The 56384-nt window shown below is 69.1% G+C and carries 58 protein-coding genes and 1 pseudogene; 32 read left to right on the top strand and 27 right to left on the bottom strand.

Annotated features, from left to right (window positions below; genetic code table 11):
- Nucleotides 1–168: 168 nt before the first annotated feature.
- Entirely contained in the window at nt 169–624 is a 456-nt protein-coding gene (locus tag E1182_RS03365) for an N-acetyltransferase (protein WP_132261134.1), read from the bottom strand.
- A gap of 542 nt (nt 625–1166) precedes the next feature.
- On the opposite strand from E1182_RS03365, the gene E1182_RS03360 reads away from it, so the two are divergent.
- On the top strand, nt 1167–1745 hold the full coding sequence (locus tag E1182_RS03360) for a dihydrofolate reductase family protein (RefSeq protein ID WP_132261133.1): 579 nt from the start codon (nt 1167–1169) through the stop codon (nt 1743–1745).
- Here the strand turns inward: E1182_RS03360 and E1182_RS03355 are convergent.
- On the bottom strand, nt 1727–2437 hold the full coding sequence (locus E1182_RS03355; RefSeq protein WP_132261132.1) for a helix-turn-helix domain-containing protein: 711 nt from the start codon (nt 2435–2437) through the stop codon (nt 1727–1729). The genes E1182_RS03360 and E1182_RS03355 overlap by 19 nt on opposite strands.
- A gap of 171 nt (nt 2438–2608) precedes the next feature.
- Here E1182_RS03355 and E1182_RS03350 point away from each other — a divergent pair, with 171 nt between their 5' ends.
- The 7 genes from E1182_RS03350 (at nt 2609) to E1182_RS03320 (ending at nt 8926) form a co-directional block, all read left to right on the top strand.
- Nucleotides 2609–4843 (top strand): ATP-dependent RecD-like DNA helicase, encoded by a 2235-nt coding sequence (locus tag E1182_RS03350; RefSeq protein WP_132261131.1) that lies wholly within the window; start codon nt 2609–2611, stop codon nt 4841–4843.
- A gap of 287 nt (nt 4844–5130) precedes the next feature.
- Nucleotides 5131–5457: a PadR family transcriptional regulator gene (locus tag E1182_RS03345; protein ID WP_132261130.1), complete on the top strand. Its 327-nt coding sequence runs from the start codon at nt 5131–5133 to the stop codon at nt 5455–5457.
- Entirely contained in the window at nt 5454–5810 is a 357-nt protein-coding gene (locus E1182_RS03340) for a DUF1048 domain-containing protein (RefSeq protein WP_132261129.1), read from the top strand. Before E1182_RS03345 ends, E1182_RS03340 begins: the two co-directional genes overlap by 4 nt.
- Nucleotide 5811: 1 nt before the next feature.
- Nucleotides 5812–6138, top strand: a complete 327-nt coding sequence (locus tag E1182_RS03335; RefSeq protein ID WP_132261128.1) for a DUF1048 domain-containing protein — start codon at nt 5812–5814, stop codon at nt 6136–6138.
- Between the two features lie 396 nt (nt 6139–6534).
- Entirely contained in the window at nt 6535–7089 is a 555-nt protein-coding gene (locus E1182_RS03330) for a hypothetical protein (protein ID WP_132261127.1), read from the top strand.
- A 569-nt stretch (nt 7090–7658) separates the two neighbouring features.
- Nucleotides 7659–8000, top strand: a complete 342-nt coding sequence (locus E1182_RS03325; RefSeq protein WP_132261126.1) for a hypothetical protein — start codon at nt 7659–7661, stop codon at nt 7998–8000.
- 131 nt (nt 8001–8131) lie between these two features.
- The gene (locus E1182_RS03320; RefSeq protein ID WP_132261125.1) at nt 8132–8926 is read left to right on the top strand and encodes a hypothetical protein; all 795 of its coding nucleotides are present in this window, start codon (nt 8132–8134) and stop codon (nt 8924–8926) included.
- Between the two features lie 183 nt (nt 8927–9109).
- Here the strand turns inward: E1182_RS03320 and E1182_RS03315 are convergent, their stop codons facing one another.
- Both E1182_RS03315 and E1182_RS03310 read right to left on the bottom strand, forming a co-directional pair.
- Entirely contained in the window at nt 9110–10315 is a 1206-nt protein-coding gene (locus tag E1182_RS03315) for an MFS transporter (RefSeq protein WP_132261124.1), read from the bottom strand.
- 140 nt (nt 10316–10455) lie between these two features.
- A complete protein-coding gene (locus tag E1182_RS03310) occupies nt 10456–11532 on the bottom strand; it encodes an alkene reductase (RefSeq protein ID WP_132261123.1) in 1077 nt (358 codons plus the stop codon).
- 134 nt (nt 11533–11666) lie between these two features.
- On the opposite strand from E1182_RS03310, the gene E1182_RS03305 reads away from it, so the two are divergent.
- Complete coding sequence (locus E1182_RS03305) at nt 11667–14333, top strand: AAA family ATPase (RefSeq protein ID WP_132261122.1); 2667 nt, start codon at nt 11667–11669, stop codon at nt 14331–14333.
- 171 nt (nt 14334–14504) lie between these two features.
- The gene (locus E1182_RS03300; RefSeq protein ID WP_132261121.1) at nt 14505–14933 is read left to right on the top strand and encodes a hypothetical protein; all 429 of its coding nucleotides are present in this window, start codon (nt 14505–14507) and stop codon (nt 14931–14933) included.
- On the opposite strand, the gene E1182_RS31570 is transcribed toward E1182_RS03300, so the two are convergent.
- A complete protein-coding gene (locus E1182_RS31570) occupies nt 14853–15365 on the bottom strand; it encodes a hypothetical protein (protein WP_132261120.1) in 513 nt (170 codons plus the stop codon). The two genes, E1182_RS03300 and E1182_RS31570, sit on opposite strands and share 81 nt — an antisense overlap.
- Nucleotides 15366–15510: 145 nt before the next feature.
- On the opposite strand from E1182_RS31570, the gene E1182_RS31565 reads away from it, so the two are divergent.
- From E1182_RS31565 to E1182_RS03275, 3 genes are all read left to right on the top strand, one after another.
- Nucleotides 15511–16089: a hypothetical protein gene (locus tag E1182_RS31565; RefSeq protein ID WP_132261119.1), complete on the top strand. Its 579-nt coding sequence runs from the start codon at nt 15511–15513 to the stop codon at nt 16087–16089.
- A gap of 95 nt (nt 16090–16184) precedes the next feature.
- The gene (locus E1182_RS03285; RefSeq protein WP_132261118.1) at nt 16185–16601 is read left to right on the top strand and encodes an ester cyclase; all 417 of its coding nucleotides are present in this window, start codon (nt 16185–16187) and stop codon (nt 16599–16601) included.
- 346 nt (nt 16602–16947) lie between these two features.
- Entirely contained in the window at nt 16948–17457 is a 510-nt protein-coding gene (locus tag E1182_RS03275) for a class I SAM-dependent methyltransferase (RefSeq protein ID WP_371687508.1), read from the top strand.
- A 70-nt stretch (nt 17458–17527) separates the two neighbouring features.
- Here the strand turns inward: E1182_RS03275 and E1182_RS03270 are convergent, their stop codons facing one another.
- Together E1182_RS03270 and E1182_RS03265 are read right to left on the bottom strand one after the other, a co-directional pair.
- On the bottom strand, nt 17528–18007 hold the full coding sequence (locus E1182_RS03270) for an SRPBCC family protein (protein ID WP_132261115.1): 480 nt from the start codon (nt 18005–18007) through the stop codon (nt 17528–17530).
- Nucleotides 18004–18366 (bottom strand): metalloregulator ArsR/SmtB family transcription factor, encoded by a 363-nt coding sequence (locus E1182_RS03265; protein ID WP_132261114.1) that lies wholly within the window; start codon nt 18364–18366, stop codon nt 18004–18006. Before E1182_RS03265 ends, E1182_RS03270 begins: the two co-directional genes overlap by 4 nt.
- Before the next feature lie 279 nt (nt 18367–18645).
- Here E1182_RS03265 and E1182_RS03260 point away from each other — a divergent pair, with 279 nt between their 5' ends.
- From E1182_RS03260 to E1182_RS03250, 3 genes are all read left to right on the top strand, one after another.
- On the top strand, nt 18646–19629 hold the full coding sequence (locus tag E1182_RS03260) for a DUF2268 domain-containing protein (protein WP_207921247.1): 984 nt from the start codon (nt 18646–18648) through the stop codon (nt 19627–19629).
- Between the two features lie 95 nt (nt 19630–19724).
- Nucleotides 19725–20162 carry an SRPBCC domain-containing protein gene (locus tag E1182_RS03255; protein WP_132261113.1) on the top strand — a complete coding sequence of 146 codons (438 nt, stop codon included), beginning with the start codon at nt 19725–19727 and terminating at the stop codon, nt 20160–20162.
- Nucleotides 20159–20533 (top strand): hypothetical protein, encoded by a 375-nt coding sequence (locus E1182_RS03250; RefSeq protein WP_132261112.1) that lies wholly within the window; start codon nt 20159–20161, stop codon nt 20531–20533. Before E1182_RS03255 ends, E1182_RS03250 begins: the two co-directional genes overlap by 4 nt.
- Here the strand turns inward: E1182_RS03250 and E1182_RS03245 are convergent.
- The 5 genes from E1182_RS03245 to E1182_RS03225 form a co-directional block, all read right to left on the bottom strand.
- Nucleotides 20518–21330, bottom strand: coding sequence for an SDR family oxidoreductase (locus tag E1182_RS03245; protein WP_243706000.1), 813 nt, complete (start codon nt 21328–21330; stop codon nt 20518–20520). The genes E1182_RS03250 and E1182_RS03245 overlap by 16 nt on opposite strands.
- Before the next feature lie 102 nt (nt 21331–21432).
- On the bottom strand, nt 21433–21624 hold the full coding sequence (locus tag E1182_RS03240) for a hypothetical protein (RefSeq protein WP_132261110.1): 192 nt from the start codon (nt 21622–21624) through the stop codon (nt 21433–21435).
- A gap of 31 nt (nt 21625–21655) precedes the next feature.
- Nucleotides 21656–23161 carry a multicopper oxidase family protein gene (locus E1182_RS03235; RefSeq protein ID WP_207921246.1) on the bottom strand — a complete coding sequence of 502 codons (1506 nt, stop codon included), beginning with the start codon at nt 23159–23161 and terminating at the stop codon, nt 21656–21658.
- A 273-nt stretch (nt 23162–23434) separates the two neighbouring features.
- Nucleotides 23435–24610, bottom strand: coding sequence for a sensor histidine kinase (locus E1182_RS03230; RefSeq protein ID WP_132261109.1), 1176 nt, complete (start codon nt 24608–24610; stop codon nt 23435–23437).
- Nucleotides 24611–24723: 113 nt separating this feature from the next.
- Nucleotides 24724–25869 carry an FAD-dependent oxidoreductase gene (locus tag E1182_RS03225; RefSeq protein ID WP_132261108.1) on the bottom strand — a complete coding sequence of 382 codons (1146 nt, stop codon included), beginning with the start codon at nt 25867–25869 and terminating at the stop codon, nt 24724–24726.
- A gap of 247 nt (nt 25870–26116) precedes the next feature.
- Between E1182_RS03225 and E1182_RS03220 the strand changes: the two genes are divergently transcribed.
- Nucleotides 26117–26782, top strand: a complete 666-nt coding sequence (locus E1182_RS03220) for a response regulator transcription factor (protein WP_132261107.1) — start codon at nt 26117–26119, stop codon at nt 26780–26782.
- Nucleotides 26783–26915: 133 nt separating this feature from the next.
- Here the strand turns inward: E1182_RS03220 and E1182_RS03215 are convergent, their stop codons facing one another.
- On the bottom strand, nt 26916–27311 hold the full coding sequence (locus E1182_RS03215; protein WP_132261106.1) for a VOC family protein: 396 nt from the start codon (nt 27309–27311) through the stop codon (nt 26916–26918).
- 211 nt (nt 27312–27522) lie between these two features.
- Between E1182_RS03215 and E1182_RS03210 the strand changes: the two are divergent.
- Both E1182_RS03210 and E1182_RS31560 read left to right on the top strand, forming a co-directional pair.
- Nucleotides 27523–28075, top strand: a pseudogene (locus tag E1182_RS03210) (ABC transporter ATP-binding protein); the annotation flags it as partial.
- 26 nt (nt 28076–28101) lie between these two features.
- Complete coding sequence (locus tag E1182_RS31560; RefSeq protein WP_371687507.1) at nt 28102–28344, top strand: GNAT family N-acetyltransferase; 243 nt, start codon at nt 28102–28104, stop codon at nt 28342–28344.
- On the opposite strand, the gene E1182_RS03205 is transcribed toward E1182_RS31560, so the two are convergent.
- Both E1182_RS03205 and E1182_RS03200 read right to left on the bottom strand, forming a co-directional pair.
- Entirely contained in the window at nt 28335–29048 is a 714-nt protein-coding gene (locus E1182_RS03205; RefSeq protein WP_132261105.1) for a carbon-nitrogen hydrolase family protein, read from the bottom strand. The genes E1182_RS31560 and E1182_RS03205 overlap by 10 nt on opposite strands.
- A 470-nt stretch (nt 29049–29518) precedes the next feature.
- Nucleotides 29519–29983 (bottom strand): hypothetical protein, encoded by a 465-nt coding sequence (locus E1182_RS03200; protein ID WP_207921245.1) that lies wholly within the window; start codon nt 29981–29983, stop codon nt 29519–29521.
- A 556-nt stretch (nt 29984–30539) separates the two neighbouring features.
- Between E1182_RS03200 and E1182_RS03195 the strand changes: the two genes are divergently transcribed.
- Nucleotides 30540–31742, top strand: a complete 1203-nt coding sequence (locus E1182_RS03195) for a hypothetical protein (RefSeq protein ID WP_132261104.1) — start codon at nt 30540–30542, stop codon at nt 31740–31742.
- 120 nt (nt 31743–31862) lie between these two features.
- On the opposite strand, the gene E1182_RS03190 is transcribed toward E1182_RS03195, so the two are convergent.
- From E1182_RS03190 to E1182_RS03175, 4 genes are all read right to left on the bottom strand, one after another.
- On the bottom strand, nt 31863–32840 hold the full coding sequence (locus tag E1182_RS03190) for an NAD(P)-dependent alcohol dehydrogenase (RefSeq protein WP_132261103.1): 978 nt from the start codon (nt 32838–32840) through the stop codon (nt 31863–31865).
- Nucleotides 32837–33070, bottom strand: coding sequence for a helix-turn-helix transcriptional regulator (locus E1182_RS03185; protein WP_132261102.1), 234 nt, complete (start codon nt 33068–33070; stop codon nt 32837–32839). The genes E1182_RS03190 and E1182_RS03185 overlap by 4 nt, the downstream gene beginning before the upstream one ends.
- Nucleotides 33064–33492: a hypothetical protein gene (locus tag E1182_RS03180; RefSeq protein WP_132261101.1), complete on the bottom strand. Its 429-nt coding sequence runs from the start codon at nt 33490–33492 to the stop codon at nt 33064–33066. The genes E1182_RS03185 and E1182_RS03180 overlap by 7 nt, the downstream gene beginning before the upstream one ends.
- Nucleotides 33493–33870: 378 nt before the next feature.
- On the bottom strand, nt 33871–36060 hold the full coding sequence (locus tag E1182_RS03175) for a sigma-70 family RNA polymerase sigma factor (RefSeq protein WP_132261100.1): 2190 nt from the start codon (nt 36058–36060) through the stop codon (nt 33871–33873).
- Nucleotides 36061–36402: 342 nt separating this feature from the next.
- Here E1182_RS03175 and E1182_RS03170 point away from each other — a divergent pair, with 342 nt between their 5' ends.
- Entirely contained in the window at nt 36403–38157 is a 1755-nt protein-coding gene (locus E1182_RS03170; protein WP_132261099.1) for a family 16 glycoside hydrolase, read from the top strand.
- Between the two features lie 289 nt (nt 38158–38446).
- Complete coding sequence (locus tag E1182_RS32665; protein WP_256370799.1) at nt 38447–38581, top strand: hypothetical protein; 135 nt, start codon at nt 38447–38449, stop codon at nt 38579–38581.
- A gap of 44 nt (nt 38582–38625) precedes the next feature.
- On the opposite strand, the gene E1182_RS03165 is transcribed toward E1182_RS32665, so the two are convergent.
- Nucleotides 38626–39465: an alpha/beta fold hydrolase gene (locus E1182_RS03165; RefSeq protein WP_207921244.1), complete on the bottom strand. Its 840-nt coding sequence runs from the start codon at nt 39463–39465 to the stop codon at nt 38626–38628.
- A 71-nt stretch (nt 39466–39536) separates the two neighbouring features.
- On the opposite strand from E1182_RS03165, the gene E1182_RS03160 reads away from it, so the two are divergent.
- Complete coding sequence (locus tag E1182_RS03160; protein ID WP_132261098.1) at nt 39537–40475, top strand: GlxA family transcriptional regulator; 939 nt, start codon at nt 39537–39539, stop codon at nt 40473–40475.
- A 109-nt stretch (nt 40476–40584) separates the two neighbouring features.
- Here the strand turns inward: E1182_RS03160 and E1182_RS03155 are convergent, their stop codons facing one another.
- From E1182_RS03155 to E1182_RS03145, 3 genes are read right to left on the bottom strand one after another with little or no spacing between them, the layout of a single operon-like run.
- The gene (locus E1182_RS03155; RefSeq protein WP_132261097.1) at nt 40585–41238 is read right to left on the bottom strand and encodes a response regulator transcription factor; all 654 of its coding nucleotides are present in this window, start codon (nt 41236–41238) and stop codon (nt 40585–40587) included.
- On the bottom strand, nt 41235–42377 hold the full coding sequence (locus tag E1182_RS03150) for a sensor histidine kinase (protein ID WP_132261096.1): 1143 nt from the start codon (nt 42375–42377) through the stop codon (nt 41235–41237). Before E1182_RS03150 ends, E1182_RS03155 begins: the two co-directional genes overlap by 4 nt.
- A 10-nt stretch (nt 42378–42387) precedes the next feature.
- Entirely contained in the window at nt 42388–42648 is a 261-nt protein-coding gene (locus E1182_RS03145; RefSeq protein WP_132261095.1) for a hypothetical protein, read from the bottom strand.
- A gap of 141 nt (nt 42649–42789) precedes the next feature.
- On the opposite strand from E1182_RS03145, the gene E1182_RS03140 reads away from it, so the two are divergent.
- The 4 genes from E1182_RS03140 (at nt 42790) to E1182_RS03125 (ending at nt 46247) form a co-directional block, all read left to right on the top strand.
- Nucleotides 42790–43662, top strand: coding sequence for an ABC transporter ATP-binding protein (locus E1182_RS03140; RefSeq protein ID WP_132261094.1), 873 nt, complete (start codon nt 42790–42792; stop codon nt 43660–43662).
- The gene (locus E1182_RS03135) at nt 43659–44630 is read left to right on the top strand and encodes an ABC transporter permease subunit (protein WP_132261093.1); all 972 of its coding nucleotides are present in this window, start codon (nt 43659–43661) and stop codon (nt 44628–44630) included. The genes E1182_RS03140 and E1182_RS03135 overlap by 4 nt, the downstream gene beginning before the upstream one ends.
- Before the next feature lie 133 nt (nt 44631–44763).
- A complete protein-coding gene (locus E1182_RS03130; RefSeq protein ID WP_132261092.1) occupies nt 44764–45525 on the top strand; it encodes a DJ-1/PfpI family protein in 762 nt (253 codons plus the stop codon).
- A 149-nt stretch (nt 45526–45674) separates the two neighbouring features.
- Nucleotides 45675–46247, top strand: coding sequence for a DUF421 domain-containing protein (locus E1182_RS03125; RefSeq protein ID WP_132261091.1), 573 nt, complete (start codon nt 45675–45677; stop codon nt 46245–46247).
- A gap of 26 nt (nt 46248–46273) precedes the next feature.
- Here the strand turns inward: E1182_RS03125 and E1182_RS03120 are convergent, their stop codons facing one another.
- From E1182_RS03120 to E1182_RS03105, 4 genes are all read right to left on the bottom strand, one after another.
- Nucleotides 46274–47137: a bile acid:sodium symporter family protein gene (locus tag E1182_RS03120; protein WP_207921243.1), complete on the bottom strand. Its 864-nt coding sequence runs from the start codon at nt 47135–47137 to the stop codon at nt 46274–46276.
- A gap of 11 nt (nt 47138–47148) precedes the next feature.
- Nucleotides 47149–48540, bottom strand: coding sequence for a sulfatase (locus E1182_RS03115; protein ID WP_207921242.1), 1392 nt, complete (start codon nt 48538–48540; stop codon nt 47149–47151).
- Nucleotides 48541–48716: 176 nt separating this feature from the next.
- Nucleotides 48717–50114 (bottom strand): hypothetical protein, encoded by a 1398-nt coding sequence (locus E1182_RS03110; RefSeq protein WP_132261089.1) that lies wholly within the window; start codon nt 50112–50114, stop codon nt 48717–48719.
- Nucleotides 50115–50247: 133 nt separating this feature from the next.
- Entirely contained in the window at nt 50248–51267 is a 1020-nt protein-coding gene (locus tag E1182_RS03105; RefSeq protein WP_132261088.1) for a YafY family protein, read from the bottom strand.
- Nucleotides 51268–51330: 63 nt separating this feature from the next.
- On the opposite strand from E1182_RS03105, the gene E1182_RS03100 reads away from it, so the two are divergent.
- The 5 genes from E1182_RS03100 to E1182_RS03080 form a co-directional block, all read left to right on the top strand.
- Nucleotides 51331–52152, top strand: coding sequence for an NAD(P)H-binding protein (locus tag E1182_RS03100; RefSeq protein ID WP_132261087.1), 822 nt, complete (start codon nt 51331–51333; stop codon nt 52150–52152).
- A 221-nt stretch (nt 52153–52373) separates the two neighbouring features.
- The gene (locus tag E1182_RS03095) at nt 52374–53696 is read left to right on the top strand and encodes an NAD(P)/FAD-dependent oxidoreductase (protein WP_132261086.1); all 1323 of its coding nucleotides are present in this window, start codon (nt 52374–52376) and stop codon (nt 53694–53696) included.
- Nucleotides 53697–53722: 26 nt separating this feature from the next.
- Nucleotides 53723–55276: an aminotransferase class I/II-fold pyridoxal phosphate-dependent enzyme gene (locus E1182_RS03090; RefSeq protein WP_132261085.1), complete on the top strand. Its 1554-nt coding sequence runs from the start codon at nt 53723–53725 to the stop codon at nt 55274–55276.
- 152 nt (nt 55277–55428) lie between these two features.
- A complete protein-coding gene (locus tag E1182_RS03085; protein ID WP_243705999.1) occupies nt 55429–55935 on the top strand; it encodes a sigma-70 family RNA polymerase sigma factor in 507 nt (168 codons plus the stop codon).
- A gap of 38 nt (nt 55936–55973) precedes the next feature.
- A partial coding sequence (locus E1182_RS03080) for a hypothetical protein (RefSeq protein ID WP_207921241.1) occupies nt 55974–56384 on the top strand: 411 nt, incomplete at its 3' end.

Genomic DNA, 56384 nt, shown 5'->3' with positions numbered 1-56384 from the left:
GGGCTGAGCGACCATCCTGCTCGCGGCAGTTCTTCATCTGCTGCCGGCGACTCCAACGCCCAAGGAGCTAGGAGTTGTCGGAGCACCTTGGAGGAAAAGAACCTCTTGGCTCGGCGAGCGCGGGGCCGTGCGGCGCGTGCCGTCGGCGAACCGGACGAGAAACGCCGGTCACAGGTCTTTGGCCATGTTGCGGCCGGTCTCGGTGAAGCCCAGCTGTTCGTAGAGGGCTCGGGCGCCGGTGTTGTGGGCGAAGACGTGCAGGCCGATTCTGGTCAGCGCGTTGTCGTGGCACCAGCGCTCGGCGGCCAGCATGATCGCGCGGCCGTAGCCCTGGCGGCGTACGTCCGGTTCGACGGCTACGTTGTAGACGAACGCGGTGTCGTGGGTGACTTTGACCCAGAGGAAACCGACCCGGCGGTCGCCGTCGTAGGCATACCAGAAATGGTGGTCAGGGGTGGCGAACTCGTCGGGAAGCAGCTGCGCGTAGGTGTCGGCGGCCTTGCGGGCGGCGTCTTGCGCCGACCGGCCCGACGCGGCGACGCTCTGTGCGTAGTGCGCCTCGGCCTCCGCCCGCCACGGCTTGTACTGATCCTCGGTCATCGGCTCCAGCCGCACGTCCGTCATGACCGACAACCTACGAGTCACAAGCACCCGCGCGCACTCTCAGTTCGGGGCCGCCGGTCCACGGCGACCCTGGCGTTACGCGCATGCGAAACACGTACCGTCGTGCCGTCGACCGATTCAACGCCTGCGTCCTCGGCCTGCGGTCGTCGCCCGGGTTCGGGAAGGCAATGGCCGCCGCACCGTCGTCACCCACACCGGGCGGCGGCGCTCCGGCACGACGTTCAGCATCCCGGTCGGCTACCGCCGAGCGGGCCGGAGCAAGGGCCGTGATCTCGGCATGCAGTACCAGGGCAAGGGCTGTGGCACCGAAGCCACGGTGGGACTGCACACCCTTGCTTTCGATCATCTCGGCGGTCGTGCGTCGGCTGTGGCCCGGCTGCGGTGGTGCCCCTGCCTGCCCGTGCCGTCGTTTCCGTACAAGACCGGTGCGGTGGCAGTTTCCTAGCATGGGCGTCGCGCTCCGCCGCGGTGCGTCGGCCCAGCGCTGCGGCCGTTCGATCTACATGGTGACGCTTGTCGCCTGATCATGAGGAGAACACGACATGCGTGAGCTGATCTACACCGGGTTCATCTCGCTCGACGGGGTTATGGACTCCCCTGGTGGTGGGCCGGGTGAGGAGCACCGCAGCGGCGGCTGGGTGTTCAAGGACATCGAATTCCTACCCGAGGCATTCTCACTCAAGGGCGAGGAACTCGAGGAGACGACGGCCCTGATGTTCGGCCGTCGAAGCTACGAGGCGTTCGCGCCGGTCTGGCGCGACTCGGACGACCACGCCGCCTACAAGGAACTGCCCAAGTACGTCGTCTCGACCACGCTGCCCGACGACGCCCTCGTCCAGGGATGGGGCCCGACGACAATCCTGCGCTCGACCGACGAGGTCGTCGAGCTCAAGAAGAGCGGGGGCGGCGCGATCTTCATTCACGGCAGTGGGGAACTCACCCGACGGCTGTCGGACGCGGGATTGATCGACCGATACCATCTTCTCGTCTTCCCGGTGCTGCTCGGAGCCGGGAAGAGCCTGTTCAGCAAGGCGGACAAGGACAAGCAGGTACTGAGCCTCCGGTCCTCCGCGGCCTACCCGAACGGTGTCGTAAAGCTGATCTACGACGTCGTTCGCTGATCCAGATTCAGGGCGATCGGACCGCCGGTGCCCTCGCGGAGTTGCCGCGCGGTACGGCCGACGTACCGGCGCAGCGTACGGGCCAGGTGCGGCTCGTCGAAGTACTCGAGCTCGGAGACGACATCGGCCACTGGGGCGCCGGCGGCCAAGAGCGCTGCAGCCTTGCGCGCGCGTTCGACCTGCCGTACGGCGCCCTGGGTGAGCCCGGTCGCCGCTCGGAACCGGCGTTCGATGGTGCGGTCCGAGACCGCTGGACGGTGGCCTCGGCGGACCGCGGTGACGAGCGGGTCACTGACCACGGCTCCGACGCGGACCAGACGGTCGACCAGGGCCTCGGCGTCGTCGGGGCCGGGCGTCTCCCAGCGGACGCCGTCCAACCGAAAGGTCCGGCGGGTGGTGTCGGGAAGCTCGACGCCGCTGTCGACCAGGTCCGGCGTGGGCACGGCCCGCAGTGACGTACCCACGGCGAACTCGATGCCGACGAAGGTCGCGCCCTCCGGCACCGGCGCGGCGTCAGTCTTGGTCTCGGGTCCGGTAATGCCCGCGTACGCCGTGCCCTCGCGCTCCCAGAACACCAGGCCCCAGCACACCGTCGCAACGGAGGTCATCTGAGTGACGTGCTCGCTCGTGCAGGTCCACACGGTGTCGACCCACGGCGAGTCGGACGCGCGCGTCTGGAACCGCAGTGCCACGGGAGAAGGATAAGCACAGTCCGCCGTGCACCCAATCGAGATGCCTGCCGAGCAACTGGGACGCGCCGCTCTTCTTGACACCGCGACGCACTGGGATGGTCAGGCGCAGCCGGAGGAGCCCCTTTGGTGCCGGGGCCGGGCTAGGACAGGGGCTGCTTGTCAAGGACGGGGATGCGGCAGGATGGCTGCGTGACCGTTCCGTCGCGCCCGTCCCAGGCCACCCTGGAGGCGGTGCTCGAGCGGCTGACCTATGTCAACGAGGAGACCGGCTACACCGTCGCCCGCGTCGCCACCGACCGCGGCGGTGACCTGTTGACGGTGGTGGGCGCGTTGTTGGGCGCGCAGCCGGGGGAGAGCCTGCGGCTGCACGGCCGGTGGTCGTCGCATCCGAGGTACGGCCGGCAGTTCGAGGTCGCCTCCTACACCACCGTGTTGCCGGCCACGATCCAGGGCATCCAGCGTTACCTCGGCTCAGGACTGGTCAAGGGCATCGGCCCGGTATTCGCCGAACGGATCGTCGCCCATTTCGGCCTGGACACGCTGAGAATCATCGAGGAGGAACCCGCTCGCCTGGTGGAGGTACCCGGGCTGGGCCCGAAACGCACCGCGAAGATCACCGCGGCGTGGGAGGAACAGAAGGCCATCAAAGAGGTGATGGTCTTCCTGCAGGGCGTCGGCGTCTCCACGTCCCTGGCGGTGCGGATCTACAAGCAGTACGGCGACGCGTCCACCGACGTGGTGACGAAGGAGCCGTACCGGCTGGCCGCCGACGTGTGGGGCATCGGCTTCAAGACCGCCGACACCATCGCCCGGTCGGTGGGGATCCCGCACGACAGCCCGCAGCGGGTCATGGCCGGCCTGCGGTACACGTTGTCCGAGGCCACCGACAGCGGCCACTGCTTCCTGCCCCAAGCTGAGCTGGTGGCCGACGCCACGAAGATCCTCGACGTGTCCGCCGACCTCGTCGGCCGTTGCCTGGACGACCTGGTCGCCGACGAGGGCGTTGTGCGGGAAACCCTGCCCGGCAGCGGCGGGGAGCCGGTGCAGGCGGTGTATCTGGTGCCGTTGTACCGCGCCGAGCAGTCCCTCGCCTCCTCGCTGGCGCGGCTGCTGAACGACCGCGCCGACCGGCTACCCCACTTCACGAACGTCGACTGGGGCAAGGCCCTGACCTGGTTGAGAGCGCGTACCGGCAACGACCTCGCCCCCGAGCAGGAGCAGGCAGTCCGGCTCGCGTTGACCTCGAAGGTCGCGGTGCTCACCGGCGGTCCGGGCTGCGGCAAGAGTTTCACTGTCCGCTCCGTCGTCGAACTCGCCGCCGCGAAGAAAGCCAAGGTCACCCTCGTCGCCCCGACCGGACGCGCCGCCAAACGCCTGTCCGAGCTGACCGGGCACCCCGCCGCCACCGTGCACCGGCTGCTGCAGCTACGCCCCGGCGGAGACGCCTCCTACGACCGGGACAACCCCCTCGACGTGGACCTGCTCGTCGTCGACGAGGCCTCCATGCTCGACCTGATCCTCGCCAACAAACTCGTCAAAGCCGTCCCACCCGGCGCGCATCTGCTGCTGGTCGGAGACGTCGACCAGCTTCCCTCCGTCGGCGCGGGCGAGGTCCTGCGGGACCTGCTCGCCGCACCCGCCATCCCCCGGGTGCGGCTGACCCAGATCTTCCGCCAGGCCGCCCAGTCCGGCGTGGTCACCAACGCCCACCGCATCAACGCCGGCCGCCCGCCCCTCCTCCAGGGCCTGCCGGACTTCTTCCTGTTCTCCAGCGACGACACCGACGCCACCGCCGCGCTGGCCGTCGACGTCGCCTGCACCCGCGTCCCCGCCCGCTTCGGCCTCGACCCCCGCCGGGACGTGCAGGTGCTCACCCCCATGCACCGCGGTCCGGCCGGCGCCGCCGCGTTGAACACCCTGCTGCAGCAGAAGCTCACCCCACACCGCGAGGGGCAGCCCGAGCGACGGATGGGTGGGAGGGTGTTCCGCGTCGGCGACAAGGTCACCCAGATCCGCAACAACTACGACAAGGGCCAAGCCGGCGTCTTCAACGGCACCCTCGGCATCGTCACCCACCTCTCGACCGACGAGCAGACCCTCACGGTACGCACCGACGAGGACGAGATCATCGACTACGACTTCGACGAACTCGACGAACTCGCCCACGCCTACGCCATGACCATCCACCGCTCCCAAGGCTCCGAATACCCCGCCGTCGTCATCCCCCTGACCACCAGCGCCTGGATGATGCTGCAACGCAACCTGCTCTACACCGCCGTCACCCGCGCCAAGAAGCTCGTCGTCCTCGTCGGCTCCCGCCGCGCCCTCAACGCCGCCGTACGCACCGTCAGCGCCGGGCGCCGCCACACCGCCCTCGACCACCGCCTCGCCAACACCGCGACGTAGCCTCGGTCGGCCAGCAGCACGGTACGGTGCCATCCTTGCCGCGTAGCCGGCCCAGCGGGAGGTCTTTGCGGGGCCGGCGGGGCAGACCGCGGTGAGGAGCCTCGCGGCGTCGCCGATGTGCCACAACGGGACGCGCACGCCTGGCCCGGCGGTTATCTCGGAACCCAGGCTGAGCCAGGCCGAGGAGCTATTCCATGCGCTACTCGGCACTACCGGATAGCGGTATGCGGTGTTACCGTGTAGCGGTACCCGGTGGTACGAGGTACCGGGGGTCGAAGAGGAGGGTGATGGACGACCTGACGGAGATGCTGAAGGGCACGCTCGAGGGCTGCGTCCTCGAAATCATCGGCCGCGAGGAGACCTACGGGTACGCCATCACGCGCCGACTGAATGAACTCGGCTTCGCGGACGTCATCGACGGGACGGTGTACACCATCTTGCTGCGACTGGAGAGAAACGGACTCGTCGAGGTGACGAAACGACCATCCGACGTGGGCCCGCCGCGCAAGTTCTACAGGCTCAACGACGCGGGGCGCAGGGAACTCGCGACGTTCTGGGCGAAATGGCAGTACGTCTCGTCACGCATCGACAGCCTCAAGGGGGGCCGGGGATGAGCTTCTGGGAGACCATCACAGGCAGCGATCTCACCAGGCAGTGGAAGGTGTTCGAAGCCCGGGCGGCGGCATTGCCGGCCGACTACCCGGCGGCGTGGGAACAGATCAAGGGCAACCTCTTGCCCTACGCGGGCTTCACAGGTCGCAATCTGATGCCGATCATCGACGCCGCCCTGGGGCTGCTCGAAGAAGCCTCGGTGGACGGGCAGAGCGTCGACGAGGTGCTCGGCGACGACATTCCCGGCTTTTGTGCGGCGTTGGCCGGCGGGGCGGGGGCACGGACCTATCGCGACCGGTGGCGCGAGCAGTTGAACGCCAACGTTGCGAGGAAACTGGGCCGGCTGGGAGGCTGACGTGAGCATTCAGGACATCATCGAGGGCAAGAAGCAGTGGCGGGCGCACGTGGCTCGGGTCAAGGCGCTCCCGCCGGACTACCAGATCGTCTACAAGGAGATGCAGAGATACCTGTTCAAGGTCGGACCGATCGGCCTGGCTGACGGGCGCCTGCTCCCCGAGATCGTCGACTTCTTCGAGGAGGGCGTCGCGGCCGGCACGGGGGTCTTGGAACTCATCGGCAACGACGTCGCCGCCTTCTGCGACGATCTGATCAAGGACTCGCGCACCTACGCGGACGACTATCAGAAGTCCCTCAGCGGGAAACCCCGTACGGACGAGACGTAACACCCGTCGTCACTGTGCCGACGGGCGTAAGCCTGCGCGACGCCTGGCGAGCTGAGCGGCTTGGCCGGCCTTGGCGGGTTTCGAATGACAGATTGGCAACGAGAGACAGACCGGCAACATCGGGCAGTGCGACTGGGGCTTGCCGTGTCCGTCTGAGCGAGCGGGCCGCCTCGGCCAGGGTGTAGCCGATGAGGACGGTGGCGGCGAGGTCCGTCTGGACGGCGTCATCGCCCGCCCGCGCGGTGTGCTTCTCCGTCGAACGACGTCGAGGTCGGCTCGCTCGTCATCCGCCCGGCCGTGCAGAGCTGACACCGGGAAGGGCTTGACCTGTCGACGTCCATCGCGCATGGTCGATAGGCATCGATAGGTTCGAATGCATCGACACGGGGAGGACTGATGAAGGCCTTTGTCACCACCGCCTCGGCTGCGGCCCTGCTGCTCCTGGCCGCGGGCAGCGTGCCCTACGGTCGGCCGGCGGCCGACACGCCCTGCACCGGGCAGATCCACGCAAACCCGGGGTTCGAGCGCGGCAGCACCGGCTGGACTGCCGGCCCCCGCATCGTCGTGCTCGGCGACGCGACCCGGCCCGCACACACCGGCCGCGCGTACGCCACCTTCGCCGGGCTGGACGTGACGCGTACCGACCTGCTGCGCACCAACGTCACGGTGCCGGCCGACTGCGACCTGACGGTCCGCTTCTGGGTCCGGACCACCACCACGGAGACCAGCCGCAGCGATTACCTGAACGTCGGGCTGGCGGTCACCGGGATACCCCCTAAGACGAGGTTCTCGCTGGCCTTCGACGGCGGGTCGCAGTGGCGGCAGTACACCATGTCGACCGGAACGGCGACGACCGAGCGCACCGCGACGGTAAGCTTCGTCGCCAGCGAGACTGCCGGCAACGGCGTCACGGCCTTCGACGTCGACGACGTGACCTTCACGTTCAGCTAACCGCGCAGAGGGCCGCCAGAACGGCAGCGCGGACCCCTTCTCGCGCAACGCGAACCCGACGCAGCGCCAAGCTGCGTCGGAAGGCGGTTCTGCCGTCGATCGGGCAGATGCGGCGGAGATGACGGCCAGTGGCGCAGGCAGACCGGCGACGCGCTGGCGCGCCTGTCGAGTGAGGCGGGCTGGTCGCGCTGCGGTGGGCCGGCGGTGGAGCTGGCAGCCTGCGGTATCGTCCCCGGGATTGTGATCACGACGAGGGGCGGGCCTTGGGGTACGCGATCATGGTGGGGCGCGGCCGGGTCGCCGTGTGCGGGGTTGTGGTCATGGTGGTCGTTGGAGCGGCTGTCGGGTGTTCGGCTTCCTCCGGGCACCGCTCGGAGCCGTCCTCGTCGTCGGCGTCGGCGCAGCCCTCGGCGAGCCCGTCGAGTATGCGGGCTCGGCTTGAGTTGCCGATGCGGTTGGGCAGTCGCTCTCGCTTCGACGACCGGACGCTGACGGGTGTCGCGATCAGGAACTACAGCGTCCTTGATCGTCTGGTGGATGATCGCCGCCATGAGAGGGCTGTCGCGTCCGTGTACAACGGTGAGACCGACGCCGACCACGCGGTTCTGGTCAGCGCTGCCGCCGGCACGGTCCGGGACGAGGAAGCGACGCTGACCACGCTCTTCGGGCTGTACCCGTCGGTGGGGGAGGTCCGGGCGGTCGACGCGGGACCGTTGGGTGGCGTGGCAGCCTGCGGTGACGGCCGCGACGGGCGGTACCACGTCACGATGTGCGCCTGGGTTGATCGGATCAGCGCCGGCATTGTCGCCTTCGTCAGCCCGAAGAAGCGTCTGGTCGACCGGGGCAAGGAGCTGGTGGGTATCCGCAGCGAGGTGGAGTTCCCCATTCCGGGCCTGCCCGCCAACCAGTAGGTCCTCCGGCGTCGACGCCCGGTAACCCGGGTTCGGTCGGCCTTCAACGATGTCAAGCACTGTCCGTTGTGGCCGGGCCGGATCATGATCGAATCTGCGGGGACCAGTATTGAACGCACGTGGGAGGGACTTTGACCGACCCCGTTTCGTATGTTGCCGGAAGTCGCCTGATCATCGACGGCCGCGACGTGAGAGATGAGGTGTTCTCCTCGCGCGGAATAGATGAGTTGGTAATCGCCAACGGGTCCCGTCTAAGTCGGGTCACATTCCGCGGCCTCGGCATATCTTATGGCAGCCTCGGGGCGGGAGTCGGGCAGTCCAGTCTTGAGGGCTGCCTGTTTGATCGTTGCCGGATGCATCTGGCGTCGATCGGGCGAGTGGGCTTGAAGGACTGCAGGTTCGAGCGGTGCAGGATCAAGGGATGGCTCTGCCTCGAGGCGGAATTCACCGGCTGCTGGTTCGGCGCCAAGCTGGAGAGGGTGGTGTTCGACGCTGGATTGACTGAGGCGGGCTCCCGGGAGCTTGGCAGGAGTAGGAATCGATTCGGGGAGAACGACTTTTCGGCTTCCGAATTTCGTGATGTCGCATTTCGTGGGGGCGTGGAGCTGACTAGGGAGCTGCTGCCGCAAACGCCGGGCGGATTCTACTTCGAAGAGGCTGAAAAGGCGTACGGTCACGTCTGTCGGGCACTAGAAGGTGTCAAACTTCGGGACTCGGTGGGACTTGAGGCTTTTCTTCGAGTTCGGCTGGACAATGCCATGCGCGGGCAGCGGCAGGACTACGTTTCTCCGTTGGATGTTCGTGGCGCGGTGGCCGATCCGGAAGCACAATCATTTCTTCGCGATTCCTTTAGACATGTAGGTGAGGAGATGTTGGGTGAGGTGACCGGGGAGACCGGTAGCGCGTCGGGGCTGGCGGCCGGCTGACCTCGGCCCGGCCCGTTGTGGCGGGCGGTGGCGTTCCAGGAATTGCCCGCACGCCCTGGGCACACAGCTCACCTCGGCCGCCTCGCGAGGCGTGCTGTGCGGTGCCGCGGTCCGAGCCGAGATCGAGTTGCTGGGGCTTCGCCACCAGGCGGCTGGCCGATCGGGCTGGCCTGGCTCTACTGCTCAGGCAAGGAGCAGTGTGGCGATCGCCGGCCCGAAGGCGGCACCGAGCAGATAGGCCAGGTTGAACTGACCCATCGCGGCGGCTCGCGAGTCCTCCGGCACGGCGGTCCCGGCGTGTGTGGCGAGTGCTCCCTGGCCGGAGGCCGCGGCAACCGAGGTGAGGGCCTGAGCGCCGAGCAGCGCGAAGGGCGCGGTCGTCAGGCCGGCCAGCACGATTCCCGCCCCGGCCAACGGGGGAAAGAGCACGACGAGAAACTCGAACGGTGTCCTTGCCGTCACCGCGATCACGACGTAGGAGGCGATCCCGCCGAACAGCAGCGGCCAGGTGATGGCCAGGCCGACCTGCTGGCCGGTCCAGCCGGCCCGCTCGGCCAGCAGCGGCGGCAGAGCGTACATCGTTCCGAAGTTGACCACCGCCAGCAGGAACGCCGTCCCCGCCGCCAGCAGGAATGCCGGCGACCGAACCACCGCCGCCGGCACAAACCCGTCCGGCCGGTGCCGCAGCCACAGGGCGAACGCCAATCCGGCGGCCACCGCAGCGGGGGTGGCGACCTGCCAGGCATGCGGCACGAACACCAGGGCGGTGACCAGCGCGGTCAGCAGCGCCGCGCCGGGCAGGTCGAACCGGGCGGCGGACAGCGCCGTGACGGGCCGGCGGCGCAGAACGGGGGGCATGGCGAGCAGGCTGAGCATGGGCAGCGCCAGCGCGGCACGCCACCCCAGCAGCCCCGCGACCACCTCGCCTACCAGTGGCGCGACAGAGCCGACCGTGGCCAGCGATGCGGTGACCAGTCCCATCATGCGAGCCGAGCGCGTGAGACTCATCGCGATGGTGGTGAGCCCGGCCGTGCCGAGCCCTTGGAGGGCGCTGCCGGTCACGAGAACCGGCAGCACCGGTGCGGCCAAGGTCAGGATTCCGCCGAGCAGCACCAGTGTGCCGCAGCCGACCAGGGCCGTGCGGGTGCCGCGGCGGCTCTGCAGTCTGGCCATGAGCGGGGTGCCGACCGCGATGGCCCAGCCGAACGTGGTGACGATCCACGTCACCGCCGCGGGCGTGAGGTCGAGGTCGCGGGCGACGTCGGAGAGGACCAGGGCGGGCCCGGCGATGCCGAATGACAGCGGCCCGGCCAGCACCGCCAGCCATCCCGCTGGAACCCAGCCGCCCTGCTCGCACGTCCGGGCGACATGCTCCTCCGCCGAAGGCATTGTGCTCGTTCCAACGCCGGCGCCGGCCTGGTCGGAACTCGCGCCTCGCGCGAGCGCCCTGTCCCGGGCAGATCCGGCTCCCGCCAGGATGCCCGGGCGGCTGGCGGGGTGGGAGGCGCAATCTCGGGTCATCGGGGCACTCATTGCGTCAGCAGCGGGTAGTCGGTGTAGCCCCGGTGGTCGCCGCCGTAGAAGGTGGCAGGGTCGGCCTCGGCGTACGGGCCGCCCGCCGCGATCCGGGCAGGCAGGTCGGGATTGGCCAGCCACAGCCGCCCGTAGGCGATCGCGTCCGCGAGTCCGGAGCGCACCGCATCGACACCTTCCTCGGGGCTCGCGGGCGCGTCGTCGCCTCTGGGGTGCGGGTTGAGGATCAGCGTGCCGGGCCACTCGGCGCGCACCAGCTTGGTGATGGCGCGGGTGTCGTTCTCCGAGACGTGCAGGTACGCCAGGCCCAGTGGGGCGAGCGCGCGGGCCAGTTCGGTGTAGAGGGTCTCGGAGTCGCTTTCGTCCATGCCGTTGTAGGTGATGCCCGGCGAGATCCGCAGCCCGGTGCGCGCGGCGCCGATCGCATCGCCGACTGCCTGGGCTACCTCCACGGCGAACCTGATGCGCCTGGCCACCGACCCCCCGTAGGCGTCGGCGCGGTGGTTGGTGTTGTCCGACAGGAACTGGTGGATCAGGTATCCGCTGGCGCCGTGCAACTCGACTCCGTCGAATCCGGCGTCCAGAGCGTATCGGGCCGCCGTCACGAAGTCCTCGACGGCGCGGGCGATGTCCAGCATGGTCATCTCGCGTGGTGTGGGGTGGTCCAGCAGCCCGGCGGGGGTGTACAGCCGTTCGCCAGAGGGGATCGGCGACGGCCCGATCGGCAGTTCACCGCCGGGATAGAGGATGGGATGACCGATCCGTCCGGAGTGCATGAGCTGGACGAAGATCCGGCCGCCGCGCCGATGCACCTCGTCGGTGACCCGCCGCCAGGCCGCCGCCTGTTCGGGCGTGTGCAGACCGGGGGTGTCGATGTAACCCTGGCCGAGCACGCACGGTTGTGTTCCTTCGGTGACGATCAGACCCGCGCCAGCGCGCTGGCCGTAGTACTCGGCCGTCAGATCATGGACCAGACCACCGCGGGCTCGACTGCGGGTCATCGGTGCCATGACGAGACGGTTGGGCAGGGTCAGCTCGCCCACAGTCACAGGGTGGAGGAGCTCGTCATTCACGTCTATCTCCCTTGCCGGTACGGGTGTTGTGCTGGCCCGACGCTACGCACAGGGGGTTACGGGCCGAATCGGTAGAGTTTCCGTATTCGCGTACGGAGGGCGGGTCGTACGTACCTACGGACAGGGAGCGCAGGGTGCTGTACGGCAGGGCGGGCGAGCAGGCGGCGATCAGAGACCTGGTCGACGCGGCGCGCACCGGCCGGAGCGGCAGCCTCGTCGTGCGCGGCGAGCCAGGGATTGGCAAATCGGCGCTGCTGGCGTGGGCCGGCGAGTACGCCGACGGCGCCGGTCTTACCACGCTGCGCGTCACCGGCGTCGAGGTGGAGGCCGACCTGGCGTTCGCCGGTCTGGTCCAGTTGGTCTGGCCGGTGCGGGACCGGCTCAACGCGCTGCCGGGGCCACAGGCCCAGACGCTGCGCGCGTTGCTTGGTGCCCAAGGTGAGGGCGGAGGCGACAGGTTCCTGTCGGGGCTGGCCGTGCTGACGCTGATGGCGGAGGTGGCCGACGACGGCCCTCTGTTGTGCCTGGTGGACGATGCGCAGTGGCTGGACCGGGCGAGCGCCGACGCGCTGCTGTTCGCCGCACGCCGGCTGGCCGCCGAGGGGGTGGCGATGCTGTTCGCCACGCGGGAGGAGGGTTTCCCGGCGACGGGCTTGCCGGAACTGCGGCCGTCACGGCTGCCGCCGGAGGACGCCGTGCGGTTGCTGGAGGGGCGGGGGCTCACGCCCGCTCTGCGTGAGCAGGTGATCCAGGAGTCGGCGGGCAACCCGCTCGCACTGATCGAGTTCGCCGCGGCACGGCGTAGCTACCACACAGTTGCCGGGCCCATGCCGGTGACCGACCAGGTGCTTGCGTCCTTCCGCTCGCGGATCGGGCGGCTGCCGGAAAGGACACGCCTGATGATGCTGGCGGCCGCCGCCGAGGCGCGCGGCCACCTGCCGACGCTGCTCGGCGCCGCCACCGCGCTGGGAGTCGGCTTGGAGGACCTGACGGAGGCCGAGAAGGCGGGGCTCGTCCAAGTCACCGCGAACGTCGTCACCTTCCGGCATCCCCTGATCAGCACCGCCGCCTACCAGGGGGCGCCGCTCGCGCGACGGATCGCCGTGCACCAAGCGCTCGCGGAGTCGGCGACCGACGAGGACTGCCGCGCCCGCCACCTCGCCGTCGCCACCACCTCCGCCGACGAAGGTGTCGCCGCGGAGATCGTCCGGGCCGCTGAACGCGCCCGGGCCCGGGCCGCGTACGCCGCCGCCGCCGGCCTGTACGAGCAGGCCGCGAACCTCACCCCCGGCCTGTCGGACCGGGCGGCCCGGCTGGGCGAGGCGGCCTCACTCGCGCTTTCCGCCGGGCACGCCGCGCAGGCGGCACAACTGGCCGACCAGGCCGAGCAACTGGTGGACGATCCCGAGTCGCTGGCCAGACTGGCGCGCGTGCGCGCCACCGTGGAGTTCGAGTTGGGCGAGCGCCGGCTCGCGGCCCGAATGCTGGTCGAACGATCCGCACACGCCGACCCGGACGCCGCCGTGACCATGTTGCGCACCAGCGCCGGGTACGCGTGGTTCAGCGGTGACCGGGATGCCATCCGGGACGCGGCCGAACGGCTACGCGCGTTGGGCCGCCCCGACCCGATGGTGCTGGGGATGGCGCATCTCGTGGACGAGGACTACGCGCGAGGGCTGCCGTTGCTGACGGAGCTGATGACGAGCCATTCCCGTTCCGTGCGAGAAAGACTCAACGGGGCGACAGCGCCGCCCGCGGATATCACCATGACCTGGGCCACCTTCTGCGCGATGATCCTCGGTGACGACGCGAACGCCCGTGAACTGGCAGAGGCGCAGGCATTGCACTGCCGCCGTCATGGGCTCGTGGGCGCGCTGCCGCAGGTGCTGCAGGACCTGGCCGGTGTGCAGATACTGGCCGGACGGCACCGGGATGCCGAGGCATCCGTGGCCGAGGCCATACGCATCGCCCATGACACGGGCCTGCTGCAACGGGTGTCGCAGCTGAACTCGGTCCTGGCCAGAGTCGCGGCCATCGAAGGGGACGAGGAGCGCTGCGTACGCCTCGCGGGCGGCGAACCCGACACCGGCGGCATGAGCGGGCTTATCTCACTCAGCCTGCTCGATCTGGGGCTGGGTCGATACGAGGTGGCGCTGAACCGGTTGGAGGCGGCCACCCGGGGGCCGCTGCGACACGCCTCCGCCCTGATCGCCGCAGGCGCCGACCAAGCCGAGGCTGCCGTACGGATGGGTGAGCCGGCCCGGGCCGAGGAAGCGCTGCGCCGGCTGGAGGCGTGGGCCCGGGCCGGTCGGCAGCCGTGGGCGCAGGCGCTCACCGCTCGCGTCCGTGCTCTACTGTCCGACGACGAGGACGACTACCTGCGCGCCCTTGATGCCCACGAGAACGCGGGCCGGCCTTTCGAACAGGCGCGCACCCAGCTTCTCTACGGCGAGTGGCTGCGTCGCGCCCGACGACGCAGCGACGCGCGGGCGTCCCTGCGCGCCGCCCTGAAGACATTCGAACAGCTCGATGCGGAACCGTGGCTGACACGGGTGCGTACCGAGCTCAAGGCGACCGGGGAGACGCTCGTCCCGGCTGCGCCGACCGCCGCTAACCCACTGGACCGGCTCACCCCCCAGGAGCGCCAGGTGATCCGACTGGCTGCGGACGGCAGCACCAGCCGGGAGATCGCCGCCCAACTCTTCCTCAGCCCGCGGACCGTCGAGCACCACCTCTACCGCGCCTTCCGCAAGCTTGGCATCCGTTCCCGCCGGGAATTGCCCCGCCTTGACCTGACCTGAACCCGTGGGTGTGGGCGGCGGTCAGGTCGGGAGTGCCGCAGCGTCACCATCCGAATCCTCCCGCGCGGGCACCACGCCGGCCGGGTCACCACCGACGGATACGACCGGATCGGTGGCCCTGAGCTGGGCGGGTACTCGTTCGGTGAACTGCTGCCCGGGTACGCCGACCTGATGACCTCCTGGCTGGTCGACGTCACCAGCGGCAATCTTCCTCCGTCGAGCGCCGACGCCCTGCCCACCCAGCGCATCGACAGCTGGCCGGTGACCCCGCTGACGGGCCTCGGATTCGGGCTGTTCGCGCTGCTGCTGGCGGCGCTGGCAAGCTGGCCCGCCGCAGCCGTCATCCGCCGGATCCGCCGTGGCACTCCGATCGCCGCGGCTCCGGCCCGATGGCTGGTCGCTACGGGCCTGAGCGTGACGCTGGGCGTGGTGGGTTACGTCTGCTGGGCGGTGGCCAACCAGGCAAAAGGCATCACGGGTACGGTGCTCGGCCAGCCCCTGCCGTGGCTGGCGCTGCGGCTACCCGACGGCTACCGGCGTGAGGGCGAGGTCGGCGAGTGCCGCCGTGCCCTCGGCGACCTGGCCGTTCCCGACGGGTAGCAGTGTGCGCGCCGACTGGTAGGGGCAGCCCGCCGCGTCGAACGCCGCTGCCGCGGCGAGCTGTCGCCTCAGGTCGCCGTCCAACAGTGCCTCTGCCCGGTCCAGCTGGACGGTGGCGACCGGGTTGCCGGCGACCACGCTGCGGGCGGCGTCGACCCGGTCCCGGGCATCCGGGTGTCCGGCGAGCACCGACGCCTCCGCCCGCAGTGCCACGTACCAGTGCAGCCAGACCCAGCAGACCCACTTCCACACCTCATCCGGCTCCGGCGCCAGCCGTTCCAGCGCCGCGTCCGCGTCCCCGTGATGGAGCAGGACCATGGCGTCGAAGACCGCGCCGTAGCCATGGCGGTGGTCCAGGACGGGGCCCGCCTGGTCGGCGATCGCGAGCCAGGTCGCCCGAGCGTCGTGATCGCCACGCAGGCCATGGATCATCGCGACCGACGCGGCAGCCGGGCCCGAGCACGAACGACCGCTGCCGGCCGCTCTGCTCCCATGCGTCGAGGAATCTCGCGCTGCCGGTCAGCACGGCGTTGGCATGACCGACGAACGCCTCGGTGACCAGGAGCCATGATGTGGCGTGGTGACCTGCCTCGGCCAGCAGTGGATGGTCGGCGAGCTGTCTGCTCCATTGGCGGGCCTGGGACAGTTGCCCTACGCCGAGGGCGTTTCCGGCGGCCATCGCGAGGGCGTCCATCTGCTCGTGCGTACTGGCGGGGGTGCGCGGTATCGCAGCCAGGATGTCGATCCGTCGCCGGGCGGCAGCTGCGGCGCCGAAGGGATCACCGGCCCAACTCCTGGCGCCGGAGAGCGCGTCGAGGGCGGCGGACTCGGCCACCGGGTCGCCCGCGCGCCGGGCGAGCTCGACAGCCCGTTCGGCGTAGGCGACCGTCTCCTGCGCGGTGTTGTCCGCGTCTCCCTGGACCGCGCCGTAGGCGTCCGCGATCACCGCTGCCTCGGCCAGCGCAACGGCCGCCTCGGCGGCCGGGTCGCCGACGCCGGACAGCTCTCGCGCTTCGCCGACCGCCCCCTTGCTGCCCGTGATCTCGGCGAGTGGGGCGGACACGAGAACGAGCCGGGCGGGCTGATCCGACCGGAAGTGCCAGTGGTCGGTTGCTGTCGCGGGCGTGGTGTCGGTCGGTGGTGGCGATGTCGGTGACGCCGGTCAGGCGTAGGGCTTTGTCACCCGGTGACGGCACGCACAGACCGCAGGCTCCGCCATGCCGAAACGATCAGGTGGGACACAATCGATCCATGATCCATGACCCAGTTTCGGTGGTCCGGGAGTTTCTGCAGGTCGTTCGCTCGGGGGCCGATCCCGGACAAGCCGACCGGCTGATGACGACCACGGTGATCGCTCATCAGGTGCAGGCTGAGGACCCGGCGACGATCACACGTACTCCGCAGGAGTACGCCGAGCATGTCGAGGAGATGCTCACGGCCTACGGGCCGTTCCGTCTGGAGATCGACGAGTTGTTCGGCAGTGGCGACAAGGTGTACGCGCGTTGGACCCAGCACGGAGCGCACGTCGGAAGCGTCAACGGATTGCTGCCCACAGGCCAGCCCATCATCCAGGTAACCAGCTGTGTGTACCGCGTCGCCGACGGCAGGATCGCGGAGTACTGGATCCAGATCGACCGGTGGGGACTGCGAGCGCAACTCGCCGCCTAACGCGTGATGGCCGAACACCACAGCGACGCAATCATGCCGCCGAAAGGCGTCACCTGACGACTGTGTCGGCCCTGGGTCGAAACCAGTCACGGCCGGGGCGTTCGGGGCGGCCGCGACCTCGAAGAAAGCCGCTGAGCGAGCACCGGGATCTGGTGGTGGAGCGAATCGCGGAGCTGACCGCCTGCGTCCCTGACGGGCAACCCGTCTTCGCCGCTGTCTCACCAGGCAACGGTCGGTCCCTGCTCGCCTTCCTCCCCACCGGGTTCGCACCCGTCGGCGCCGAGGTGATCCCGCAACGAAACGGAGACCGGCATGACGAGGACATCCGCCGCGCACACGGCAGAGGCTGCCGATACGCGCCGCAGCTACGACCTGGTGGCCGAGCGCTACGCCGCCGAGATCGGCGACGAGCTGCACGGCAAACCTGTCACCGAGGATGTGCGCCATCGCGCGCCGCACCACGTCGCTGCCGTATGCCGCGGCGGACATGACCGCGCTGCCCATCCAATCCGGAAGCGTGAGCGGAATCCTCTGCTGGTACGCGGTGATCCACCTCGACGGGTCCCGGCGCAACGCCGCCTACGCCGAGTTCGCCCGGGTGCTGCGCCAGGGTGGACACGCCCTGCTCGGCTTCCACACCAGCGACACCGACACCCAGCCCGGGCAGGCAAAGACCCTGACCGACTGGTGGGACCAGCCCGTCGACCTGACCTTCCGCTTCCTCGACCCGGCGGCGGAGACGGCGGCCCTGGCGCAAGCCGGCATCGACCTCGTCGCCCGCCTAGACCGAACACCCCACACCGCGGTAGAGCATCCCAGCCAACGCTCCTACCTGCTCGTATCGGTCGGCACCTGATCTACGACGTCGCCTGACAGCAACGCGGCATCCGACCCTGTGCTGAGTGCCGCGGACTAATGCGCTGTGTCTATCGCTGAGCCTCGAAGTGCTCTTTCATCGCCGGGTAGTAGTCGTCGAAGTTCGGTGCCGGCTGGTCGACGTGCGAGGCCACCAGAGCGTCCAGGTAGTACTCCCAGCCCGGTCCGACCTCGCCGACGCCCTCCGTGCCGGTCAGGTGTTGCGTGAACCGCAGCTCGGTCACGCCCGCACTCTCGACGAGCGCCATGTCCAGGTGCCAGCTGCCGTGCTCGTCCACGGCGGAAACCGTTAGCCGGTGCGGCGGTTCGCACGCGTCGATGGTCATGTCCATCCAGGGCGTTCCCTCTTCGTGCACCATCTGGACCTTGATGGTGCGTCCCGGCGCGGCGTCGCCCTGCCAGGGGCCGAACCAGCGCGCCGTACGCGCCGGATCGGTGAGGCTCGCCCAGACGTCAGCTATCGGAGCGCGGAACGTGCGGGTCAGCACGAGGTCGTTGCCGAACAGTCGGCCGGTGGGTGTCGGGCTCATGCGGTCTCCTTCTGGGATGGGTGCCGCCCGGCTGCCGTCTGCCGCTCGCGGCGGGTGCGGTAGACCTCGGTCTCTAGTGCATCGAGGTGGTGCTGCCAGCCAGACGGGCGCATCAGCCGTTCCAGCCACCCGGCCAACTCGTCGAGCGGCGCGGTGACCAGCGTGTAGACACGCCGACGTCCATCGGCCGTGTCGCGCGCCAGGCCGGCCTCACGTAACACGCGCAGATGGCGGCTGACGGCCGGCCGGCTGATCGCGAACCGGTCGGCGATCTGCCCGGCCGAGAGTGGTTCGTCGCGCAGCATCAGCAGTATTTCCCGCCGCACCGGATCGGCGATGGCGGCCGCTACCTCGTCCACACCAAAAGCGTAACCGATGGGTTACGCTTTTGGCAACGTCGTGCCCTGACGTGGCGGCGACGGGTTCGTTTGTGATGGTCGGGGCTGGTGGCGTGGTGAGCAGGGGCCGCGGTGCCTTCGGTGAGGTGGCGGCGGTCGCCGGTTTGCCATTCGTCGTGGGGTTCGACCTCAAATGCAAGGGCCCCAGGTCACACTGCGCGCGGCAGGTATGGGCACCGTACCGGCTGAACACCTTGCATGAGTCCATCGCAACGGCGAACCGTCGGTCATGACGGCCCGGTGACGGCATGCCGGCCGTACCTCGACGAAGAGCGCCGCTGGTTTGACCCTGACGCTACGTCAGTTCCTAGCATCGAGGCCATGTCGATCACTGTTCTTGACACCTACTCTGCCATGAAACGGATTGTGCTTGCCCCGGTCGCGGACCGCATTGACCTGCTGCGTTCCATGCTGGAGCCGACCAGGGGCATGTACCGCTACTACCCCGGCGAGGTCGACCTGGTGGCCATGCACCGGGAAGCTTCCGGGTTCCCCATCGACCGTGATGAGGCGCGTTGCCTTGACGCGCTCGAAACCCTGGCGGCGGCCGGGGCCTGGGAGCGGATGCAACGCGCCTTGGATGACGCTTTCGCCGTACTGCTGGAGGCGAATCCGGGGCTGGAGGCCCCGGACATCACCGTGCTGTTCGTGCTCGGCGATCCGGGTGACGAGCACTTCATGGGGCACTGCCATGGGGTGACCGGGTTCGGCGGCATCTCCGGCCACATCGTGATCACGCTCTGGCCCTTCCCCGAGAACGTGGAGCGGCTGGAGGCCACCGCCGTGCACGAACTCAACCACAACCTGCGGTTCGGCCCCGGCGGGATCGTGTGGGATCCGACGACCGTCACGGTCGGGGACCACATCGTCTCCGAGGGCTTGGCCGACGCCTTCGCCCGCCAACTCTACGGCGATGAGCTTGGTCATACCCGGATCGGCGTGCCGCATCTGCACGACGACGAGGTCTTCGCCAAGGTGCTCACCGGGCTCGACGTGACAGGTATGCACAACTTCACTGCCTGGGTGCACGGCGACCCCAGCGCCGAGCGCTTCGGCCTCAGGCCCGTGGGGTTGCCGATGGGCGCCGGGTACGCCGCCGGCAACCGGCTGGTCGACACCTACCTGGCGGCGACCGGGCAGACGGCTGCGCAGGCCCTGCACGCCGAGAGCTCGGAGATCATCGCAACCACGCTCCGCTGCGGAGCGCCCAAGCGCCACGGGTGAGCGTGCAGGTCATCGCCGACTGCAAGGGTCACCTGATCCAAGGTCCTCCCACTGATCCACTGGGATGTCATGATCGAACTCTTGAAGGGAGACCAATGCGCGAAATCTCGACGCAGGTGGATGTCGACGCGACGCCGCAGCGGGTCTGGGAGGTGCTGACCGACTTTCCACGCTATGCGCAGTGGAATCCCTTCATCCGGGAGGCGGCCGGTGAGGCCCGGGTCGGCAGCACCCTGAACCTCCGCATGTTCCCGGTTGCCGGCCGTCCGATGTCGTTCAAGCCGCGCGTCCTGGCGGCTCGGGAGGCGGCCGAGTTGCGCTGGCTGGGCGGGCTGATCCTGCCCGGGGTCTTCGACGGGGAGCACCTGTTCGTCCTCACCCCGCACGGCGGAGGCACGCGGGTGGTGCAGAGCGAGACGTTCTCGGGGATTCTGGTGCCGCTGTTCGGAAAGGTCGTCAACGGCACGGTGGCGGACTTCGAACGGTTCAACGAGGCGCTCAAGAGCCGGGCGGAGAACGAGAAGCAGGCGTGACTCGATCCCCGAACCGGCCGGGGCCGGCCTCCGCGCTGCGCTTCGCCACCGAGCTGGTGGCCTGGGTGGCCACCCCGTGGGCGCTCGCCGGCCATTCGGTGCTGCTGGCCGTGGCATCGGTGGTGGTGCTCGTCGCGCTGCCCACGGTCTTTGCGACACCCGGCGACAAGGAGCAGGTCCTCGTCCCGGTACCGGGGCAGGTGACGATCGGTCTGGTGCTTCTGCACATGGCGGCCGCGGCGGTGGCATCCTGGCTGGCTTGGCCGTTGCCGGCGGCGATCACCGTCTGGATTCTCGTAGCCGCGTCGGTCCTGGCGGAACTTCCCCGGTGGCGGTGGCTGATCTGCGCACCTGTTCACGCCACGGTGTGATGTCCTGCCTTGATCATTTGGTCAAACTCACTGCGTCGGGCGTCGTAGGCGGGTTTCAGCAGCGTCTCCGAGTCGGGACCGATCGGCAGCCGCAGCGGCGGCGAGTCCATCTGACCGAGCCGCCAGACCACGTCGGCGAAGAGTTCGGGGGAGTTGATGTCCGGCTTGTCGTTCATGCTGCGCACCACGTCGAGCATGCCGTCGCCGACCAGCGTGTAGTCCGCGATCCGGTGCTCCGGCAGCACCAGATTGGTGCTGTAGGCGGTGGCGAAGCCTCCCGGCTGCAAGATGGTCACCTTCACTCCTAGGTGCCCGGCCTCGGCGGCCAGCGACTCGGCCGCCCCCTCCACCGCGAACTTGCTCGCGGTGTACGCGGCGAGCCCCGGGAAGGGAACCATGCCGGCGACCGAGCTGACGAAGACGGCGTGCCCGCAGTGCTGCGCCCGCCACACCGGCAGCACCGCGCGGGTGAGCCGCCACGGCCCGAACACGTTGGTGTCGAACTGTGCGGCGAGTTCCGCGTCGGAGACCTCCTCGAAGGTGCCGAACTGTCCGTAGGCCGCGTTGTTGACCAGGACGTCGACGCCGCCGAAGGCGTCCACCGCCCGCTCGACGGCTGCCGCGCACTGCTCCGGATCCCGTACGTCCAGGGCGGCGGCCACCACGTTGTCTGGATGCCGGCTCACCAACCCGTCCAGGGTCTCCGGCCGCCGAGCCGTCGCCACCACCTGCTCGCCCTCGGCGGCGAGCCGGGCCGCGAGAGCCTGACCGAGTCCACTCGAACATCCTGTGACCAACCAACGCTTCGTCATCGCCCTCGGCCCGCCCTGTCCACTGAGTTCCCTGGCGATTGCACACTGTCAGACGTCGTGCGCGGCTTGAAAGGGCATCGACTGTCGTCAACCGGATTCGTCGGGTATTCGGCATGTGGCGGTGACGGCATCGCCGACCGGCCCGACCACCCGCGCGACGTTCTCGAACGCGCGGGCGGCGCCGCGGCCGTCGGCGAACTCGTCGTCGACGGGCTGCAGCGCGCGGTAGAGGGTGGACCGGCCAGCGCCAGGGTGTTTCGCGATCGCGGTCGCCGGCAAGCGCAGCCTGTCGCATCCCTGCGCGGTGGAATCAGCCGTGGTGATGTTTGGCCCCGGCAGCGAGCGTGCGCGGGACCTGATCCTCGGTGCCCGGTTCGACGACGACGAACTGGCCCATCATGCCCTTGTCCTCGTGCCGAAGGATGTGGCAGTGGTACATGTACGGTGACACAGGGTCGACGTGGGTGCCGAATGAGACCGCTAGCCGAGCTTCTGCGCCCTTGGCCATGAAGACGGTGTCCTTCGGCCCTTGCTGGTACGGCGGCGGCGGCGCGCCGTTCATCTCCAGGATCCGAAAATGCACCTCGTGGATATGGAAGTTGTGCGCGTACGAGGTGTTGTTGACTTCCCAGATCTCGTGCGCACCGGCTGGTACTACCTCGTCGATCCGGGTCATGTCCATCTCTTTGTCATTGATTTCGGAGCCGGAAAGCGTAAAGGTGCGCACCCGGGCGCCGGCCGGCGGTGGGGTGGCGGGTGCTCCACCGAGCGCCGTGGGCAGCGCAGCCGAGGAAGCCAGGTGCGGTGCGGCGACGAACTTCATGAGCTGGTAATTGTCCTCTTCCGGGTCGCCGGCCTCTCGCGCCGTCTCGCCGATACTGTTGAGAGCGACCTGCTCGCCGGGGGCGAACCGCACCACGATCTGCGCCCGTTCGCCGGGGCTGAGCTTGACCCGGTCGACCTCGACGGGCCGCTCCAGCAGTCCGCCGTCGGTGCCCACCACGTGGAAGGTGCGGTTGTCGGCGAACCCCACGCGATACACCCGGGCGTTGGAGGCGTTGAGGACCCGGAGGTGCACCGCCTGCGTGGTGACCTTGAACTGCGCGCCGAGCGTGCCGTTGACCAGGATGCTGTCGCCGAGCACCCCCCAGGTGCCGCCCTCCACGTCGCTCACGTTCAGTTGGCCGTCGCGCTGGAATTTCTTGTCCTGGATGATCAGGGGGATGTCGTCGACGCCGTACTCGCGGGGCAGGCCCGGATCTTCCGGGTCGTCAACGATGATCAGGCCAGCCAGGCCGCGATAGACGTGCATGGCTGTCTTCTCGTGCAGGTGCGGGTGGTACCACCCGGTCATGGCCGGCTGATCGACCGTCCACTCCGGGCTCCAGGTGGCGCCGGGCTCGATCATCTGGTGCGGTCCGCCGTCCATTTTTGCCGGGACGCGCATGCCGTGCCAGTGCAGGGTGCTGGTCTCACCGAGCCGATTGGTGACCCGCATGCGCACTCGGTCGGCGCGGGACACCCGCAGCGTCGGACCGAGGTAGGCGCCGTTGATGCCCCAGGTTTCGGTGGTCTTGCCAGGCAGGAACTCCGAGCGGCCCCCGCTCTGCATGGTCAGCGTGAACTGCTTCACGCCGTCGGCGTCCACCTTTGGCATGAAGAGCGGCGGGATGCGCAGCGGTTTGTCGAAGGCGGCCGTGCCGCCGGAAGGGCTGTCGCTGCCATCGTCCTCGGATCCGCCGCTGCAGGCACAGGCCACGCCGGTGGTGGCCGCACCGGACAGGGCCGCAAGGAGGAGAATGCTTCTACGCTTCACATCAACAATGGTTACAGGATTCAGCGCGGATCGATCGCCGCAGCGTCCCCGAAATGCCCCCGATTCCGTGAGCTCCAACCTGCAACCTCAGAGGTACGTCGAATCTGCTCGGTGCGACCAGAGGTGTATTCATGATGGCCGTTCAGAGCATCCAGTAATGGCGTGAGTGGGCTTCGGCGCCGTGCCCGGGAAGATCCGTTCGTGGTCGGCCTGGTCGGCAACTGGCTGCTGACGACTCGGCGCGGCCTCGGGCTGGGCTCAGCTGCCGCACGGTCAGCCGGTGCCGTCCTCGGGGAGTGCCACCGGTAGCCGTGCTCGTACCCGGAAACCTCCGCCGGTGGTGGGACACGCATGCAGTTCTCCGCCGACGGCCGCGACCCGCTCCGTCATGCCCAGCAGGCCGTTGCCAGGTCGCACCGGCAGGGGATCCGCCCGGGTCGTCCCATCATTCTCGACCTCAATGATCATGTCGGTGCCGGTGTGCCGGAGATCCACCCACACCGTGCTTGCCTGCCCGTGCCGGACGGCGTTGGTCAACGCCTCCTGCACGATCCGGTACGCGGTTAGGTCGACCGGCGCAGGCAGGGCCGGCACCTCGCTGTCCCCGGTCAGCCGGACCGGCAGACCGGATGCCTCGCTGTGCGCAACCAGCTCGGACAACCGGGACAACGACGGTGCCGGCCTCACCTGGTCCTCCGAGTCGACCTGGCGTAGCACGCCCAGCACCGCTCGGACCTCGCGCAACGCCTCCTTGCTGGCGGCGCGGATCGCCTCCAGCGCCGCGAATGCACCACCCTCGTCGCGGGTGTGCAGGGCGGCACCGGCCTGCACGTTGATCAGTGAGATCTGGTGCGCGACGACGTCGTGCAGCTCCCGCGCGATGCGCAGGCGTTCCGCCGTGGCCCGCTGCCACGCCTCCTGTTCTCGTGTCGCTTCCGCCTCAGTGGCCCGTTGCTCGGCGGCGACGACACGCTCACGCCGGTCGCGGCCCATCTCGCCGGCGGCGATCGTGAGGAGCAGGATCACGCCGATGGCCACTGCGGTATGCGTCTGCGGCGCCTCACTTGCCTCAACAGCCAACTGGTGAACAACGACGGGCGCCAGCGGGAAGGCGATCGCCAGCACCAGGGCGGCGCAGATGGACACCGGGCGCCAGCAGTCGCGGGCGATGACATAGAGGGTCAGGATGAACGAGAGGGCCATCGGCGAGTCGGGGAAGCCCAGCGGGTAGTAGAGCAGGGCGCAGACGCTGCTCAGGACGAGGATCGGAATCGGGTAGCGCTGGCGCAGAACCAGCGCGGCGGCGCTGAGCACCAGCAGCGCCCAGCCGACCGGAAACAGCGGACGGCTGCCCGGATCCGTGTTCAGCACCGTGCCGACATCCAGGACGAGGACCAGCGCCGCCAGCACCATGTCGCGCCGCATCGGCGTCCACTCGGGGGGCCGCATGGTGACTACTGTAGGCAGCCGGGCACGTACTGGCGCGGTGGGTGCTCAGATGTGGGTAGACCACGTTTGGGATCCAGGAGACACTCAGCGCGGACCCGAACGGTGATCTTTGGTCATGCCTGATCCGCCAGCGGTGGCGGTCGCCAGTCGGCGTAGCGGGCCATCGAGCGCAATGCCAGCTGCGGCGGGGTCAGCCGCATGATGGTGTTGCGGGCTGCCACGGCGATGGGGTTGTCCAGTTGTTGGCCGAAGCGGCCGATCGTTCGGGAAGCCTTCGCCACTTGCTGGCTGCGCGGACGTCTCTGCCGGTCGAAGGCGGTCAGCCCATCCGGTCGATGGGCGACGGAAGCAAGGATGAGGGCGTCCTCGAGCGCCTGGTTGGCACCCTGGCCAAGATTGGGTGTCATCGGGTGCGCGGCGTCACCGAGTAGGGCGACCCGACCCTTGACGTATGTCCTGAGCGGCTTGTCGAGACACGCCAGGTCGTCGCGTAGGACGCTGCCGGTCGCGGCAATGAGGGCGGGGATCGGGTCGTGCCAGTTGGCGAACCGGGCGCGGACCCGGGCCGGCCCGTCGGCGGCCGATCCGCCGGGTGCGGCATTGACGGCGGCGTACCAGTAGACCCGACCGTCGATCAGTGGCACTATGCCGAACTCTTCACCCCGCCCCCAACTGATCGCGACGACAAGGTCGCCGTCCCAGGCCGGTGTGACCCCGCGCCACGCGGTCACGCCGATGGGTACCGGGGCGGCGGCCTCCGGCCAGAGCAGCTTGCGCACCCTGCTGTGGATGCCGTCGGCACCCACTACCAGATCGGCGTTCACCTGGACCGGTCCGTCCTGGTTCTGATAGCTGACGGCGCCGTCCGTGGTGACGGCACGGACCTCGGCGCCGGTCACCACAACGCCGGCTGGCAGGGCCGCGAGCAGGATCTCATGGAGGGCGGCGCGGTGGATGCCGATCGCGGACGTGCCGAGGATGCGTTCCGGTCCGCCAGCCTCGATGCGGGCCAGCCACCGGCCGTCGAGTCTGCGGACACCACCCGACACGTCGTCGTGGCCCTGCTCCCGCACGACAGCGCCGAGGCCCAGCGCGTCCAGACAGCGCAGCCCGTTCGCCTGAAGGACCAAGCCCGCCCCGACCGGCCGAAAGGCGGCGACACGTTCGAGCACGGTCACCTGCCAGCCCTTGCGGTGCAGACCGATGGCTGCGCTCAACCCGCTGATGCCCGCTCCGATGACCACTGCCGTCCGCGCCATCACCACCTCCTTCTACGGCTGTAGAAGTGCATTCTACGGCCGTAAAAAGGTCTGCACGGATCCCGGTCGACTGCCGTCTTACCAAAATCTTGGTCCTCTTCTCTATCTGGGCTCGCCGCACCTGCCCTGAGCTGCAAGGCCAGCGTGGAAGGGCTCATAGAATGGTCACCATGTGCCGTACCCGGTTTACGTCACCGCACCGCCGCTTACCGTGGTCCGTCCGAACGCCGACCGGAAGCCGTGCGGCATGATCACGGTGCTCCTCGCGGATGATCAGACCTTGGTCCGGGCCGGCTTCCGCTCGATCCTGCAGGGTGAGCCCGACATGACGGTGGTGGCGGAAGCCGGCGACGGCATCGAGGCGGTGCGGCTAACCGCGGAACACCGCCCCGACGTGGTGCTCATGGATATCCGGATGCCCACGCTGGACGGGCTGGAGGCGACCCGGCGAATCGTCTCGGACCAGCGACTCGGCGCCGTCAAGATCGTAATCCTCACCACCTTCGAACAGGACGACTATCTGTACGGCGCGATCCGCGCCGGCGCGAGTGGATTCCTCGTCAAGGACATGGAGCCCACCGAGTTGATCCACGGCGTGCGGGTAGTGGCCCGAGGCGACGGATTGCTGGCCCCCTCGGTCACCCGCCGTCTGATCGCCGATGTGGCCGCTCGGCTGGCTGCGCCGGCACCGGCGGCCGAGTTGGCGAGCCTCACCGTCCGCGAGACCGAAATCATGGACCTGGTAGCCGCCGGACTGTCCAACGAGGAGATATCGGAGCGCCTGCTGATCAGCCATGCGACCACCAAGACCCACGTGAGCCGGGTCCTGTCCAAGCTCGACCTCCGAGATCGCGCCCAGCTGGTCGTGTGGGCATACGAGTCGGGCCGGATCCAGCCGGGCTGGCTGCGCTGATTCACTCACCAGGCAGCGCGGGAACTGTAAAAGAACCCCTGTCTCACATTCGGTGTGACGGAGGTGCTGGTGCGCCTCGGTCGGGCGGCCGGTGCTCCCAGTGGCGCTGATCATGTGGAGTGGGCTCGGCGGGTTAGGATCCGGTGACCGGCGAGGCGATTCCCACGAGGACGCCGTAGGGGTCTCTGACATAAGAGACCACCTGACCCCAGGCGGTGTCGTGCGGCTCGGCCAGGGCGGTGGCACCCGCCGAGACCGCGCGGGCGAAGCTGCCGGCGACGTCATCGGTGATGAAGGTGAACTCGAGCCCCGCCGGTGGCATGGATGGGTGGAGGGCGGTGTAGGGGACTGGCACTGCCTTCGCCCCGAGCCGGTGGCTGGTGAAGGCAAGCGCTGTGCCGCCGGTATCGAGCTGGGCGAAATCGCCCGACTCGTGGACGAACGCGCGAGCGAGCCCGAACGCTCGCTCGTAGAAGTCGACAGCTTGGACCACGTCCGAGACGTACACGATGGCGTAACCGAACCTCATTGCGGCTCCCAGAAGATCAGTCGGAATTCGGTCCGAGACCATCACGCGGCCGGCGCAGCAGTCTTGAACGAATCAGACAACGCGCCGTCGTACCCGACCGGATTTGCCCACCACGAGAGCCGCGGGTCAGCCGCCCCGGGCATCCACGCGGACGAGCTGCCTTGCTGCCAGACCTGACCTTGACGCAGCGTCAACCCTGCATCCTGGCGTCATGTCCAGAGATTCTCACCAGACAGCCGGGCCGGTGATCCAGGTCCAGGGCCTGGAGAAGTCATACAGTCAGCTGCACGTGTTGCGCGGCGTGGACTTCGACGTGGCGCGGGGCAGTATCTTCGCTCTGCTCGGCTCGAACGGGGCGGGCAAGACCACGGTCGTGCGGATCCTGTCCACGCTGCTCAAACCCGACGCGGGAGCGGCCAGGGTCAACGGTTTCGACGTCGCCACACAGGCGGCGAAGGTGCGAGTCGATCAGTCTGACGGGACAGTTCGCGGCGGTCGAGGAGATCCTCAGCGGGCGGGAGAACCTGGTGCTGGTTGCCCGGTTGCGGCATCTGAGGGATCCGGGCCGGATCGCGGACGACCTGCTGGCCCGCTTCGCGCTCACTGACGCGGCCACCCGGAAGGTGTCGACGTACTCGGGCGGGATGCGCCGCCGCCTCGACATCGCGATGAGCCTCATCGGGGATCCGCCAGTGATCTTCCTCGACGAACCGACTACCGGGCTCGATCCACAGGCGCGTCTCGAGGTGTGGCAGGCCGTGCGGAACTCGCCACGCAGGGAACCAAGCGAATGTACGTCGACCCGGCGTACCGCGGCGCCGGGGTGGCCACCGAGATCCTGCGGAATCTCGAAGCGCGCGCCCAGGCCGCCGGCGTGCGTCGGCTGGTGCTCGCAACGGGAACGTTGCAGCCCGAGGCGATCCGGTTCTACCAGCGGGAAGGCTGTGAGCGCATCGACAACTTCGGCCCCTACGCCGGTGCCCTCCAGTCGGAGTGCTTCGCCCGTACTTTTCCAACTCCGGCTCAGGCATAGTCGCGCAGGGTGGCCCGTACGATCTTCCCGGGTTCCGGTCCTGCCTGCGCGAGGATCCCGCCGTCGGGCGCCCATATCGCCGAGCCGCCTGCCGTCTGGTCGAAGCCGCCGCCGGTGGGGCCGGCGAAGCTCGCTGTGGCGACCCACACTCCGCGGTCGGCGATGACCCGCTGAGCCCGCTCGGCTGACACGTGGGCGTCGCGGGCATGGTCGACGACAGCCGCGACATAGACGTCCATGCCGAGTGCCGCGGTGGCCGCGTCGTGCTCGGCGAAGCGGGTTTCACGGCAGATCGCCAGGCCCAGCCGCCAGCCGTCCACTTCGAGCACCGCGGGTCCGTCACCGGGGCTGAACCGTTCCTCGGACTCGTGCACGTGCACCTTCCGGTAGGCCACTCGCGGGCCGACGCTGTCGATGGCCAGCATCGCGATGTGCTCGCGACCTGCCTCACCCTGTACCGGCGCGCCCACCAGCGCGGTGGTCCCCCTGTCGGCGCACGCCTTGACGATCGGCGTCAGCCTCGGGTCGTCGGTGGTGATCGCCGGTGCGTCCAGCTCGTACCCGGTCAGCGAGAGCTCGGGAAAGACCACCACCCGCGCGTGCGCGGCCCGGACCGTGTCGGCATGCACGGCCGCGTTCGAGACGATGTCGTACGGCGTGATCCGTGGTTGGGCGACGGCGATGACCAGCGGCTGACGTTGCACGAACCCTCCTGCGACCGTCGGGGCCTGTCAAGCGTGTACGCGGTTGTCGCTCACCTCCCGGCCGAGGCACAGCATAGGTGCGCAAGGCTCGAGGATGACCGACGCAGCGGGCGCTCCTGCGTGTCGGACCCGAGCGTGGGGCCGATGTGCGGCCTCAACGGTCAACGGCTCCGTACAGGTTCTCCCCCACCCGCCCGGCGGCGCTTGGCCGCCGATCGGACCTTTGAGGACCAACGCTCGGAAGTTCCGGTAGGCAAGATCAGTTCGGCGGGTACGCCGAGGCTGCCGGATCGGCAGAAGCTGGGGCGGGTCTTCTCGTGAGCTGGTCGCAGAGCATCGTGGGGGCGCACTCGCGGTTGGGGTTCGCCCTGCGGTGGGTTCGCTGCCAGCTACCGGTGATCCAGTCAGGCTGAGTTGTCGACACCGCTGTGTCGTTCACATTGTTGGCTGGATCTGGATGCAGTCGAGCTTCAGGCAGGGGCGAGCCACTGGGTCACTTTGTCGGTGATGACCACCTCGTAGGGGAGGCCTCGCAGGTCTTGCGCGGTCACATTCAGGCCGCGGGCCCGAGCGAGGTCGGCCAGCCACGACAAGGGGTGGTCCTCGGTGCCGTCATCGTCGTCGGGGAGCACGACGTTCAGCACGTTTTGGGCGATGCTGTCCCGGGTCTCGCCAATCGGGACACCGCCAGTGCGTGGATCGCCGGTTGATCTCCAGCCGACGGTGAAGCCTCGATCCCTGTGCAGAATCACGCGCCGGCCGTCTTCCAGCCTGGCGAACTCACTGACGGAGAAGCTCCGTGAGTCCGTTTCACCGGGGCGCTGCGGCCTCAGATCGCAGATGGCGCCTAAGCCTACGACCCGGCCGGGCTCGACAGGGGGAAGATCCATCCGGTCGTCGACGGCGTCTGGGTGCGCGCGCCAGCCGCCTTCCACGCCGCTCACCTCTCCGCTGTCGAGCCCTTGTCCGTCTCTGGTGGTTCTCGGGGCGAACCGTGCAGCCCCAGCCACTACTGACTACGACATGACCAGCATATTCGTGTCCTACCGCATCTGGCTGAAGACATGCTCTAACCGAAACGAGCGTCGCCGCAGTTGGCATCGGATCGGTGACGGGGTGACAGAGCTACATGATCTTGATGGCTGAGTGGTCCGCACACGAAGAAATTGCGCCATGATGACAAAGGATTTACCGACCTGAGGGTTTTTGTTTGCAGGAGTTTTAACGAACCGTTGAGCCTGTTGCTGGATGAGTCGCCACCGGTCTCGTCGGCTTGGCCGATCTCTGTCGGGCAGAGACGTGGCTCACGCGGTTGTTTGCTTGACGCGCAACGCCAGCACTTGCTTGACTCGGGCCAAGGCAAGACTTAGCCGTGTGTCGATATGAAGGGCTGCTGGCGGAAACGCGGCGGCGACCGTGGCATCACGGCTTCCATCACCTTACGGGGAAGCGGCATTGTGCCGTTTCCGAGGATCGGGGGATTGCGTGAAGGTGTCCAAGAAACCGACGTCGGGCCGTGCTGCCCGCCGTCTGCTGCGGGCGGTGGGGCAGGCAGTGCTGGGTCTCGTCGTCGTGGTCGCCGGGACCATGGTCTTCTCCGGCGCCGCGGCGGCCTCGAACGCCATTCCCGGCGGCAAGCTTTTTGCCGGCGGCAACTTCACCCAGGCCGGTGGGACAGGTGCCACGAGCATCGCGGCCTGGAACGGAGTCGACTGGTCCGCGCTCTCCGGCCCCAACGGCGAGGGTGCCGACGAGACGGTCGACGCGATGACCATGTACAACGGCAAGCTCATCGCCGCCGGCTCGTTCATGGAGGCTGGCGGCGTGGTGGTCAGCGGCATCGCCAGCTGGAACGGGACCACCTGGGAGCCGCTGGTCGGATCGAGTGGGGCCATCGGCGTCGTGGTCCGGCCGCTCGGGTTCGTCGCTTCGCTGGCCGTCTACAACGGTGACCTGTACGTCGGTGGAGCCTTTCCGCGCGCCGGTGGGGTGACCGTGAACAACATCGCCCGATGGAACGGCAGCGACTGGTTCGCCTTGCCGGGCCCGTCGGGCGTCGGCACCGAGTACGCAGGAAGTATCAGCGCGCCGGTGTGGGACCTGACCGTTGTCGACGGCAAGCTCGTCGTCGCGGGCTTGTTCACGGCCGCCGGTGGGGTGGCCGCCAACAGTATCGCCGCGTGGAACGGCAGCACCTGGTCGTCGGTGGGCCAGCCGATCGAGGGTGCCACGGTGCTGGCCGTGGAGAACTACAACGGCGCGCTGGTGGCGTCTCGGGCCTACAGCGAGAACAACTTCAGCGTCAACGACGTGGCGGTGCGTCTCAATGGCCAGTGGTCGGTGCTGGGCGGGCAGCCGGGTGGTCGCTTCAACGGCGATGTCCGCGACTTCACCGTCTACAACGGGCTGCTCGTCGCCGGTGGGCAGTTCACCCGGGTAGGCGGTGCCGTGGTGAACAACGTCGTGGTGTGGAACGGCTCCACCTGGTCGGCGCTCTCCGGTCCCTCCGGTGTCGGGACGGACGACGGCGTGTTCGCGGTGACCCCCCACGCGGGCTTCCTCGTCGTCGGCGGCTTCTTCGACAACGCAGGGGGGCAGCCGGCGAGCAAGATCGCACGCTGGAACGGTAGTGCCTGGTCGGCCCTACCCGGCGGCGGCGTGAACGGCAACGTGTTCTCGTTGCTGTCGACGTAGGACCTTTGACGCCGCGGGTATGGGTAGATGCCCATGCCCGCGCGGCGCCGACGAGATCGGGACTCTTCGGGTGTCCGGGTCCGGCTACGCGAATCCGATCACCCCTTCGCGTGGCGCGGGTCAGATGGTAACGACGACCTTTCCTGCCGGGTGCCCTTCCGCGAAATGCCGGATCGCATCCGGTACTTCCGCAAGAGGATAAGTGCGGTCTATCGCCGGGGTGAGCGCACCGGACTCGATGAGTTCCCGCAGTTCTTCGAGGTCGTCGGCGCGCTCCACCGCGGTCACGCTGCGCAGCCGCTGACCGACAAGCATGGACAGCAGCGGCGCACGGAACATCTGCCGGCCGTAGCCGCCGAGCAGCCGGCCCTTGGAGTACGTGCCGCCGACCAGGGCCAGCGTCCCGTGCGAGGTGAGCGCGCGCCGCAACAGGGACAGGGGGCGGTCACCGCCGGTGTCAATGACGACGTCGTACACCGGGCCGTCGCGGTCGATCTCCTCGCGGGTGTAGTCGAGGACGTCGTCGGCGCCGAGGGCGCGGACGAAATCGGTCTTGGTCGGGGCGCAGACGCCGGTCACCGTCGCGCCGTACGCCTTGGCGATCTGCACGGCGAAGGCCCCGACGCCACCCGCCGCGCCGATCACCATCACCCGGGCACCCGGGCGCACCGCGCCACTGTCACGCACCGCCTGCAGTGCCGTCATCCCGGAGACGGGCACCGCGGCGGCTTGCTCGAACGACAGGTTGACCGGCTTGCGTGCCAGTCGTTGCGCCGGTGCGCTCGCGAACTCGGCGTACGATCCGCGCAGGCAGGTGCCGTACACCTCGTCGCCTGGCTGAATTCCGGTCACCCGGGCACCGACCGCGGCTACCACCCCGGCCAGATCCCGGCCGCGCACCGCTACCCGGGGTCGGCGCAGCCCGCTCGCCAGACGCACCAGGTATGGTCGGCCGGCCATGAAGATCCACACTCCGGGGTCGATCGCGGCCGCGCGTACCTGGACGAGCACCTCGTCGTCGCCAACGGTCGGCTCGTCGATGTCGCGGAGCCGTAGCGCGTCTGTCGAGCCGTAGGTGTCCTGGACGATGGCCTTCACGGCGCTGTCTCCTCGGGGTTGGGGTACTGGAACACGTCGTCGAGCCGCACGCCGAGCGCGTGGGCGATCCGGAATGCGATCTCCAGCGAGGGCGAGTACCGGCCCTGCTCGATGGCGATGACGGTCTGCCGGGTCACGCCGATCCGCTCGGCGAGCTCGGCCTGGGTCATTTCGTGGTGCGCGAAGCGCAGCGCGCGGATGCTGTTCGTGACGCGGGTCGGCTTCACCACTGCGGGACGCCCTTGCGGTAGGCGATCACCTTCGTCAGGGCGCCGACCACGGCCGACAGCACGAAGCAGAGGTAGACGACGTTGGCGATCCAGAACCAGTCCCACTCGGCCAACGCCATGAGCATCGCCGACACCGCGCCGATGACCACGAACGACTGGCCGACGTGCTCGCCGATCCGTCCGATCTCCTTGTCGCGCACATCCTTGACCCGTGATGCCCGCGGGTTCGCGATCCCCATCGCGATCTCGACCGCGATGTTCGCGACGATGGCACCACCGACCGTCCATAAGAGAGCACCGGCGTACGGCACGGCGGACAGCGGCCCGCCGTCGACCCGGCCCAGGACGACGACAGCGTAGCTGACGTAGGCGACCACGCTGACGACCAGCATGATCCAGGCCCGTTTCTCCTCGTGCGTCACAGTCGACCTCTCGGGTGTACAGAATTCTTGACATGGTCAGAGTAACGCGACTTTGACATCATGTCTAGAAACTCTTACATCGCTCCTCCCTGGATGCTCACTCGACCGTGCCGGCACGGGTCTTCTCCGACGATCGACAACCGACCTCCGTCCCGGCCGCGACAGACGGGTGAAGCCGGAGGAGGAAGCCAGTCCTGTCGGCCACACGGACCAGGACGAGGCGGCCCGAAGAGGGTGGGCCGTGCGCAGGACATCTCGAACCGTCATCGCGGGCACCGTCGGTGCCGCTCTGGTGGGGGAACCGGTGCGTACCTCTGCAGGCAGTGGAACGCGGTGTTGGCCACTGGCGACCCGGACGTGGTCGCGGACCGCGGCCGCCTACCGCCCAGGGTTCATGGCGGCGCCGATGCGTTTGTCCTTGGTATTGGTCAGGAAGACTGTCCGGGGTAGAGAGCCGTCCCGTGCCCGCGGTGCCAGCGCCGAGGCCGGGTTCGCGGTGACCAGTGCCGCCGCGCTCCAGCCGGGCTGGTCCCACGAGTTGTCGGCTGCGTTCACGCGTCCGCCGATCCGCGCGTCGTCGCCGTTGTCGACCGCGAGGTTGTTGTGCAGCAGCGCCGCGGACAGCTCGAAGGCGAAGCCGGCCTCGCCGTTGCGGAAGGCGGTGTTGCCGCGGACCGACAGCGCACCGGCGTTGCTGCTCTCGGTGAATCCGTAGCCGGCGTTGTCCCACGCCGCGCTGTCGGTGATGCTGTGGTTGACGGCGGGTGCCGGGTCGCCACCGCCGAGCTTGAAACCGTAGCCGTCGCCGTCGAATGGCTCCAAGCCCCAGCGGTTCACGCCGTTGCCGAACGACCAGGACCGCTCGATCCGTACGGCGCTGGTGAACTCGTGCAGGCCCATGCCGTCGTCGGCGTTCTCGTAGAACCGGCAGCCGCGAACGACGTTGTCGGCACCTGATCCGTACTCGATGCCAAGCCCGTCGCCGGTCTCGCCATGGGTGTCGGGGTCTCGATTGTGGAAGAAGTCGCTGTCGACGACGAGGTTCCCTACGGTTCCGTTGTCCCGCAGCAGCAGGGCGGTCCTGCCGTTGTCGTGCAGGGACAGCGCCCGGAACACGCTGCGCCGGCAGGACCGGCAGAGGTAGGCGTGGCCGGGTGCTCCGCTGATCTCCAAGCCCTGCACCACCCAGTAGCTGGCTCGCTGCGTGACGAACGACGTCTTGCCCGGCAGGCCGGAGGCGTCGATGACAGGGCGCTCGCTCCGGTAGTTGCTGATGATGATCCGCTGCTCGGGGGTGCCGCTCGTCGTGATCTCGACCGGGCGCGTGGGACGGTAGCGTCCGCCACGCAGGGCGACGGTCTCGCCGGGGCGGACCACGCTCACCGCCTTGGTCACTGTGGCGAACGGCCGGTCGAGCCCGCCGGGGTTGTCGTCGCTGCCGTCGGGAGCCACGAAGTAGGTGGCGGTGGTGACGCCGCGGAAGCCGTCGGCCGCTGCGGCGGCCGGAGTACCGGCGGTTGGGGCGACGGCGGACGGTGCGACGGCGGGGGTAGCCGTCCGAGACGAACTCGGGGCGGTTGCGGCCGGCGGCGGCGCGTACCCCTCGCCGTTGCTGGTGTCCGGCGTGTGGTGGACGGCGGCGACGAAGACGGTGGCGGCGCTGGCAGTGACCAGGCCGCCGACCGGAACGAGTTTCGCGAGCAGGTAGCGGCCGGTCCGTTGGAGCAGGTCCACCAGCGGTGACGCTACGCCACCGAGAGCACCGGTCGCGCCGGTCGATGCGGCCAACGCGGCGAGGGCGGGCGCCAGGTTGGCACCGGACAGCAGGTGTTCGGCGGGGATCAGTTCCCGTTCGTGGGCCCGGCACCGGTCGCATCCGCGCACGTGCCGGCCCAGCCGGCTCAGCCAGCGCGGGCCGGACGGCCCGGCCAGGCGTTTCGCTGCCACGGTCAGGCCGTCGCAGCGTGGGCTCGCCCGCCACGCACGTAGCAGGGTACGGGCGAGCGCCAGTTGTGCCTTGACGCGCTGCACCCGGACAGCCGCGTGGGCGGGATTGAGACCTAGCTGCCTGGACAACTCGGCGCGGGTCAGCGTGCCGGCGACCTCCTGCCACCACAGCGTCAGGACACGCTGGTCTTCGGGGCTGAGCCAGCGGCTGGCCTCGTACGCCTCGCGGCGCTCACTCGCCAGGTGCAGTCGAAACAGTGTGGAGTCGGCGAGGTCGCCGGACGGGTCCGGCAAGTCCGAGACGTCGTCGGTCAGCGGGCCGAGCGCGGCCGCCGCCCGGACCGACCGGCCGCGGTCCTGTATCTGTCGGTAGGCGATCGAGATGACCCAGGCCCGGAAGCGCTCAGGGTCCTTGAGCCCGCTGATGCCCCGCACGACGCGCAGCATCGTCTCCTGAACCACATCGTCGGTGTCCGGGCTGCCGCTCAACGCCTTGCCCACCAGGTTGTACACCAGCGGCATGGCCTCGGCGACCACGGCCGCCACGGCTTGTTCGTCGCCGGCGCGGGCGGCGGTGATCAGAGCTGTCCTCATGAGCACCCTTTCCAGGCGGATCGTCATGCTGACACGCCGGTGTGTCGTTTCGGCCGTTGCAGCCAGAACCGGGGGCCGGCGAACTGTGCGTCGGTGGTTCCGCCCACTGCGTGACGGACGTCCCCGTTTCGTTGACGCTCGGGGCGGTCGGGGATAACAAACACCGGGGGACCGGTTCGACAGATGCAAAGTCTTCGATCGAACATTGTTCCTGTCGGTGGGAACGCGCTTTCCTGACCAGGCCCCACTCACCCACACCGCCGACCACGCGGACGGGAGGCGCGCCCGGGTCCTGATAAGTCCGGATCGCCCCGTCCCCCGGGCAGTCGTCGTTCTCACCGCTGCCCGGCTCACCCAGGAGGTAGCACCATGAGACGTACAAGAGCCGGGCTCGTCGCCGCGACCAGCATCGCGCTGGCCTCGGTCGTCCTCGCGCTCGGCGTTGCCGTCGCCGCACAGGCGGCGCCGCTGTTCTCGGCCGATTTCGAGAACGGCAGCACCAGCGGTTGGTCGAAGTCCGGCGGCAGCTGGTCCGTGGTGTCCGACGGCTCGCAGGTCCTCCAGCAGTCCGACACCGCCAGCAGCCGCGCCCGGCTCCTCAACGGCAACTCCGGCTGGAGCGACTACGCGGTGCAGGCTCGGGTCAAACCGCTGTCGTTCAACGGCTCGAACCGGGTGGTGGCTCTGGCGGCCCGGGCCAGCGGATCAACCACGATGTATCGGTTGGCGCTGATCAATGCCAACCGGGTGGAGTTGCAGGCGATGAACGGTAGTTCGATCACGGTAATCGGATCAGCGCCGCTGAGCGTGTCCACCGGCACCTGGTACACGTTGCGCATCGAGGCCAGGGGCAGCACGTTGCGCGGCTTCGTCAACGGCACTGAGGTCGCGTCGGGCACCAACGCGATGACCAGCAGCGGGCGGATCGCCCTGTTCACCGAGTACGCCAGCGCCCGCTTCGACGACGTCGTGGTGAACAGTCCCACCACGGCACCGCCGACCTCGGCACCGCCGACAACAGCCCCGCCGACCACGCCCCCGCCCAGTGGCGCGCTGTATGTGGCGCCGAACGGCAGCGACAGCGCAGCCGGATCCGAGTCGAACCCGACCACCCTCACCTCGGCGATCACCCGTGTCGCCGCCGGCGGGGCGATCTACATGCGCGGCGGCACCTACCACTACTCGCAGACCATCACGATCGCGCAGGGCAACAACGGCAGCTCAAGCGCCCGGAAGAAGCTGTTCGCCTACCCCGGTGAGACCCCGATCCTCAACTTCTCCGCACAGAGCGAGGATCCGGCGAACCGCGGGCTCGTCGTGGGCGGGAACTACTGGCACGTCCACGGCCTCGTCGTCGAACGCGCCGGCGACAACGGGATCCTCCTCGCCGGCAACAACAACATCATCGAGCGCGTGATCACGCGGTTCAACCGGGACTCGGGGCTACAGCTCTCGCGGCTGGCAGCTGGCGCCCCCCGGGACCAGTGGCCGTCCCACAACCTCATCCTGAGCACCGAGTCGCACGACAACGTCGACTCCGACGGTGAGGACGCCGACGGCTTCGCCCCGAAGCTCACCGTCGGCCCTGGCAACGTGTTCCGCTACACCGTGGCCCACAACAACATCGACGACGGTTACGACCTGTTCACCAAGACGGACACCGGCCCGATCGGCGCGGTGACCATCGAGGACTCCCTGGCCTACGAGAACGGCACCCTCAGCAACGGCGGCCAAGCCGGCAACGGCGACCGCAACGGCTACAAACTCGGCGGCGAGGACATCGGGGTCAACCACGTCATCCGGCGCAACATCGCCCACGACAACGGCAAGCACGGCTTCACCTACAACCGCAACAACGGCTCGATGCAGATCTCCAACAACCTCGGCACCAACAACGAGGAGCGCAACTTCAACTTCGACGCCGGCTCCTCGGTGTTCCGCAACAACACCTCGTGCAACAGCGGATCGACAGACCGGATCGTCGGCGACGCCGACGGCTCCAACCAGTTCTGGGACGGCGCGAACGGAACCCGCTGCGCGAACTACACCGGCTCTCTGGGCTGGTCCTTCGCGCCGGACGGTCGCCTCGTCGTCACCCTCGGCGGCAGGGTGGTAACCCTCTGACCCGTCCGCCGTTCCGAGAACCGGGACCTCGTTGCTGGACGGCGGACCTGTTCGCCGTCCAGCAACTTCCCGGCGCGGGGCTGCCGCTGGTGGGCGCTGCCATGCCGCCCGGCATGGACGGCACGGGTCACCACCACGATTGCGGCCGTCGCAGCGGCACCCCACACGGTCAGGGTGACCGGCGCCGCCATCAGGCTCTCGTTCTGCGGTGGCATCACGATCATGTTGAGAGCTGCACCGACGGGAACCACGAGGGCCGCGAGAACTTTCCCGGTAGGGAAGCCCCCGCATGCCCGCTGAGCAGATCGGCCGCTGGACCAGCGTCGACACCACCGACGTCGCGCGGGACGGCGGCCGGGACGCCGCGCTGTCCGTGGCGTGCAGCCTGCATGCGATGCGCGGTGGCGACGAATCGCACCCGTAGCGACCGAAACGACGACGGCAGCTCACAGGCCGCCCACCAAGCCTCTACGCCGTGAAGAAATCAGTGAGCGCGCGCGCGACCTGGTCGGGCGCGTTCTCCGTGGGGATGTGCCCTGCGCCCGGGATACGTATGAGTGTGGTGTGCGGGATCTCCGAGGCGAACCGCTCGGCGTACTCCACCTTCTGGAAGCCGTCGTCCTCGCCCCAGATCAGCAACTTGGGTGTCGGGTTCTGTCGCAGCGCGGGAACGGCCTCGCGGGTGTAGCGGTTGTCGGCTGCGCCGACCATGGCCATCCAGGAGCGGCGCACCCGCGCATCGGTCCACGGGCTCAGGTAGTCCGTGATGAGCTGCTCGGTGGCGGCACCGGCCAGTGCTGCTGTCACGGCTTGCCGGCGGGCGGTGAGAATCTCGTCGGCGGTGGTCGCGGCGACGACCTCCGGGTCCCGGAACCGGGCGACGCTGGACACCGGCCAGGAGTCGTAGGTGACCGAGTTGAGCAATGCCAGCCGGGACACTTCCAGCCGATCGTGGACGAGGAGGTGCTGGGCGACGGCGCCGCCGATGTCGTGACCCGCTACGGCGATCGGCGCGGAGAGCTTCAGCGCGGAGGCGAAGCGCGCCACCCAGTCCGCGAGGGCTGGGACCGTGCCGGTTTCCAGGGTGAGTTCGCCTCCCGAGCGCCCAAGTCCGGGGAGGTCGACCGCGACGGGTCGCAGCCCCGCCGCGGCGAGGTGGTCCATCACCGGACGCCAGACCCGGCTCCAGTAGGTTCCGTGCAGCATCAGCACGGCCGGACCGTCCTGCTCCACGGTCAGGTAGCTGGCCGTTTCGCCGTCGACCTGGATTTCGGTCCGCAGCACTGTCGTTTCGATGATGTCATTCACGAATCCACTGTGGCCGGGGGTGGCCCTCCTCGCCGAGAGTCTGGAAGGACACCCTCAGGTACATTCCTGCCATGACCCTTCATCGGGTGCTGGCCCTGGTCACCCCGCCGCAGTCGCCCTTCGAGCTGGCCTGCGCCTCCGAGGTCTTCGGTACCGTCCCGCAGGACTACAGCTTCCGCGTCTGCGCCGAGCGCCCCGGACCCGTGCCGACCACGGCCGGCTACCCGATGCTCGTCGAGGCAGGGCTGGCCGCCCTACGGGAGGCGGACACCGTAATCGTCCCCGGCTGGCAGCCACCCGGCGCACCCGTGCCACCGAACGTCACCGAGGCACTGCGGGACGCCCATCGGCGCGGGGCGAGGATCGTCGCCATCTGCACGGGGGCCTTCGTCCTCGCTCAGGCCGGACTGCTCGACGGCCGCCGTGCCACCACTCACTGGCGCAGCGCCGCCCGGTTCGCCGCAGCCTTCCCCGGGGTGCAGGTGGATTCGGACGTACTCTTCGTGGACCACGGCGACGTGGCGACCAGCGCCGGGACCGGCGCCGGCATCGACCTGTGCCTGCACCTGGTGCGTTCCGACCACGGCGCGGCGTACGCCGCCCAGATCGCCCGGCGCATGGTCCTGCCGCCGCACCGGGAGGGCAGCCAACTCCAGTACGCCGCACGGCCCGCCCCGGCCAAGGCGGACGAGTCGTTGGCACCACTGCTGGAGTGGGCCACCTCCCACCTCGACACCCGACTGACCCTCGGCCACCTCGCCGAACGCGCCGGACTATCCAGCCGAACCCTCGCCCGGCGGTTCACGGAACAGCTCGGCACCAGCCCGGGACAGTGGCTGCTCAACCAGCGCCTTGACGCGGCACGCATACTGCTGGAACAGACCGACCTTCCGGTGGAAGCCATCGCCACCCGGGTCGGACTTGCCTCGGCGGTCAACCTGCGTCGCCGTTTCCGGGCGCATCTCGGCACCACACCCGGCGCATACCGACGGACCTTCAGCGAAACCTGATGACGCAGCTGGGCGTTACCATCGCCCGGCACTGGCTCTGTCCCAGCGAACGCGGGGCCGCCGCGAGTCGACCCCCTTCGGACGCGCAAGATCATGAAGCCGGCTGCTGTCAGGTGGTTTCGGCGATCCGGTGCTCCCATGCCCAGACGGCGATCTCAGTACGGTTGCGAAGTCCGAGCTTGGTCTGGATGGTCGAGACGTGGCTTTTGACCGTGCTCAGGGAGATGAACAGTTCGGCGCCGATCTCCAGGTTGGTACGGCCGCGTGCGATCTCCCGTACCACCTCGATCTCGCGTTCCGACAATGACGGTAGCGACTTGTCGGGTTGGCGTACCGGCGTGGTCAGCTGGCGGAGCAGCCGTACGGTGACCGATGGGGAGACCAGCGCGTCGCCGTTGTGGGCGGCGCGTACCGCCTCGACGAGCAGAGCCGGGCCGGCGTCTTTCAGGATGAAGCCGGCGGCGCCGCCGCGCAGCGCGCCGTACACGTATTCGTCGAGGTCGAATGTGGTGACCACGATGACCCGCATCGGGTTCGGCACGCCGGGTCCGGCCAGTGCGCGGGTCACCTCGATGCCGTCGAGCCGGGGCATGCGGATGTCCACCAGGCAGACGTCGGGGCGTAGCCGGCGGGCCTGGGCGATGGCGTCGACACCGTCTGACGCCTCGGCGATGACGCTGATGTCCGGTTGGTCTTCGAGGATGAGCCGCAGGCCACTGCGGATCATGGCCTGGTCGTCGGCGATCAGTACGTGGATCGTCACCGTGGCCCTTTGTCGTCGAGGGGAAGGGTGGCCAGGACAGACCAGCCTGTCGGGGCGCGGGGACCGGCATGGAGTGTGCCGCCGAGGGTTTCTACGCGTTCGCGCATGCCGATGAGGCCGTAGCCGCCGCGCTGGGCTGCGCGGGCGACGCCTGGTGGTGCGTCGTCGCTCACTTCGACGGTGATGCTGGAGGGGCGCTGGTCGACGGTGACGGTGACGTCGTGGGCGTGCGGCGCGTGGCGGGCCACGTTGGTCAGCGCCTCGCGGACGATCCGGTACACGGTGCTGGTCACCTCCGGCGGCCACGCCGCGCTCTTATCGGGTACCCGCAGGCGCACCGGTGGCCCTTGCCGGTTGAAGCGTTCGACGAGGGCGCCGAGCTGTTCCGGCCCGGCCGAGGCAGGCGGCGCGTCGCCGGTGTCGCGGAGCAGCCCCACCACCCGGCGCATCGCACGTAGCGCCTCGGTGCCAGCGGCCTCGATCTCGGTCAGCGACTCGGTCACCTGCCCCGGGTTCTTGCGCGCGACGAGGTGGGCGGCCTGTGCCTGGAGCAGCATGCCGGTGATGTGGTGGGCCACCACGTCGTGCAGTTCCCGGGCCAGCTCCAGCCGCTCGTCCCGGCGTACGGTCTCGGCGGTGGCCGCCGCCCGGTCGTCCTGCGACCGCAGCGCCAGCCCCGCCGTGACAGCGCTGAGCCAGGCCACGGCGTTCATTGCCACGACTCCCAGCGACCCCCCGGACTCCGGTCGGGCGGCGAGAAGGGCGCCGCCGACCACCGTGAGCCCGCCGGCGGCGAGCGCACCAGCCGGTACGGGAGGTAGCGCGCGTACCGCCGACCCCACGAGGACGGCGAGCGCCAGCGCCATGGCCGGTCCCGGCTCGGCCGGAAGGTGAAACACCCGGGCCGCCGCGATGGCCAGTCCAGCGATCACCAGACCGGCGACCGCCGCCCATGTCCGCTGCCGCCGGCGTACCAGCGCCAGCACACAGACCACGACGGCGGCCGTACCACCGGCGAGCCAGTGCCGGGCGCCCCAGGTCTGGGCGATCGCCGCGGCTTCGACGACGACGGCGACGAGGAAAACCACGGCGAGTCCCGCTGTGGCCGCAATCCCGGACAGCCGGTTCCAGATGTTCATCGTGTTCAAGCTACGAGGCCCGTGCGGCTACGCGCAGGGTGATTCCGAGCGCCATGGCGACCAGCCAGGTGACCATGTTCATCACGGTCTCCGCGACCGCGAGGCCCCGCACGGCCGGCCAGATCCGCTGCGGCCGGCGCAGTAGCGCGGGCGCCCCTGCCGCCCCGGCGAGACAGTCGAACAGCCAGTAGAGGCCGCCCCACCTGCCCGCGATCACGTACGCCGTGAGCACGCTCACGGTGACGAGAACCAGCCCCAGTAAGGCGTTCATCGCCGATCGATGTGTCAGGTTCATGCCGCGAACCTATGAAATCGCGGACGCATGCGAACCGGTCAAAAGTAGGGCTGCCGGCGGTACCCGACCCTGCTTCGGACCGATGCCCGGGCCGCCAACCGTTCGCAGGATGAGCCAATGCGAACACCACTCGTCCTGCACGCCGAACGGCTGACCAAACGGTACGGCCGCCGTGCTGCGTTGACCGACTGTGAACTGGCGATTCCGCGGGGGCACATCGTCGGGTTGGTCGGCCCGAACGGCGCCGGCAAGTCCACCCTCCTGCAACTGGCCAGCGGCCTGATCCGACCGACCTCGGGCACGTTGTCCGTTCTCGGATCCCGACCGGCGGCCAACGCGACGCACCTGGCCCGGGTCGGCTTCGTCGCCCAGGACACCCCGGTGTACGCCTCGTTCAGCGTCGCCGACCACCTGAAAATGGGTGCGTGGCTGAACCCGTCCTGGGACCCGGCGTTGGCCAAGCGGCGGATCGCGGAGGTCGGCCTGGACCCCGAGCAGAAGGCGGGCCGACTCTCCGGCGGCCAGCGCGCGCAGCTCGCCTTGACCATCGCCGCAGCGAAGCGACCCGAGCTGCTCATCTTCGACGAGCCCGCCGCCGCGCTGGACCCCCTGGCGCGCAAGGGATTCATGCGCAGTGTCCTGGAGTTCGTGGGCGAACTCGGCGCCACGGCCATTCTCTCCTCGCACCTGCTGAGCGACGTCGAGCAGGTCTGTGACTACCTCGTCGTACTCTGCGACTCGCGCATCCAGGTCGCCGGTCCGGTCCGGAAGCTGCTCGCCTCGCACCGCCGGATCGCCGGCCATCCGGCCACGATGGCCGGGGTCGAGGTCATCTGGGCGGAGCACGGCAGCGTTCTGGTCCGGGTCGGTGCGGCGGTACCGGTTGGGAACGCCGAACCGGTCACGCTCGAGGAGCTGGCCCTCGCCTACATGTCGCGGGCCGCCCGGACGGTTGCCGCACCCCGGGCGACTGCGGCGGTGCCGCGATGATCAGGATGACCCTGCGGCAGTTCCGTGGCCAGGCGCTCGTCGGAGCGCTCCTGCTGGTCCTCGCCGCCAGCTACCTGGTGCGCCTCGGCGGGGCCATCCGCGCCGTCCGCGAGACGTCTCAGCTGCCGAGCCAGTACGGGCAGACGATGCTGTTCCTGGCCGCTGGTTTCGGCCTGGTACCCGCGCTCATCGGCGCGTTCTGGGGAGCGCCGCTCATCGCCCGGGAGCTGGAGACGGGCACCCATCGTCTGGTATGGAACCAGAGCGTGCCACGCCGCTACTGGCTCGCGGTCAAGCTGACCGTGCTCGGCCTGGTCGGCATGGCCGTCGCCGGTATCCTCAGCGCCCTGTTGACGTGGGCGGCGGCCCCGGTCGACCAGGTGACCGGCGACCGCTTCAGCGCGGTGCTGTTCGGCGCGCGCGGTATCGCGCCCATCGGGTATGCCGCTTTCGGCTTCACCTTCGGCGCCATCACCGGGCTGCTGGTCCGCCGCACCCTGCCAGCGATGGCAATGGTGTTCCTGGCCGTGATCGCAGTCCAGCTCGCCGTACCCAACCTGCTGCGCCCCCACTACCTGCCCGCCGAGCGAACCACCGTCCAGATGACGGCCGACGCCATCAACCGGGCCCGATCACTGGGCAGCATCACCGGCGGAGCGGCTATCGGGGGATTGGAGCTGCCGGACGCCTGGATCACGGAAACAAGCCGACTCCTGACACCTGACGGCCGGCAGCTGTCCGACGCCGCCTTCAACGAATGCCTCGACAACGCCCCGAAGACCGGCGCCTCCGGCACGTTCGGCGACACCGCGGTATGCCTCGGCGACCTCGACCTTCACGTCACCCTGGCCTACCAGCCCAACCAGCGCTTCTGGCCCTTCCAATGGATCGAACTGACGCTGTACCTCGGTCTGACCGCACTGCTCGCGGCCGTCGGCCTGGGGCGAATCCATCGCCGGGTCAGCTGACCACCGCCGGTCGCCTGCCCCCACTCGTTGTCGGCCGGAAGTCCCGGGCGGCAGGGGTTTCTCACCCGTCGGGAACTGGAACGGGTTCCCCGCCGACTACCTGAGGTCAGGTTGTCATCTGAAGGAGGCCAGTATGGCCGATGGTGGTCGACGTGCGTTGTTGAAGGCTGCGGCGTTCGGTGGTGCCGGGGCGGGTCTGGCCGCCACGGGACTGCCCGAGCCGGCCGTGGCGGGGCCCGGGTCGCGTGGGCCGCGGGTGGCGATCCTGCTGTACGACGGGATCACCGCGTTGGACGCGGTTGGGCCGTACGAGGTGCTGTCTCGGGTGCCAGGCGCGTCGGTGGTGACGGTGGCGAAGCGGGTCGGGCCGGTACGTACCGACACCGGTGTGCTCGGGCTGGTCGCCGACCGGGCGCTGCGGCAGGTGCGGCACGCGGACGTGCTCCTGGTCCCGGGCGCTGGCAACCGTGGCGTGATCGCGGCCATGGAGGACGCCGAGACGGTCGACTGGGTGCGCCGGTTGCACGAGCGGAGCACGTGGACGGTGTCCGTCTGTACGGGTGTGTTGATCCTCGGCGCGGCCGGGCTGCTGCGCGGGATACCGGCCACCACGTACTGGGCGTCGCGGTCCTATATGGAGTCGACGTTCGGTGCGGTTTACACACCGGGCCGGTTCGTGGAATCCGGGAAGATCATCACGGCGGCGGGGGTGTCGGCTGGTATCGACATGGCCCTGCACCTGGCCGCCAAGCTGGTCGACGAAAGAACTGCGCAGGCGCTGCAACTGGCGGTTGAGTACGATCCGGATCCGCCGTTCGACACCGGTAGTCCGGAGAAGGCCGGCCCCGAGCTGCAGCAGCTCGCGTTGCGGCTGCTGGAGGACGCCGCCGCGTAGTGGCCAGGTGGCGGACCTGTCCCAGTGCGCCGCAGTGGCGGTGCCCGACATGTCGGGCACCGCCACTGGTGCAGCGGCTGCGCTGTGATCCGACGGTGCTGCCGTATGCTCCTAATGTCGTATTTCTATGGTTATGGGTAGGGACTTGAGTGGTGGATTGGGTGACGAGTCTGCTGGAGTCCCTGCTCGGCATCGGTGCGGAGGAACTCAACCCCGGTCAGATGGCGCTGCGGGCGGTGTCGACCTTCGTGGTGGCGCTGGCGATCGTCCGGCTCGGGCACAAGCGGCTGTTCGGCAAGGCGACGGCGTTCGACCTCGTTGTGGCGATCATGTTCGGTTCGGTCATGAGCCGCGCCATCACGAACAGCCTGGGGCTCGTCGCGGTCTGGCTCGCCGGCTTCGTGCTCATCATGTTGCATCGGCTGATCGCGACCGTGTCCTGTCACTTCGACTGGTTCGGCCCGCTCGTCAAGGGCCGCCCGGTCCTGCTTGTCGAGGACGGGCACCTCAACCGTGCCGGGATGCGAAAGAGCCACGTATCCCGGCTGGATCTCGACGAGGCCCTTCGTGGTACGGGAAGTGAGGCGGACCTGTCGCGCGTGCGGCTCGCCTACCTGGAACGCGACGGCAGTATCAGCGTGGTCCCGCGCGGCGAAGGGCCTCGTGTTCTCGACGTCGCCGTTGACAAGGGTGTCCAGACCGTACGGATAGCCGTGGAGTAGGGGCGTCGACCGCACCTGCTTGCGCTTCAACCAGTTCGGGCCGTGGCGACGGGCTCCCGCTTGCGCAGTACCCCGGCGATGGGGAAGAGCAGCGCGAAGCCCGCCAGTGAGGTCGCGATCACCATGACGACCGTTTCGGCGGCGTCGAAGCCCTGGGTGGCCATCACGGTCGCGGCCGATATGTTGCGTTGCGCGGTGCCGAGCCCGAGTACCTCACGGGCGTTACGGTCCTTTCCGCCGAGCAGGTAGCCGATGACGAACCCACCTGCGATCACCAACAGGGGTGGCACGATCGCTCCCTTGGTGAACAGGTCGGTGATCGTCGGAATATTGGCCAGTGTGGTGGCCAGGACGAGCACCACCAACGCGACGGTCGAAAAGTGGCGGGCGATCGGTGCCAACCGCCGGGCCAGGGCGGGCCAACGGTTGTGGGCCAGCAGGCCGGCGGCGAGCGGCAGGAGCATGGTCAGCAGCAGCGGCACCGCGAGAGCACCGGCGGAGACCTCCGCTTCGGGAAGCACCTGGGGTATCACGATCGGTGCGTACACGACGGTGGCCGGCAGCAGCAGCACCAGCAGTGTGGCGCTGAGGCTGACCTCGGACTGGGCTACCGCCGTCAACTTGACCAGGAACGGTGCGCCGGCGGACATCGCCACCAGGATCAGCCCCGCCTCCAGCGGACGGTCGAGCGGCCAGAGCCACAGGATGCCGAGCGCGAGCAGGGGGACCAGCACGAAGTTGGCCAATAGCGCCCGCGCCAGAGCCCCCAGGTCACGCAGCGGGCCGAGGATCTGCCTGACCGAGTAGGCGAAGCCCACCGAGAGCATCGAGGTCACGGCGAACAGCAGGACCGCCAGGTTTCCCACCGTGGAGAGAACATCCCGCATCATCCGATCAGCCCCTAGTCCGGCTCGCTGGTCGCGGGCTTCGCCTCCGGCCGCGGCACACCTGGATGACCCGCCGGGTAGGGCAGCAACTGCGCGTCGGTTCGCTCCCACGTCTCGCGTAGGTCGTTCAGCAGGTCGGGATGGCGGGCGGCGATGTCCGCCTGCTCACGGCCGTCCACCGAGACGTCGTAGAGGAGGTGGAAAGGGCCCTCTCGGCGTGGCCAGTTGCCCAGTACCGACCGGTCGCGACGGTCGTACAGGTACTTGAACCGGCCGCGGCGTAACGCCCCCTGATTCGAGGTACGCCAGAACAGGTCGTGCTCGGGGAAGTCGGCGCCGTCGACCAGCCACGGCAACAGGTCCACCCCGTCCAGCGGAAAGCCCTCGTCCGGTGCCGATCCGCCGGCGTCGACCAGTGTCGCGGTCAGGTCGAGGGTGTTGATCGGATGGTCGATGACCTGGCCGCCGGCGACGGCCGCCGGCCACCGCAGGATCAGCGGGACCCGGATGCCACCCTCGGCCAGATCGCCCTTCTCGCCCACGAACGGCCAGTTCTTCGACCACCGCTCGCCGCCGTTGTCGGAGGTGAAGACAACGACGGTGTTGTCGGCGCGGCCGGCGTCGGCCAATGCGGCGAGCACCTTCCCGACGCCGGCGTCCATCTCCTCGACCAGCTCGGCGTACTTCGCCAGCGAGCCGCCGTCAGGGTGGATCAACGGGGTGGGCACCGACTGCTGGCTGAACCTGCGCCGGATCTCCGCGCCGACCTCCCGGTCACCTGGGCCCTCCCACGGCCAGTGCGGCGCGGTGTAGTTGAGCTGGACGTAGAAGGGGCCGTCGCGGTCGGCGGCGACGAAGTCGGCCGCGCGTTCGGAGATCAGGGAGGTGTAGTAGCCGGCCTCCTCGACCGGGGTCTCCCCCTCGTACAGGTCGGCCTCGCCCATTGTGCTGACGTGCTCGAAGTAGTCGATCGCTCCGTCGAAGTTGCCGAAGAAGGTCTGGAAACCGATGCGCAGCGGGCTGTACCAGGGCAGCCACCCGCAGTGCCACTTACCGAACATTGCCGTCTGGTAACCCGCGGCCCGCAGCAACGACGACAGGGTCGGATGCTCGGCCGGAATCCCGTTGCCCTCCGCGTGCGTGGTCAGCGGCTCCTCCAGGCCCGCCGGCAACCGGGTCGGATAGCGCCCGGTGTACAGCCCGATGCGGGTCGGCGAGCACCACGGCGTGCACGCGTAGCCGTGGCGGAACAGCAGGCCCTCCCCGGCCAGTCGATCGAGGTTCGGCGTGCGGATCGTCGTCGAGCCGTAACAGCCGAGATCCGCCCAACCCAGATCGTCGGCCAGGATGAACAGGATGTTGGGCGGCTCGGCTGGCCGGCTCGCACCTGGCTGTCCGGCCCGCACCGGTATCCCTCGAGCCGGACCCGTCGTCGCCATACGGCCCTATACCTTCTCGTGGAGGTTCCTAACCTCCTACCGACGCTGGGCCGCACCACCCGGACCTCCTGGGGAGCGGATCCACCGACCACCACCGCGAGGGTGTCCGTGGGCCTGCCAGCCGGGGATACCGGTGGTCGGTGTCAGTGGCGCAGGTGGAAGGGCCGGGGGTACGGGCCAGGTCGGTAGGGGGCGTAGGCGTGGGTCGCCGTGGGATCCAGGTCCGCTGCGAGTCGGTTCAGCGTGCCGGGGGACATGTCGGGCCACTGCCCTGCGCTGATCCGGTGATCGAGGGCGTGAACGGCCGCCAGCATCTCACCGGTGGTGAAGGTGCAGTGTCCGGCTCGGTGGACGTATCCCTGGCGCAGTAGCCGCGAGCGGCCGGCGTCGCTGACCGCTTCGGCGTAGGCTTTTTCGGCCTGTACCGGGACGAGCGGGTCGCCGGTGGTGTGGATGCTGATCATCGGTGTGGTGAGCCGGCCGGTGAAGGAGATGTTTCGGATCATGTAGCGGACCGCTGTCGGGTCTGCGGTGATGCGCGGTGCGGCGGCCAGCGCGGTCAGGTCGTCGCGCAGCGACAGCCCTGACCGCGCGTACAACTGCTCGACCTGCTGTCGGTTGGCGGAGTGAACGAAGATGCGGCCGTAGTCGACGCCGCTGTTCCAGGACATGTTGCCGCCGGCGTGTTCTTCGGCTTCCTGCCGCCAGGTGAGTCCCGTCTTGACGAACTGGCGGAGCGCCTCGAACTGGTTGCGCTGTGCGGTGTCGTGGTCGTCCGCGTCCGGTTCCGGCCGAGCCGGGTCGGTCCATGCCGGGATGTTGCGAAACGCTGCGGCGAGCGCGATGCGGGCGCGGCCCTGCGGGGTCGCCTGTGCCGCGTCGAGGGCGGCGGTCAGTTCGGCGGTGGAGGCGAGCGCGGCGGCCTGTCCGGGCAGTCGTACCAACGGTGCGGTCGAGCCCGCCGCCAGCAGGGCGCGGATGGCGAAGAGGGTGTCGAGATTGTTGTTCCAGTTGGCTACGGCACCCTGTTGGAGTCCGCACATGGTCACCGTTCCGTCGAACCGGTGGCTGAATCGTTCGGCGAGTCCGGTGGTGATCATGCCCCCCATGGACGTACCCCACGCGATCGTTCGCCGGGCCGGGCCGAACTGGGCCTCGAACTTGTCCAACGTGGCGAGTTGAGCGGACAGGGCCCCCTGCACAACCCAACCGGTTGCGGGGTACGAGGAGCCAATCTGCGCGTATCCGGCCTCCAGCAACGCGGTGCGGACGTTGTCGCTGGGCGCGTTGCGGGCCGGGTTCGCCACGTTGTCGGGCACGTAGCCATGGCTGTAGAGCAGCACGGTGCCGTTCCAGTTCGCCGGCACGTCCATCACGTAGGTCGAGCCATCAGGCAGCACACCCTCCACCCGCGATGGCGCCGCGGCGCTCGCGGGCGTGGGGTCGACTGCGGGGCCGAGCACGGCGACGAGTAGCACGGTCACGACCGTGGCGGCAGCCTTGCTCACGGCGCGGCGGAAGAGAAGAACTTCACGGGCCATCGGCACTCCGTTCGGCGAATCCCGGTCCGGCTGCAAGGTCACACCCAGTCAACCAGTGTTCCTGATCTAGGTCCAAGCAATGTGGTCAGTCAAATGGGCGGCGTGGACGACGAACGTGCCAACCGGCTCACCGTCACACTGCGCGAGTGCCTGGGGAACTGAGGTCGGAACCTGGGCGAACCGCGGGCCGGGCTGTGCGCCGGGAGGCGGCCCGGCCGAGGCGCGCGGCGAGCGTGTCGACGTGTGCGCGTAGCTCCGCCGGTTCACGCACCGCGAACTCGAAGCCGAACGCGGCGACCCACACGGCGAGCTGGTCGAGGTTGTCCGACCCGATCCGCAACGTGCAGGTGTGCTCGTCGATCCGCTCGATCACACCCAGAGTGGGCGGCACCTCCTCGGCGACCGCGTCCGCCGGCGCGTACATGGTCAGGACCGCCTGGTGCCGGTACTGCCGGGACGTCATGCCGAGGGCGACGTGGACGGCGACGTCATCGGCCGGCAGCGGTCGTGGCCGGAACCGGGGCCCGGCTGGCACGCGCGGCGACAGCCGGTCGGCGCGGAACGTCCGCCAGTCCGCCGCCTGGACGTCCCAACCGTAGAGGTACCAACGGCGTCCGCTGTGGACGATGCGGTACGGCTCCACGTCGCGTCGAGATGTCGAGCCGTCGCGGGCGACGTAGTCGAAGCGCAGTCGTTCACGATCGCGCACGGCCGCCGCCACGGCGGTCAGGATCGTGGGATCCACCGTCGGTCCGGACGCCGGCAGCGTCACCACCGCCGCGCCGAAGGCGTTCACCCGATGCCGCAGTCGTGCCGGCAACACCTGGTCGACCTTCGCCAGCGCGCGGACCGACGTTTCCTCGATGCCGGTGACGGCCAGCGCCGCCGCCGTCCGCAGGCTGACGGCGACGGCCACCGCTTCGTCGTCGTCGAGCAGCAGCGGCGGCAGCGCCGCGCCGGCCGCCAGCCGGTATCCGCCGCCGACGCCGCCGATCGCCTCGATCGGGTACCCGAGAAGCCGCAGTTTGTCGACGTCGCGACGCACCGTGCGCGCGCTCACGTCGAGGCGTTCCGCCAGCGCCCCGCCCGACCAGTCCCGCCGGGACTGCAGCAGGGACAGCAGCCGCAGCAACCGTGCCGACACGTTCAACACGCTCACAGCATGTCAGGCATTCGCGGACAGGATCTGACCGCGGATCTTTCTAGTGTCGGCGGTATGACGATTCTCGTGACCGGAGCCACCGGCACCGTGGGCCGCCACCTCGTCGCGCAGCTGGCAGTCGCCGGACATCCCGTCCGCGCCCTGACCCGCCGCCCGACGGAGGCCAACCTTCCCGACGGTGTCGACGTGACCGCCGGCAACCTCACCGACCTCGACAGCCTGGTGGACGCGTTCGCCGGCGTCACCGCGGCCCACCTCATCACGTTCGGCGACGACTACGCCCCGCTCAAGGAGGCCGACCGGATCGTCGATCTGGCGCGGCGAGCGGGGATCCGCAGGGTCACCGTTCTTCGCGGTGACATCAGCAAGGGCCCGCTGGAGGAGGCCGTCGAGGCCAGCGGACTGGAGTGGACCCACCTGTCGCCGGTCGAATTCATGTCCAACACGCTGGAGTGGGCCGAGAGCATCCGCGCCGAAGGGGTCGTCCGCGAGGCGTTCCCGGACGCGAAGAGCGCGCTGATCCACGAGGCCGACATCGCCGCGGTCGCGGCGGTCGCGCTCACCACCGACGGGCACGCCGGGCGGGACCTTTGGCTCACCGGCCCGCAGGCGCTGACCGTACCGGAGCGCATCGAACAGCTCAGCCAGGTGCTCGGCCGCGAAATCCGGTACGTCGAGTTGACCACCGACGAGGTCGTCGCCCGGTGGCGTGCGGAGGGATACTCCGACGAGGACATCGAGTTCTTCCTCACCATGCGCACCAACCCACCCGAGGCCGGCTACACCGTGCTGCCGACCGTCGAACAGGTCACCGGTCGCCCGGCACGGACGTTCACCGACTGGGTACGCGAGAACGCGGCGGCCTTCCAGCCCTGATTCTGCCTCGGTCAGCCTCACCTTGTGCCGCCGCGACCCGAAGCGGCATAACCCATCGATGATCGACATAGCTGGCATTCGACGCGGCATGGAGATCGGCATCTTGCGGTAATAGGGAACTTGATCCCTTCGCGCCCCTTCTTGCGCCAGGGGGGTACGCCCCGCCGGTGCCTCTAACATGGAGGGCCGGCGGGGCGCCCAACCGATGGAGGATCGACAAGATGTACGACGCGATCGTGATCGGGGCCCGCTGTTCGGGGGCGTCCACGGCGATGCTGCTCGCTCGGCGTGGTTACCGGGTGCTGGTGGTGGACCGCTCATCGTTTCCCAGCGACGTCATATCGACGCACTTTCTGTGGCCGCACGGAATGTCCTACCTGAACCGGTGGGGACTGCTGGAGCAGGTGCTGGCGGTCACCCCGGCGCAGACCGAGATCGACGTGGTCAACGACGGAATCCGGTTGACCGGTTCGGTCCCGGCGGAGCTGCTGCGAGCCTACTTCCGCGACCTGCATGGCGACGGTTCGGGAGTGGTGCGCACCTACGCCTCGATCCGGCGCAGCGTGCTGGACCAGATCCTGGTCCAGGCGGCGGCCAAGGCCGGCGCCGAGGTACGCACCAACTTCACCGTGCGTGACCTGATCGTCGAGGACGGGCAAGTCGTCGGCATCCGGGGCCGCGCCTCCGACGGGCGGTCGGTCGAGGAGCGGGCCCGGATCGTCGTCGGTGCCGACGGCCGGAACTCGTTCGTGGCGCGTACCCTCCAGCTGCCCAAGTTCGACGAGCGCCCGCGGTGCACCTTCGCCTACTGGAGCTACTACTCCGGCTTCAGCATCGAGACCGCGCAGCTGCACCGGCGCGGACGGCTGGCCTGCGCTGTCGTACCGACCAACTTCGAGCAGAACATGGTCCTGGTGTGGGGGCCGAGCGAGTGGTCGCGGGAGTTCCGCGCCGACGTACCCGGCAACTACCAGCGGGCGCTGGACTTCGTCAGCCCGGAACTCGGTGAGCTGGTGCGCGCCCAGGGAACCCGGGAGGAGCGCATCTACGGCACCCTCGACCAGGCGGCGTTCCTCCGGCCGCTGCACGGACCCGGTTGGGTGCTCGTCGGCGACGCTGAATCGTTCAAAGACCAGTGCACCGCGATCGGGATGACACACGCCTTCCGGGACGCCGAGCTGGCCTCCGCCGCGCTGGACCGCTGGCTGTCCGACGACGCGTCGTTCGACGAGGCGATGGCGTCGTACGAGAGGCGACGCCGCGGCCAGGACGCGGCGGCCTACTACGACTACGTCTGCACGCTCGCCGAGATGCGTCCGTACCGGCACGACGAGCTGCAGCTGTTCGTCGCGCTGCGCGGCAACCAGCAGGAGATCGACCGATTCATCGCCACCCACGCCGACGTCGCGCCGGTCTCGGAGTTCTTCCAGGCATCGAACCTGTTCCTGCTCAACGACGCGGCGAAGGAAACGTCCGCCGGCTACCCGATCTTCGAGGACTTCGCCGCGACGTCCCGCATGTACCAGCAGAACCTTTTCGCCTGACACACCTTGCCCCGGGAGGCAACACCGTGACCACTGGTCTGGACCAGCGTGAAGACGGCGAGCTCATCGAGATCATTCTCGGCGCGGCCCGACGCGGCGACGTGACGACGATGGCCCGTACCGCGGCCGAGGTGTCCGAGATGATCCGCAACTGGGCGACCCACATCCCGTGGGACGACTTCGCGAGCCTCGACGGCGCCGACGACGAACTCGCCCAGGTGGTCGCCGACCTTGAGGAGATGTGGGAGCCGGCGCACCTTCGCAACCCCGTCGACCCCGACGAGGAGTACGCGCTGGACAAGAACGCGTACGACTTCTACCGCCCGGCCGGCCGCAACCTGCTGACTCGCACGGAGGACTTCCACGACTGGGTGCTCGCCCGCCGGCGGACCGAGACGTGGCAGTACTCCCGCGTGTTGGAGGCGGCACCGGGCAGCGTCGCCGAGATCACCAACGACCTCGGTCGGCGTACCCGGGGCATCAACTTCAACTCCCAGGACTACCTGTCGTTCAACACTCATCCGGCGATCCGGACGGCAGCCGAGCGGGCGATGCGCGACTACGGTCCGCACAGCGCCGGCTCGCCGATGGTGCTCGGTAACACCCGCATCTCCGACGAGTTGGAGAGGGCCCTCGGTGACCTGGTCGGGCTCGAGCACGTGACGCTCTTCCCGACCGGGTGGGCCGCCGGATTCGGCGCGGTGGTCGGCCTGGTCCGCCAGGAGGACCACATCCTCATCGATCGGCTGGCCCACTCCTGCCTGCAGCAGGGCGCCCGAGCGGCCACCCGCAACGTGGTGCGCTACGAACACCTCAACGTCGAATCGGTACGCCAGCACCTGGCCGACATCCGTAGTCGGGACACCCGTAACGGCGTCCTCGTCGTCACCGACGGTCTCTTCTCGGTCGACGCCGACTGGCCCGACCTGGTCACCCTGCAACGAGTCTGCCGGGAGTACGACGCCACCCTGCTCGTCGACGTCGCGCACGACCTGGGCTCGATGGGACCGGGTGGCACCGGCGTACTGGGGCTGCAGGGCCTGCTCGGCAGCGTCGACATCGTGATGGGGGCGTTCTCGAAGACGTTCTGTTCCAACGGCGGGTTCGTCGCGTCCAACTCACCGGCGTTGAAGCAGTACATCAAGATGTTCGGCGGCTCGCACTTCTTCTCCAACGCGCTCTCCCCGGTGCAGACCGCGGTGGTGCTGGAGGCGGCCCGGATCATCCGGTCGCCCGAGGGCGACGAGCTGCGCGGGCGGCTCTTCGCCGCCATCGACGCTCTGCGCGACGAACTCACCACGCGCGGCCTGACCTGTATGGGCGAGCCGTCACCGATCGTGCCGCTGCTGATCGGCAACGAGAAGCTGGCCCGTGTCGCGAACCGGTTGTTGTTCGACCGGGGAGTGCTCGCGTTCATGGTGGAGTTCCCGGTGACGCCGACCGGTTCGTCGCGGTTCCGGCTACAGGTGCAGGCCGACCACCGGCCGGAGGAGGCCCGCGAGGCGGCCCGGATCATCGAGGGTGCCATCGCCGACTCCCGGGCGTACCTGTCGAGCGCCTTCGGCAGCGCCGCGAAGTAGCCGACTGATTCAGGCATTCACTGACCACACCTCACCCCTGAGGCAGGGGGATCCACGCTGAACTTCTTCGTCCAGCATGCAACGGACTCGCGGTCTCTCTCGTAAGAGAGGTGTCCGAGTGGCAAGCGGGGACAAGGAGAGGTGGGTGGCCTGTGAGACGGCCCTCCGAGCAGGATCGCGAGTTCACCGAGTTCGTGATGACCCGGCGTGCCGGCCTGGTGCGCGTGGCAACACTGTTGGTCTCCGGCGATCTGGCCAAGGCCGAGGACGTGGTGCAGACAGCACTGACCCGCATCTATCTGGCGTGGTCGAGGGTGCGGCCGGACACGGTGGATGCGTACGCACGGCGGTGCGTCGTGAATGCGGCGACGGACGAGCGTCGCAGCCTGTTCCGTCGGCGTGAGCAGGTGCGGGCGCAGCTGCCCGACGTCGCCGCCGTCGAGGCCCCGGGCGGGGACGAGACGACGATGCTGGCGTTGCTGGCCACGCTGCCGACGAGCATGCGAACGGCGGTGGTGCTGCGGTACGTCGAAGGGCTCAGCGTCGCCGAGACCGCCGCCGCGATGCGGTGCAGCGAGGGCAACGTCAAGAGCCAGAGCGCCCGAGGGCTGGAACGACTACGGGCGGTCTTCCCCGCACGTGTGCACGACTTCGCCTGAACCAACCCCTGACCCGAATGAATTGAAGGAGTACTGACATGCCAGACGTGATGGACGTCCTGCGTACCCTGCCGCATGCCGTCACGCCCGACCAGACCAGCCCGGACGTCGTCACCGCCGACGTGGCCCGGGGACACCGTGCCCTGACCCGCCGCCGGCAGCGGCGGCTCGCGTTCTCCGGCGCGGCCGTCGCCCTCGTCGCCACCGTGGCGTTGGGTGCCGGCCAGATCGGCGGGACCGGAGGCGCCCCGACCAGGGTCGCGGAAGGGCCCGGCACGTCGACGAACACGTCGCGCCTGCAACTCGTCGCCTACACCGGCACCCAGCCGGTCGGCTTCGAGGTGAGCACCGTGCCGGAAGGCTGGAAAGTGGTCTCGTCGGACAAGAGCTCGTTCATCGTGACGCCGCCCGGTGGGGACACCGCCCCGCCCGCCCCCGGACAGGCTGTC

This window comes from Micromonospora sp. KC721, from assembly GCF_004348355.1.
In the GTDB taxonomy this organism is placed as follows: domain Bacteria; phylum Actinomycetota; class Actinomycetes; order Mycobacteriales; family Micromonosporaceae; genus Micromonospora.
The sequence above is the reverse complement of the archived record's forward strand: the minus strand, read 5'-3'. Positions and strand labels throughout refer to the sequence as shown.

Bases quoted from the DNA above. Each gene is read 5' to 3' on its own strand.
- E1182_RS03340 (WP_132261129.1), top strand. From the start codon at position 5,454: ATGAGCTTCTGGGAGACCATCACAGGCAGCGATCTCACCAGGCAGTGG.
- E1182_RS03270 (WP_132261115.1), bottom strand. From the start codon at position 18,007: ATGAGCCCGACACCCACCGGCCGACTGTTCGGCAACGACCTCGTGCTG.
- E1182_RS31570 (WP_132261120.1), bottom strand. From the start codon at position 15,365: ATGATCCATGGCCTGCGTGGCGATCACGACGCTCGGGCGACCTGGCTC.
- E1182_RS03300 (WP_132261121.1), top strand. From the start codon at position 14,505: ATGACCTCCTGGCTGGTCGACGTCACCAGCGGCAATCTTCCTCCGTCG.
- E1182_RS03285 (WP_132261118.1), top strand. From the start codon at position 16,185: ATGATCCATGACCCAGTTTCGGTGGTCCGGGAGTTTCTGCAGGTCGTT.
- E1182_RS03230 (WP_132261109.1), bottom strand. From the start codon at position 24,610: ATGCGGCCCCCCGAGTGGACGCCGATGCGGCGCGACATGGTGCTGGCG.
- E1182_RS03120 (WP_207921243.1), bottom strand. From the start codon at position 47,137: ATGATGCGGGATGTTCTCTCCACGGTGGGAAACCTGGCGGTCCTGCTG.
- E1182_RS03135 (WP_132261093.1), top strand. From the start codon at position 43,659: ATGATCAGGATGACCCTGCGGCAGTTCCGTGGCCAGGCGCTCGTCGGA.
- E1182_RS03345 (WP_132261130.1), top strand. From the start codon at position 5,131: ATGGACGACCTGACGGAGATGCTGAAGGGCACGCTCGAGGGCTGCGTC.
- E1182_RS03110 (WP_132261089.1), bottom strand. From the start codon at position 50,114: ATGGCCCGTGAAGTTCTTCTCTTCCGCCGCGCCGTGAGCAAGGCTGCC.
- E1182_RS03225 (WP_132261108.1), bottom strand. From the start codon at position 25,869: ATGGCGCGGACGGCAGTGGTCATCGGAGCGGGCATCAGCGGGTTGAGC.
- E1182_RS03330 (WP_132261127.1), top strand. From the start codon at position 6,535: ATGAAGGCCTTTGTCACCACCGCCTCGGCTGCGGCCCTGCTGCTCCTG.
- E1182_RS03315 (WP_132261124.1), bottom strand. From the start codon at position 10,315: ATGCCTTCGGCGGAGGAGCATGTCGCCCGGACGTGCGAGCAGGGCGGC.
- E1182_RS03215 (WP_132261106.1), bottom strand. From the start codon at position 27,311: ATGAGGTTCGGTTACGCCATCGTGTACGTCTCGGACGTGGTCCAAGCT.
- E1182_RS31560 (WP_371687507.1), top strand. From the start codon at position 28,102: ATGTACGTCGACCCGGCGTACCGCGGCGCCGGGGTGGCCACCGAGATC.
- E1182_RS32665 (WP_256370799.1), top strand. From the start codon at position 38,447: ATGCCCGCTGAGCAGATCGGCCGCTGGACCAGCGTCGACACCACCGAC.
- E1182_RS03145 (WP_132261095.1), bottom strand. From the start codon at position 42,648: ATGAACGCCTTACTGGGGCTGGTTCTCGTCACCGTGAGCGTGCTCACG.
- E1182_RS03360 (WP_132261133.1), top strand. From the start codon at position 1,167: ATGCGTGAGCTGATCTACACCGGGTTCATCTCGCTCGACGGGGTTATG.
- E1182_RS03100 (WP_132261087.1), top strand. From the start codon at position 51,331: ATGACGATTCTCGTGACCGGAGCCACCGGCACCGTGGGCCGCCACCTC.
- E1182_RS03220 (WP_132261107.1), top strand. From the start codon at position 26,117: ATGATCACGGTGCTCCTCGCGGATGATCAGACCTTGGTCCGGGCCGGC.
- E1182_RS03175 (WP_132261100.1), bottom strand. From the start codon at position 36,060: ATGACGATCCGCCTGGAAAGGGTGCTCATGAGGACAGCTCTGATCACC.
- E1182_RS03095 (WP_132261086.1), top strand. From the start codon at position 52,374: ATGTACGACGCGATCGTGATCGGGGCCCGCTGTTCGGGGGCGTCCACG.
- E1182_RS03350 (WP_132261131.1), top strand. From the start codon at position 2,609: ATGCGGCAGGATGGCTGCGTGACCGTTCCGTCGCGCCCGTCCCAGGCC.
- E1182_RS03170 (WP_132261099.1), top strand. From the start codon at position 36,403: ATGAGACGTACAAGAGCCGGGCTCGTCGCCGCGACCAGCATCGCGCTG.
- E1182_RS03255 (WP_132261113.1), top strand. From the start codon at position 19,725: ATGCGCGAAATCTCGACGCAGGTGGATGTCGACGCGACGCCGCAGCGG.
- E1182_RS03160 (WP_132261098.1), top strand. From the start codon at position 39,537: ATGACCCTTCATCGGGTGCTGGCCCTGGTCACCCCGCCGCAGTCGCCC.
- E1182_RS03365 (WP_132261134.1), bottom strand. From the start codon at position 624: ATGACGGACGTGCGGCTGGAGCCGATGACCGAGGATCAGTACAAGCCG.
- E1182_RS03150 (WP_132261096.1), bottom strand. From the start codon at position 42,377: ATGAACATCTGGAACCGGCTGTCCGGGATTGCGGCCACAGCGGGACTC.
- E1182_RS03130 (WP_132261092.1), top strand. From the start codon at position 44,764: ATGGCCGATGGTGGTCGACGTGCGTTGTTGAAGGCTGCGGCGTTCGGT.
- E1182_RS03140 (WP_132261094.1), top strand. From the start codon at position 42,790: ATGCGAACACCACTCGTCCTGCACGCCGAACGGCTGACCAAACGGTAC.